Here is a 44559-nt window from a genome sequence, read left to right as displayed (position 1 = left end):
AAAACCGCCTTCATCCCCTTCGGAACCGGGCCACGCCAGTGCGTCGGATCGGCGATGGCCTACATGAACGCACAGTTCCTGACCGCCTTGATCTTTCAGCGCTACCGCATCCACCGATTGCCTGGCTGGCAGCCGCGTCACAACGCGACCACCTCGACCACCATCAAGGGCGGATTCCCCGCCACGATCACGCGCGTATAGGAACACATCCCACAGAAGGGAATCCCATGAGCCGAGTCGAGATCGACCCGAACGTATGCCAGGCATCGGGCTACTGTGTCGGAACCGCACCGGCGATCTTCGCGCTCGGCCCTGACGGCATCGCCGAGATCAAAGACGCGCAGGGCAGCACACCAGGACCCGTCGAGATCCCCGATGAGTACCGTGGGCTCGTCGAAACGGCGACTCTCGAGTGCCCCTCCGGAGCGATCACCACCTCGCGATAAGGACATGGCCGCTGCGCTGCCTGAGACTGCCCTGAGTCAGTGCAGCAGTAACAGCACCTGGAGTTCGCCGACGAGGAAACCGAGCACGGCCCCGACCATCACGATCTTCCATTCGTCTTGCTTGAAGGCCGGGCGGAGCAGGTTCTCGTATTCTTCACTGGTCATCAGCTTCATCTTGTCGATCACCATGTGATGGACGTCGATCGCGTCCATCGCGTAGTCCTCCATCTCCTTGACGGTGCCCGGTAGTCGTTGGCGGATCAAGGCGACCGCGTCGCGCTTCATGTGCTCGTATTCGCGGCTGCCGATGACGAACATCACGAGCGGTTTCGCGATGCCGGCCTGCTCGTCGACGACGCGGTCGACCTCATGCTGGATCAGGGAGAACAGACGGTCCGATTGGGGGCCGGTCAGCATTGCTTCGATAATGTTCTCGGGGGTGAGGATTTCGTTGGCGATCAGCGCGCCGTAGTCGGTGGCGACCTGGTCGCGTCGTTTGTGAAATAGGCCCTGCCACTTGATGATTCCGAGGTAACGGCGCGGCAAGATCGGCCGGAAGATGAGCTGCAGGGCGAGCCAGTCAGTGGAGTAGCCGACGAAGGCACCGAACAGCGGCATGATCAGCGCCGACTTGGTGAATGCCCAGGTGATCATCTGCGCGCAGCCGAGAATGAAGCCGAACAGTAGTCCCGAGCGGACGATGAACCGCATTTCCGGATGCGCGACCTCACGAATCAGCTTGACCATCAACGATTTGTCGCGCATCAGCGCCTCGATCGCCATGCCGCGCAGGTCGAAGACCAGATCGATATTCGTCTTCAGGTCGTCCATCATCCGTTCGATCAGGTGCGGTGCGTCGCCCTGGATTCGCTTGATCACCATCTTGCGGACCGCTTCGGGCAGCAGCTCCCACAGACCCGGCCGATAGCGCATCATCAGCTCGCGAGTCAGCTCGTCGAGGGTGTCGACCATCGGCTCCTGGACGTATCGGGCCAGGTCCTCGGGATCGATCCGGTCGATGATTTCCTGCGGGCTGATCAGCCGCGACAGCATGAGGTCCACGGCCACGGTCGCCATCCGCGGTGCGTAGCGGGGGATCAGCCCTTGCCAGCCGAGAAATGGCGGTATTCCGCGAAACTCCAAGGGCCGGAACAACATTTCGACGGCCGCGAGTTTCGTCAGGTAGCCGATCGCCGCCGCGAACAGCGGCATCGTCGCATAGGTGGGCCAATGCTCGCCGAAGTCGGCGGCGATCTTCGACCATGTGGTCAACGTACTTCCTAACGGCGGCGTGTCGGCGAATGTGTTCCACTCCCGGTCGGCGGTGACCGATCGCGATCAGAGCTTCAAGGGCTACCGGCCGGGCAGCGCGCCGTCCATCCCTCCGACATCGGTGATCTTCCAGTCCGAGTTCTTGTCGATGGTGATGGTGTAGGTGACCGTGGTCTGCCCGCCCGCCTGGCTCTGCACGCTCGATGAGGACACGTTCAGGAAGACGTTCACCTTGTAGACGCCGCTGGTCTCGGACATCACCTTCGCGGTGATCGGGGTTGCGGTGGATACCCATTGCAGCTTGTTGACGATCTCCCGCAGGGTGGGTGCGGTGGCGGTGAACTTGTTGGTCAGCTGCGGGGTGGTGTTGGCCGCGAGTTTGCCGGTCCACGTGTCGATGTTCTTGAAATCGATGGTGGAAGCGCCGACCGCATATTCGGTCGCGACATTTTCGGCCTGCTTGTCCGCAGCTGCGGCCGCGTCACGATCGCTCAATTCGCTGTGTGCTCGATACCAGCCGATACCGGGTCCGGCTGTCAGCAGCAGGGCCAGGACGACGGCCAGACCATAGGCCACGGTCGACAACTTGACCGATACCTGCGGATCCCGCCGCCGCGAATTCGACTGCGGCTCGGGGGGCTTCGCGGTTTCGTCCGAATCTGCCGCCGCGTCGTCGGTCTGCTCGATCAGCTTGCTCATGAGTACCTTCTTCGACTTGCGTGGATGACGCTATTTGACACCGATCCGCAGGTGCAGGGCACCGTCGTCGGCCGTGGCGTGCAATGCCTGAGAGATCAAGGCGCTCACGTCCATCTGTTGCAGTGCGCCGGTCGCCTCCGCTGCCAGCGGTTGCAGTGCGGGCACCAGGGTCTGGAGATCCGGACCGGCACGTTCGATGAGCTTCGTCAGCCGATCCAGAAACGGCAGCAAAGCATTTCCGTCGACGTAGTCCTGCGGAAACTTGCCCTGCACCATCAGCCGCTCAATCGTGTCGACCATGGAGTGCACCACCTTGCCGAGGTCGCCCATCATCGGCCCGCCCTCGGCGAGGGCCGGTCCGACCCCGCCGAGATCGCCGACGATGCGCTGGGCGTTGGTCAAGATGGTCCGGACGGCTGCGGTGCGGCTGAGCATTGTCGCTGCGAGCAGCCGCGTCGACCGAGCCAATTCCGGTATGACGGTGTCGGTTCCGGACATGGCTTGGTGCACCGTGCCGACGAGCGAGTTGATCACCTGCGGATCGAGTTGATCGAGTAGTTCGGTGACGGCCCCGGCCATATCCGGAATCGACAGCGGCGTGCGGATCTCCTCGGCGCGAATCTGCTGGCCGTCGACCAGATACGGCCCGCCGGGCCTGGCCGGAAGGAATTCGATGTACGGCTCGCCGAGGGCGGACAGATTCTCGATCACCACCGAGCTCGCCACCGGAATGTGGTAGTCGGCGTTCACTCTGAAATCGACTCGCACTCCGGCGACGGTGTCCCGCACCGAGGTCACCTCACCGGCCCGCACTCCCGATAGCAGCACCGGCGAGCGGGCCACCAGACCCCCGGAATTCGAGAGGGTCATCGCGGAGCTGATGTAGTGCTGGAACCAATCCACCCGGACGACGCCGAAGGTGAGGTACCCGATCCCGAATACGAACACCGTGGCGATCGCGCCGAGTGACAGCAGCGAGCTCGGTTTCATCGCACAACTCCGATCATGCGCAGTGCGGCGATCGCCTGCGTGGTCCGGTCGTCGAGCGAAACCGGTTCGGCACCAGCCGAATCCGTCGTGACGCTCACGATGTTCACGGCCGGGCCCCGCTCCAGCCACGGAATGATCCGGTCGCGGATCAGCCCGGCGAGGGCATTCAGGTTGGAGGGCGCGCTCACGTCGAACGGACGGTCGGTGAACAGCAGCGGCATTACCGCCCGGACCGCCGGCTCGGCCACGGTCACCAGCGGTTGCAGCCATTGCAGGGAATGCGCGATCGAACCGAGTCCGCCCGCGACCCCGAACAGCAAGCGCACCAGTGAATCCGCGACATTGGTGACATCGCGGGCACCCTGGTCGGTCAGGAGCAGCGCCACTTCGTCACGGTGGTGCTCCAATTCATCGAGCGTCTGCTGGATGGTGGTACCCAGCGCGGAGACCTGATCGACATGCGCCGCAACATCCGTCAGGTCCGCGCCGAGCGTGTCGGCGATCCGGGCGGTTTCCCGATGGTCTTGCGGCAGTATGGCATTCACTCGATCGACGATGTCCTGGAACTGTGTCACCGCGCCGCCGCCGACGAAGGTGCCGATGCCCGCGAGCATGTCTTCCACCTGCAATGGTGGCGAGGTATGGCTCAGTGGAATACTGCCGCCCGGGGGAATCGTCTGATCGAATCCGCCGGGCGGGGTATCGAGGGCTATGTAGATGTCGCCGAGCACGGTGTTCTGTCGCAGCTCCGCGGTTGTGGTGGCGGGCAACCTGACTGCCCGCGACACCTCGATGTCGGCCACGACATGTCCCGGGGCGCCGGGGCTCGGGTCGACGACCGTCACCCCCGACAAGGTTCCGATGCTCGCCCCATTGGCCACCACCCGGGCCCGAGCCGGCAGGTTCAGCGCACTGGCGAACTCGATGCGCACCGGATAGGTCTCGCCTCCGATTCCGGTGCCCGGCACCGGAATCGAGGCCGGATCGAAGGTGCAACCGGCAGGCACGATCACGGCAACCGCGACCAGCAATGCCCCGGTGATGGACCTCCGCCGAACTCCGGCATCTCGAATTCTCATCGCGCACCTGTCATTCCGAGAACGAGTTGCACGCCGGGATCGGCAGCCTGGCCGACGGCACCGGTCAGCGACGGAACCAACTGAATCAGCTGACGCAATGTCCCCGCATTGGCCACCGACCAGCGCAGCGACGACGCCGCGCCGTCCAACCCGTCGAGCAATGGATCGCCGAATTTCTTCGTCAGATCGTTCGCCCAGGGCAACAGCGATTCCAGGGACAGCAGGATCTGCGTGATCGGACCGAACAAACGGTTGTTCATCAGATCGAGAGTCTGCGGCACGATCAGCACCGCGGCTTTGACACCTGCCCAGTCCGTGGCCAGCAGGTCACTGGCCGGCGCGAGCTTGTCGATGATCTCGCCGAGGTGCCCGATGGCCGCGTCCGGCGACGCCAGCGCCTGACCCAATTGAGTGATCGCCTGCTGGAACCGCGGACCCAGCCCCTGGGTCGCCTGGTCGAGGCGCGCCAATCCGTCCCGGATATCGTTCCGCAGCAGCGGATCTCCGGAACCTGTGAGCTGACGAGCGAGGTCGCGCACCGCGGACAGGGTCTGGCTCATGCTCTTGGGAGTCAGCGTGTCGGTGATACAGGCTGCCGGATCCCACCGCTGCGCGGGATCCGGATCGGTCAACACCGCCAGATTCCGGTTCGAGACCAGAGTGTCGGAGACGGTGGTCGCGCCCACCCGGCCACGCAGCGGGCGACCGGCGTCGACGGCGAAATCGACGCGAACGCCGGTGTCCTGGGGTCGCACCGCGGTGACCGTGCCGACGGGCACGCCGCGCTCTGTCACATCGTTACCGGGATACAGGCCGACCGCATCGGGCATGATCGCGCAGTAGCTCTGCCGCGCCTGAAGTGGTTCGGTGAGCACGAGCCATCCCGCCGCCACCACGGTGACAACCACCAGTGCGCCCATGACGGATAGGAAACCGCGAGTTCCGAGCAGCCGCTTCATTTCTCAGCACCCCTGTCCTGGTAGCGGGACGCAGAGGTCCGGGACCTGGATCGTCACGGCCGACTGATCTGTTCCGGCTCCCGCCTGCGGCGAGATGAACTGCTGCACCTTGGTTCCGAAATCCCGCAGGTTGGTGAGTGATTGGTCGAGTCGGGCCATCAGCTGCTGCAGGTCGGGCACGGCCGCCGCCAATTGATCGGCATATTCCCGCAACCGATTGTCGTAGACCCCGTGCACTCCCTCGAGCCGATCGAGGATGCCGGCGACCGCTTTCAGCACGAACTCGAGCTGGTCGCGCTTGTCCCAGCCGGCGTCGACGATGCCCTTGAGCGCCTGAAACAACCCGATCATTCGCGGCGTGAGTCGACCGAGCAGCTGCGAATATTCGTCGGCCACCTGTACCGTGCGGGAGATATCGGCGCGCTGCTGGATCAGCAGCGCGTTCAGTGTCGTGACGGCGTCTCCCACGCGGCGAATCGCGTCGGGCCCGTCGGTGATCGCCGCGTCCAGGGCCTGGAAATTCTGTCGGAGCGTATCGCCGTTCACCTGCTCGACAGGTGCGGCGGCATCCTGGAACGCGCGAATCAGACTGTAGGGCAGCTTCACTCGGTCCGGCGGGATCACGTGTTCGCCGAGTGGGTTCGCGCCGGCCGGCAGGACCGCGACGTAGTGTCCACCGGCAACCGTGAGCATCCGCACCTCGAGAGTGGTCTGATCACCGACGAACACGCTGTCATCGACGGTGAACCGCACGCGTACCCGGTCCGATTCCAGCCGCACCGACCGAATCTCGCCGACCGGGATACCGGCGACACGCACACTGTCACCGGTCTTGATCGAACCTGCTTCGGTGACCTCGGCGGTGTACGTCTGCTTGCCGAGCGGCAGCACATACATCACGCCGGCAATGGCGAGCATGACGACGACGGCCAGCGCTCCGGCTGCGCCGTAACGCAATTCGCGTCGCGCCGCGGCCGCCTCGGAGCGGTCGACACCGCCACGGCGGCGGACTCTGTCGATCAACGCTTGCATAGGGTGATCCCCTGTCCACCGATCAGGACCCGGAAAGCCGCGGGCACGTCGGCCGCACCGTGGGAACAACTCAGGTCCGAATCCGGCCCGGCGGGCAGCGCAGCGGACAAGGACTGCAACAGTCCGGGCAGACGACCCAGCGTGTCGAGAGCGGTCTGCGGATCCGGCAGCGCACCGCCGATCAGGTTGTCCAGATCCGGGTTGGTTTTCCGGGTGAACCCGAGTGCGGCGAGCAGCCTGTCGATCGGACCGAAGACCGGCGAACCAGCTTCCGCGAAATCGACCAGCACGCCGACCTTTTGCTGAATGGCCTCGAAAATACTGGCCAAGCCGTCGATGAGGGTGAATAGGTTCTCACCTCGCGCACCGAGCTGGTCGGCCACCGAACGCAGGCTGGAGACCAGGACCGCGAGCACGGTCTGCCGGTCCGCGACGTAACCGCTGAGCTTGTCGACGGCGTCCAGCGCCCGGCCGATGCCACCGGTGTCACCGTTGATCACCGCCAGCACGCTCTCGGCGAACTGATTCAGTGCGCCGGGGGAGAATTCGGTCAGCAGCGGCTGCATGCCGTTGAACAGTGCGGTGATATCGAAGGACCCGGCGGTGCGGTCGGTGCCGATGGTGGCGCCGGGGACCAGCAACGGCCCGGGTCGGTCGGGCTGTCGCACATCGATGTACCGCTGCCCCGCCAGGGTCTGGAAGCGGATGGCGAAGGTGCTCGCCTGATAGACCGGCCGATCACGTTGCACGGTGAACCGCACCCGAGCCTGGTTGCCGGACAGCGCGATCGAGGTCACCTTGCCGACCTGAACGCCATACATCCGGACGTCGTCCCCGGACTTCAGCCCATTCACGTCGGTGAAAATCGCGGCAAGAGTGTCGGTCGCCCCCGCCACCGGCCGCGAAAGTGCCTGCACGACACCGGCCATCAGCAGCGCGATCACCGCGACGAATACGGCAAGCTTCACCGCGACCCGGGTCGTGGCCCTCATCGCCCGACTCCGGGAACCGAACCGAGCAGGAGCTCCGCGAGCACCGGCACACCGTGCAGCGTGACGGCCAACTGGAGCACGGGCCCGCCGGGCGAGTCGGTGAAGGCACTACCGAGCCGGGCGAGCAACGTCCCCAGCTCGGCCCCGGACTGCTGGGGTGTCGGTACCGCCCGCGCGAGCGCCTGCAGGATCGGCACACTCATGTCGGCGTAGGCGGGGAAGAATCGTTCGGCCTGGACGAGGAGAGCGGCGACGCCGGTCAGCACGCCGTCGGAGACCACATCGATCGTGTGGTCGAATGCCGGTTTGTCGTCACGGATCACGGCGTAGTTCGCCGCCTCGTACAAAATGCTGATCAGCCCGCCGGTGAAGCCGGGAGCGCCGGACAGCGCATCGGCGTACTGGGCGATGAGATAGGACGGCAGATATCGCTGGGTGTCGGCCACCGTTCGGCTCAGGGTGACCATGGCCTCGATGATCGGTGTGAAGGCTTCGAGGGAGGTGTTCGTGCTCGTCAGCACGTCGGTGAATTCCGGAGTCAGCACATCGGTGACGGTGGTGGTCAGTGTGGACAGCAGCCGGCCCATGGTGGTGTCGGCGACGGCGTTGGCGCGCGGACCGGTCAGGTCCAGCACCGCGCCGCCCGGCAGGGTGGTGCCACCGATGCCACGATGCAGCTCGATCTCGCTGATACCGAACAGATTTCCCGGGGCGTACCCGATCCGCAGCTGATCGGTGAGACCGAACGACTGCGTGCGGTCCAGCGCCAGATGGATCAGCGCGGTACCGTTATCGGCGGGCTCGATGCCGTCGACGGCACCGATCTTCACCCCGTCCACGCGGACGTCGGAGCCTTCGATGATGCCCGCACCGATCTTCTCGGTGTGCAGGGTGATAGTGAATCGATCGTCACCGCGTATCGATCCGAATCCGTTCCACGCCAATATAACTCCCGCCGCGACCACCAGTGCCGCGAGTCCCGTCCACCGCGACCCGCGATGGCCGATCGCGACTCCGGGCATTCCGTAGTTCGGCACCGTGTCACCCCGTGAACTGGATCGATGAGTGGAATCCCCAGAGCATCATGCTGAGCACCATGTCCAGGGCGATGATCCCGACGAAGCTCGCCCGCACCGCGCGCCCGGAGGCGATACCCACGCCCTCTGGGCCGCCGGTGGCGAAAAAGCCTTGATAGCAATGGATCAGGATGACCGCGACACCGAATACCAGCACCTTGATCACCGCGGCGACCACATCCCAGCCATTGACGAACTGGTAGAAGTAGTGGTCGTAGACGCCGCCCGACTGCCCGTGCACGATGGTGACGACAGCGGCGCAGGACACATAGGCCAGGATCAGCGCGATCAGGAAGGTCGGCACGATCGCGACCACTCCGGCGATCACCCGGGTGGTCACCACGAACGGAATCGACCGCAGGCCAAGGGATTCGAGCGCGTCGATCTCCTCGGAGATGCGCTTGGAGCCGATCTCCGCGGTCATCCGGCACCCCGCTTGGGCCGCGAACCCGACACCCGCTGCGATGGGTGCGAGCTCGCGGGTATTGGCGAACGAGGAGATGATGCCGGTGAGCGGGCCCATGCCCAGCATGTCGAGGGTGGCGAAGGATTCGATGGCGACGCCCGCACCCATGGCCACGCCCAGCACCGCCATCAGCGGCACGGTGCCGCCGCCGACGATGACCGACCCATTGCCCCAGGTCATATCGGTGATATTGCGCATGGTCTCGGCGCGGTAGCGGCGCAGCGTCAATGGGATGGCGCGCAACACTTCCCAGACGAACGCGAGCGCGAATCCCATGCCGTCGATGGGCCCCATGGCCTTGCCGCGAGCGCGGAGCAGGCGGTGGAGCCGGCGCAGGCCGGGTGGACTGTAAGGCGTCGCGGACATCAGGCCACCCGGACCGGGATGAACATGGCGGAGAGCTGGGTGATCACCAGGTTCACGATCACGATGGCCACCACCGACAGCACCACCGCCGCATTGACCCCATCGGCGACCCCGCGCGGACCACCGCGCGCCTCCAGCCCGCGCTGACAGGCGATCACGACGACGAGGAATCCGAACAGGATCGACTTCCCTACCGACACAACCACATCGGCGAGAGTGGTGAAGGAGCCGAACGTCAGCCAATAGCTGCCCGCCGGTACCCCTTGGACGCCGATGGCGACCAGGTATCCGGCGGTGACACCGACGAAGATGATCAAGACATTCAGCAGTGGAGCCACCAGCAGCATGGCAACCATGCGCGGGATGACGAGCCGGTGGACCGGGCTGATGCCCATGACCCGCAGCGCGTCGATCTCCTCTCGCACAGTGCGCGCGCCCAGGTCGGAGGCGATCGCGGCGGCCCCGGCCCCGCCCAGCAGTAGACCGGTGGCCATCGGTGCGCCCTGCTTGATCACCCCGAGCCCGCTGGCCGCGCCCACCAGGGAATCCGCGCCGAGCTGCTGAATCAGATTGCCCACCTGCATCGACACGATGACCCCGAACGGGATGGCCATCAAGATCGCAGGCAGCGCCGTCACGGAGATGAAAAACCAAGCCTGGTGCAGGGTTTCGGGCACATTGAACTTCCGCCGGGCGATATCGGCGACCGCGCCACGCACCGATTCGACGCCGAGGATGACCCCGCGGCCGAAGGTCCGCAGCGCGGAACCGGCCGTGCCGGAGAAGTTCTGCCGCACAATCTCGAACGCCGACGACTCGGTCCGCTGCTCCTCCGGTGGCATCTGCGTCACCGCCATCTGCCGCCCCCTTCCCTACACTGCAACAGTTACAAACTATTGATTCAGTGTCACGCGCGCGGCGTTTTCACAGAATCCGACCACCCGGCATGGAAATCGGCCAGCTGCGCCAGGAGCTTGTCCTCGGAGTAGCCGATGGCCGTGTCGATGACGGCGTCGATCACCTTCGCGAGAGCCCGCCCAGCCAACCCGCCGCCGATCTCGTAGTCCACCGAAACCGACAGTCGAGTGCCTCCCTCATCGGTCGGTGCGAACCTGAAGCTCCCCCGCCCGGAGATCAGAGTGCTCTTGGGCGCCACCGTGACCACTACGTTCTCGACATATTCCTCGATGGCACCGCGCATGGCGAACTTGATCGGCCCGAGCTTCATGGTCATGTCGACGATCGTGCCCAGACCCCTCGACTGGGTGCCGACCGGCCGCGCCTCGAGCATGCCGTACATCCAGAGCGGCATGTTCTCCATCTTCTCGACGTAGGAGAAACATTCGTCGACTGGCACATGGGTGACGTTCGAGTGCTCGATGTGATGCATCGGACCACCCTCCCTCCGCTGAAAACAGTGAGACAGATTTGAGTCTTTGTTATACATCAACCGCGTGATCCACGGCACCCTTGTGGAACTGGGCGAAGGAAATGGAGCGGGCGGGTCTACACGCGCACAGCGACTACCCGATCACGGTGGTGAAAGCGTTCTCCCACTCGCGCTGCCGGTGCCCGAGTTCGGTCGCCGGCTCGTCGTCACAGAGCCACTCTCGCGCGATCGCACGCAGGTTCAAACGGGCCCCGAGCTGACCGAGGACGGCCGCCACCTGCAGCTCCGCGCGCATACGCAGGGTGTACTCCGCCGGCAGATTGTGCCGCCTCCCGGCCGAGCTCGCCGTACCCCCGAAGGCACTCGACTCGGTCAGCATCTTGTTCACCGTCTCGGGGGTGATGGCGAATTCGCCCTCGCGCAGATACCAGCCCAGTGAACTCAGATAGGTGCGGTATGTCGCGGCGGCCGGGGTGCGTGAACCGGGAACAGCGCCACGTGCCCGCAGGATTTCCGCGACCCGCGCCTTATCCCCGTCGATCGCCGCGCGCGCGATCGCGAGCTCGGATTCGGCTGTGCCGGTATCGATCTGCTTGACCAGGCCGAAGTCGAGAAAACACACCGAGCCGTCAGGCCGCAGGAGCACATTGCCGGGATGCGGGTCACCGTTGTATATGCGCAGGCGGGATGCGGTCGAGCCGTAGAACCGGAACACGATTTCCGCCACCCGATTCCGTTCGGCCTGCAATTCGCCGAAGGCGGCGTTCAGCGGCCTGCCGTCGATCCATTCGGTGACGAGCACTCGCTGCGAGGACAGCGAGTCGACCACCTCGGGAATGCGGATGAACGGATGCCCCCGGTATGACCGCGCGATCATCCGGGTATTGCGCGCCTCGATCCGATAATCGAGCTCTTCACGCAGACATCCTTCTATCTCGTCGGCCATCGCGGTCGTGTCCAGAGCGGGATGCAGCATCCGATACATCGTGAGCAGCACTCGGATGGTGGATATATCCGCCAGCGCCATGGCTTCGATGCCGGGGTATTGCACCTTCACGGCCACATCCCGGCCGTCATGCATCCGGGCGCGATACACCTGGCCGATCGACGCCGCCGCGACCGGCTCGGGGTCGAACCGCGCGAACGCCGTCGACACCGGCATGCCGAGTTCGCTCTCCAGATGCACTCGCATCTCCGGTTCCCAGGCCATCGCGACCGCATTCGCGTGCAACTCCGCCAGTTTGCGTTGAAACTCTTCACGCTGGTCGGCGGGAATGATTCCGCCGTCCATCATGGACAGCATTTGCCCGAATTTCATTGCACCACCGCGCATCCCGCCGAGCACCGTAACCAATCGATCGGCCAGCTTCGCATTGCGCTCCCGCAGCGCCGCCTGCCCCTTCGCCTTCGACCGAGCCATGTTCGTGGTGCGGACGGCCGCCTGTTTGGCGGCCTCACTCCCGACCAATCCCCCCAGTTGCGTGGTACGTCGCGCCCGCCCGGATGCCGCCATCTTCGCCCCTTTTTCGCTAAGCCGACCGCACTGATTCGATGATCGGATTGAAGTACGTGCGGGCGAATTCACGGGTCCGCTTATCGGTGTCGAGCGGCATCAATTCGCTCGGCGCGATGACGTGGGTGGCGGCGATACGCAGCAGAACATCCGCGACCCGCCGCCCATCCTCCATGGGCAGGGCCAGCTCGCCCAGCGAGTCGTCATTGAGCAGGGAGGCGACAATGTCACGCACCATCCCCATCGCAGCATCATTGAGGGCCGCGAACATCGAGGGCATTGTCTCCGGATCGAACCGCACCACCGCCTGAAGCAGCGGATGCGTTGCCGCCATCCGCATCCCCAACACGAACACCTCTTCGATCCGCCCAGTCGGCGTCTTCAGTTTCGTGATCTTTTCCTGCATCCCCGCCATGAACTCCACGGCATCCCGCGCGATGACGGCGCGCACAATCGTGTCCTTGTCACCGAGCCGGCGATACACCGTCGGTCGCGAGACCGCTGCCCGTCGAGCGATATCCCCGACCGACGTACGCCGGAACCCATGTTCGATGAACTCCGCCCGCGCGGCATCCAACAGGTGACGAGACTCCGGATCCGCCACCCCGAGCGCCGTGGCGAACAGTTGCAGAATCTCGAGGGCGGCTACCTCCATAGCGCACAGGCTAACCCGCTGACCGTGGCGCTGAGACACTGAGGCGGATTCGCTGCTATGACCTCCGACGCGGGGATCGGTGTTCGCGGCCCGAACAGATCGAGTCGGCACTCGAACATCGACGATGGCGACAACCTGGAACCACAGGCCGAATCGCCCAATTTTCAGCGCCTTGACCGGCCCCCAACCGAGGGTTAGCGTCTAGTGCCTCGTCCAGAAAGGTTGCTTCGGTAACCGGGTGTCGGTTTGCCCGAGGGCCCGCCGCCAGCGAAGCTGCCGGTGGAGGTGATGCCGGTGGCTCGGAAACCGGAAGTGTTTGTGCGAGCGGTGACCCCGGAAGAGGGGCGACGGTTGCAGAAGATCACGAAGACGAGCAGGCAACCGGTCAGGATGCGGCGCGCGATCGTGGTGATGTGCTCGGCGCAGCGGCAACCGGTCCCGGCGATAGCCCGGTTGATGCAAGTGTCCGAAGCCTATGTGCGGCAAGTGATTCACGAGTTCAACGAACGGGGGTTCGAGGCGTTGGACCCAAAATGGAGCGGGGGCAGGCCGAGGAAAGTCGATCGGGCGACGCGTGAACGCATCGCTTGCATCGCCCGGTGCTGCCCCCGCGACCTGGGTTGGCCGTTCTCGACATGGAGCCTGTCGAAACTGCGGGAAGTATTGCAGACCAATGGGATCGCCGAGATCAGCCGTGAAACCGTGCGCAAGATTTTGAAGGCCGAGGGTGTGTCGTGGCAGGCGGTCAAGACCTGGAAGGCCGGCACCGACCCGGAGTTCACCGCGAAGATGAACCGCATCCTGGACCTCTATGATCACCCGCCCGCGGACGGGCGGGTGATCTGCGTGGACGAGTTCGGGCCCTTGAACCTGCAACCCCGCGCTGGTCGTGGCTGGTTTCCGCGACGAAGACCGAAACGGTTGCGCGCGACCTACCACCGGACCCAAGGAGTGCGGCACCTGCTCGGCGCCCTGGATCTGGCCACCGGAAGAATCCACTACCGAATTCGAGATCGCAAGCGGTGGACCGAGTTCCTGGCGTTTCTGAAATCCCTGCGAGCCCGCTGGCCCGGGGAGAAGCTCTATGTCATCGTCGACAACTTCTCCCCGCACAAACGCGCCGAGGTCCGTGAGTGGGCCGCGGCCAACGACGTGGAACTGGTGTTCCTGCCGACCTATTCGTCGTGGTTGAACTGGATCGAGTCCGAGTTCGCGGCGCTGCGCTACTTCGCGTTGAACGGCACCGATCACCGCAGTCACGGCGAGCAGGACGCCGCGATCGGTGCCTACATTCGCTGGCACAACCAGCACGCCAAACCCAAACGCGAGTTCGCGGTGAACTCCAAGATCCGGCTCCCCGATTACCTACCGAAGGTTGCTTGACGAGGCACTAGCGCATGAACACCTACAGCCTGGCTGTGGGTAGGGAAAGTGTGTCAAAGTCCCTAATTGCGCACGCATCTCAGTGCAAATGTCAAGTTCTTCGATGCTTGGTGACATGACGGACCGCCTGCGGATTTCGCATAACTCGTCCCGCATTCAGCCCGCCCATTGATCGAACCAGTTGCCCGGCAGGGCACGCCTTCGCGCAGGCGCCGCCGCCGCGTCGTCGGTGGGGTCGTTCATGCCCGACGACGGAGGCCAATTCACCTCGTAGGCATACAACCCGGGCCGCAGTCGAGTTGGCCCCAGCTCCGCAGGCCGGAGGATTCCGGTCATTTTTCGGTCTGAAGAAGCGGTGGAGCTCCAACTTTTCCATGCGGCGGCGACCTCCTGAACTGGAGCTTCGATGGATACTCTCGAATTTGAACCTGTGCACAACAACGTACAAGGTTCAAATTCCCTCAGCGCCAACCTGGGCGGTCCCACAGCCAGTAACCATGCGACCAGAACAACAGCGCAGCCAGCCGCTGGCACAATGCCAACCGCTCCCCCGCAATGGGATTCGGACCTCATGATAGTGGCTGAGACGAGCGGAAGCGGTCTTGACTGGGTGGCACGAATGGTCCGTCCGCCGTCTGCGGGGACAGGATTTGAACCTGCGACCTCTGGGTTATGAGGCATGAGATCACATATGGTATGTGGTATCTGCCCACGATGATCGGTCACATCACCGTCGGCGTCGAAGGTCAGCGAACTAGGACGATTCCGCGATAGATCCCCGACCATTTGCCGTCTGGAGAAGCGGTACATTCCCTAGCGTCAAAGATGCAGGCGACTGCCTTGGCGATTATCCAGTGATGCCCCAGGTCCTTCGCATGAGGACCTGGGGCATCGCTGATTTCGAACCGCCACTGGCCGCAGCAGTTTCGGCGCTGACTCGTACCTCGATCGAGGACCGCCGACACCAAATTGCACGCCCGGAAGTAGGCGCTCCACATCCCATATGGAGTGTTCGTACATGCCTTGCCCATCATCTGCTGATGCGGCGATCCTGGTTATCGAGCGGAACGCGAAATCTGCACAGCTGAACCGTCTTGTCGCAAATGGTCACTACGACCATCGCACCTGCGGGCTCCTTAAGACGGGACCAGACCACTCCAGGCTATCTACTAGCAAACGATATGGGCTTGCGTTCCACCTTGAGACGGAGGAGGTTAACGATGCCTGATGCCAATGACTTTCGGAATAGCAGCACCCCAGCTACAGGCCGGACGGTGCGCGATGCGTGAACGCCGAGGCACTCGTATCGGGGAGTCACGCGAACACCACCTCGTAGTGGAGAGTGACCGCCGTGACCCGCCGGACCTACGCCGCCTGAGCCGGGCCGTCATTGCACTGGCAAAAGAAACCAATGACGTCGAGGAGTGTCCATGAGAGGTGCTGGCCTCCCCGATCCCGCGGTCGCATACCTGCGCGTTTCGGACAAGAAGCAGCTGAATACCGCCGTAGACATTGACCCGGACGGCAATTCGATTGCAACCCAACGCAAGGTCGTCGACCTGCGAGCTGACAACCTGCCGGCCCGGATTGTCAAAGAGTTCGTCGAACCCGGCGTCTCCGCCAAATCCGTCGGGAACCGTCCCGCGTTTCAAGAGATGCTTGCCTACCTACACGAGCACCCGGAGATCAAGTACGTCATCGTCTATGCCCGGTCTCGTGCCTTCCGCAACTACATCGACGCCGCGGTCACCCGGCGACAGCTCGACAACATGGGCGTGAAGCTGATCTCGGCACGAGAAGACTTCGGCGAAGGCATCTACGCCGACATGATGGCCGCCATCACCGACATCTTCAACGACACCCAGAACAGACTGTCCGGCCAGGACATCAGCATCAAGATGCTGAACAAAGCGATGAACGGCGGCACGTGCAATCGAGCCAAGCTCGGATACATCAACACTCGCATCCTGTTCGAAGGCCGCCAGGTGAACACGATCAAGATCGACGAGGAACGCGCTCCGCTGGTCGTGCAGGCGTGGGAACTCTACGCGACCGGCGACTGCGGGCTCGACGAACTCGAAGCAGCGATGGCCGATCGCGGGCTGACTTCCCCGCCGACTAGCCGCTACCCGGATCCACGACCCGTATCCGCCGCCACCCTCCACAACATGCTGCGGGATGCGTACTACATCGGTTATGTCAGCTGGAAGGGACAGATCTATCCCGGACGACACGAACCGCTAATCAGCCACGACCTCTACGAACGCGTCCAGGACATCCTTCGCCTCCGCAGCACCAACGGAAATCGCGATCGAATCCACAACCACTACCTCAAGGGCTCCCTGCTGTGCACCCGGTGCCGCGAAGCAGGGCATACAACGCGACTGGTCTTCAACCGGGTGACCAACCGCACGGGCAACAAGTACCCGTACTTCACCTGCCAGAGGAGCAAAGAAGGCCTGTGCGATCTCCCAAGCCTCCCCGTCGAGACGGTTGAGTACGCAATCGAGGAGCACTACCGCACGCTCCAACTCCCCGGCGCCTTCGCCACCGAGAGCCGAAATCTCCTGGAAGAGATCGTCTCCGACGAACAGACCACCATCCGGGACACACACGCAAGCCTCAACCGGCAGCTGAAAGAGCTCGACAAGAAAGAAAGTCGCCTGATCGACCTCCTCGCCGACGGATCCATGCCCCAGGCCAAGATTCGCATGAAGCTCATCGAGCTCAAGAACGAACGCAAACGGCTCGAGGCCGGACTGACGAACACCTCCGAGAAGCTCGCCATCGGCGTAGGCGTACTTCGACACGCCCTCGATCTCATCGCCGACCCATACGTCCTCTACCGCGACGCCGGCCCCGAAGTCCGTCGTCTCCTCAACGAGACGTTCTTCCAACGCTTCTACCTCGATGACCAAGCGGGCTCGATCGAGCCTCGGGTGGCGGACGAGAAGAGGCCCCTGTTCGCCGATCTCCACCAGGCTGGACGCACCTGTCACGGTCGCCCGACTCAGCGAAAGCCGAAAGGGGCTTACCCAAGCCAGCGAGCGAACGCTGGTTTGAATAAGCCCCTTATGGTGGTCCCAGCTGGGATCGAACCAGCGACCCCTCGCGTGTGAGGCGAGTGCTCTCCCGCTGAGCTATGAGACCGTGCGGGTGTCTGACCGGCGGTTGTTTGCCGTGCCTGACGGGAAGAAACATTAACACGGGGTACCGGCGTGGTACCAAATCGCCTGGAAAACGGGGGAAAACCGTGCCCTTACGGGGGACCTGGTGCGACACGCGACCCTGGAGGGACGCTGGCGGTGGTCTGTCATATAGAAGGCATCAGTGAGCATGCGGTGGGCGAGGGGGCTTCTCGGGCGATGCCTCCATCACTGCATGCTCGTGGATGTTTGGGGCTGCCGGGACAGCATGCGGGATTGGGGGGACAGGTGGGTGGACGGTTGGGCCAGCTTGGATTGACTTGGGGTGAACAGGGGTGGACCAGGTGGGTCGGAAACTACATGGGTGTAGTTCACATTTAGCCCGGTTTACCAGGCGATTTGTTGTCTGTGCAGGTCGTCGGCTAATGTTCTTTCTCGTCAGCGGGACCAGCCGAGAGGCCCCCGGGACGAAATGCGGATGTAGCGCAGTGGTAGCGCATCACCTTGCCAAGGTGAGGGTCGCGGGTTCGAATCCCGTCATCCGCTCGAAGGCCATAAAGAACCGGCCTTGCTTGGCGGTGTGGCCGAGTGGTGAGGCAACGGCCTGCAAAGCCGTGCACACGGGTTCGATTCCCGTCGCCGCCTCTTTTACAAGAGGCAACCCCAGCAAGCGCGATTAGCTCAGCGGGAGAGCGCTTCCCTGACACGGAAGAGGTCACTGGTTCAATCCCAGTATCGCGCACCAACATTGAAGAGGCCCGGCGAAAGCCGGGCCTCTTCTGCGTTTCCGGGTCGGGCCTCGTCCCCCTACTGCGGCGCCAGCGGCTGAAGGATGGCGAACCATGCGCCGAACGGATCGGCAAACCACGCTATGCGGCCGATCTCCGGGACGTCCGTGGCAGGCATCAGGATCGATCCGCCGTTCTCCAGAACTTTTGCGACCGTCGCGTCCGAATCCTCCGCGGCCAGGTAAGCGGCCCATACCGAACCCGCGTCCCTGGTCGGTTGCGGCGTGATGCCTCCGAACGACGCATCCTGCTGATCGCCGTCCGCGGTCGAGAGCACGGTGTACTTCATGCCGGGCATTTCCATCTCCTGCGCACGCCAGCCGAATATCGATCGGTAGAAGGCGAGCGCGGCAGTGGCGTCGCCGCTCTGAAGCTCGACCCAGCACAGGGCATTCGGCTCCGACGCGAGCTCGAATCCCTTGACCGCGCTGGGCTGCCACACGGCGAACTCGGCCCCACCGGGGTCGGTGAACGCGGCCATCCTCCCGGAGTCGAATACGTCGGATGCCGGTACGCGGACCGTCCCACCGGCCTGCTCGACCAGCTTCGCCGTGGCCTCCGCGTCCGGCGTCTGGAAGTACACGGTCCACGCCGAACTCGCGCCTTCCTCGGTCAGTGGACCGATACCCGCGAGGGTCTTGTCCTCCTTGCGGAAGAAGCCGTAACCGCCGGCCTCGGGCCCAGCGGATTCAAAGGTCCATCCGAACACCGCGCCGTAGAACCGCACGGCCGCATCGACATCCGGACTGCCCAGGTCGAGCCAGCTGGGGGAACCGGTGACAAAATCCGTTGTGAGCATGAACGTGCCCCTTCGATGGATTCACGCCGAGCCGCCTCGGCGCCTTCGCGTTTCAGTGTGATGATCGGCCGTCGGCGACACGCGGCGAACCGGCCAAACCAGGGCAAGTCGCACGACCCGCAGCGGTGGCAGCGCAGGGCTGTGCCGCACGACGGTAGTCTGACGGTTCCCGCGCCGCGACACGAACGACCGGAACGGAAAGTGGCGACACCGCTGCGGCGGAAGCATAGGATCGAATTATCTGCTGTCCTCCGGATCCGAGATACCGGGTAACGCTCCACAGAGAGACGAAACGATGCCCGATCTGTCGGAGGAGTCGTCCTACCGGACGGTCCTACTCGCTGACGCGGTCACCACCACCGCACCCAGCCGCCTGCTGTCGGAGCTGGTGGAGCACTTACGCCAGAACCGCACGGGGCTGCGGCAGGAGTGGGCGATGCGCATCAAGGATGCGCGGCTGCTCACGGCGATGACGCCGGAGGAGATCTTCTCCGAGGCGACCTCGGTGTACGACAACTATGTCGAGGTGTTGGAGACCGGCGCGGTCGAGGCGCTGCGCAATTACGCGCGGAATCTGTCCGAGCGCATTATTCCGCGGGGCGTCGAGACCGATGAGGTGCTCGGGATCATTCTGCTGCTGCGGGATGTGCTGGCGCGCAGCTTGTTCGAGAAGTACCAGTCCGACTTCGAGCTGCTGAACCGGGTGCTCGACGCGTATGAACCGGCGGCGAATCGCATTGCCAATACGGTGGATGTGTCGTTCGTGGAGGAGCGCGAGCGGATCATTCGGCAACAGCAGGAAGCGATTCGGGTGCTGTCGACCCCGATGTTGCAGGTGCGCGAGCAGTTGCTGATTCTGCCGATCATCGGTGTGCTGGACAGTCAGCGGGCGCGGCAGTTGACCGAGCAGTTGCTCTCGGCCATTCGCGGGAATCGCGCGAAGGTGGTGGTCATCGATATCACGGGTGTGCCGACCATCGACGCCACCGTCGCGAATCACTTGGCGCAGACCATCGATGCGTGTGGGCTGATGGGTGCGAGCATCATCATTACGGGGGTGTCGCCGGAGATCGCCTTGACACTGGTGACAATCAGCCTGGATCTGTCGAAGTGGAAGATTGTCGGCGATCTGCAGGGCGGTATCGAAGAGGCCGAGCATCTGCTGGGCTACGAGGTCACCCGCACGACCGACCCGCAGCCGAATTCGACCGCGACCGGGCGGACTTCCGCTAATCGGAACTCCCCCGCGGTGACGGCCGAGCCGGAGGCGACTCCACCTGCGCGGCCACGGGCGCAATCTCGTTACCGCACACCGTCTTTACGCATGTCGGGGCCGGTGCAGCGGCGGTCCTGACGGCTCTTTCGTTCGAGCTCAGAGCCTTTCGAGGGCCAGGATCTGCTGAGCGGCGCGGGCCGCACCATCGCCTCGGACGGTAGTCGCGAAAACCCTTGCGCGTGCCACGATCTCCGGCGTGAGCGCGCGATCGAGTGCCTCGATGAGCGAATCGGTGGTCGGCTGGCCGGGTGCGTGTGCGACGCCGATACCGAGAGTCTCGATTCGCTTCGCCCAGTGGAATTGGTCGAAGCGTTGCGGCACGACCACCTGCGGCGCTCCGCTACGTGCGACGGCGGTTGTGGTGCCCGCGCCGCCGTGGTGCACGACCACGCTGACCCGGGGGAACAACGCCTGATGGTTGACCTCGCCGATGGCCAGGCAATCCGGCGCGTCATCGACGAGGGCCAGGTCCGCCCAGCCACGCAGGACAATCGCGCGCCTGCCCACCGCTCGGGCGGCTTCGATGGCGGCGCGGCTGGTATCCGCACCGACCTGCATGCTGCCGAAGCCGAAATAGAGGGGCGGATCGCCCGCGGCGAGAAACTCTTCCAGCTCCTCCGACAGCGGGCGCTCATCGCGAACCAGCCAGGCGCCGGGCTGCCACACATCCAGGTCCGAGGGGGTCGGCCAGGGGTCGAGAATCGGGTCCGAGGCCAGCCATGGGTGTTTGGTGAATATGTAGGGCTGGACGTCGTCCACGGGGGTCATTCCGGCCTGCGCGCGCTGGGCATTGAGCGGCTCTCGCCAGATGTCGTTCCAGCGGTCGGCGTCCTGCCGCCATTGGGTGCGGAAGTCGGCGGTCGAATCCAGGCCCAGACCGAGCGGCGGTGGGGCGTGGTGGTCCGAGGGCAGGGTCTTGGCGGCGAATGCGGTGTAGACGCAGGGGATTCCGCGTTCCTCGGCGATCGAGGGGGCGGCGATCTGCAATGCGCCCAGACCGACCAGGACGTCGCAGTCCCGCACCGCCGGGCGGAGCGCGTCGAATTGATCGACGACGGTGCCGGTGATCATGGCGCGGCGCTGCTCCGGTGTGGGCCTGCTGGTTTGGTCGAAGGTACTCACCTCGGGCCCGACCGGCACGAACTCCAGCCCGTAACCTTCGATCAATCCACGGAAATCGGGCGGCCCGGCCAGCCGCACCTCGGCGCCGAGCTCCCGCAATTCCACAGCCAATGCCAGCATGGGCTGGACCTCGCCGCGCGAGCCGATCGTCGACAGCAGAACACGCATCGGAACTCCTCCAGGTTGTCTCGACCTGCATTTATAGACCTGCACCGGGGGCTTGCGGCAAGGGTAGCCGTGCGATATATGTTGAAGTGGGACGAGGAGTTCGGCCCCCTCCCCCACACCTTCCGATTCGCCCCGCTTCCAGCCGATTTGCTTTCCGGACCCCTTTGTCCCTAATGTTCTCTCTCGCAAGCCGATCGGCCTTCGGGCCCCCCGGGGAGCAAATGCGGATGTAGCGCAGCTGGTAGCGCATCACCTTGCCAAGGTGAGGGTCGCGAGTTCGAATCTCGTCATCCGCTCTTAATTGAATAGACCCGCGCGATTAGCTCAGCGGGAGAGCGCTTCCCTGACACGGAAGAGGTCACTGGTTCAATCCCAGTATCGCGCACTCGAATTGAAAGGCCCGGCTCGCGCCGGGCCTTTCTGCTGTCCTGATCGTGTGTGATGGTCAGGGGATCAGGACGAGTTTGCCGGGGGCGTGGCCGGAGATGCCGATCTCGTGGGCTTTTGCGGCTTCGGCGAGGGGGAAGGTGGTGTCGATGATGACGCGGAGTGTGCCGGAGGCGGCTTGTGCGATGAGATCGGCGCGGGCGGCGTCGCGGAGGTCTGCGCCCGCGTCTTCGCCGGGGCCGTAGCCGAGTAGTTTGATGCCGGTCTCGGCACGGCGGGGTGAGCCGGTGATCGAGGCGATTCGGGTGGGGTCGGGGACCAGGGCCAGTGAGACATCGAGTGCCTCGTCGGTACCTGCGAAATCTACGGCGGCGGTGATTCCTTGGGGTGCAGCGGTTTTCACGCGGGCGGAGAGGCCGGGGCCGTAGGTCACGGGGATGGCGCCGAGTTCGCGTAGCAGTGCGTGGTTGCGTTCGGCGGCGGTGGCGATGACCGTCGCGCCCCCGGCGGCGGCCAGTTGCACGGCCATCAGGCCGACTCCGCCGGAGCCGCCGTGAATGAGTACCGTGTCGCCCGCACTCACTCCGGCGGCGTGCAGGGCGTGGACGGCGGTGGCGCCGGTCAGGATCAGTGACCCCGCCTCGGGCCATCCGAGTGCGGCGGGTTTGGCGAGGATCGATGTGGCCGGGGCCGTGACGTAGTCGGCGTAGGCGGCGGTCACCGGGTAGACGATGACCTCATCTCCGACCTCCACATCGGTGACTTGCGCGCCGACTTCGGTGACGACGCCCGCACATTCCAGGCCGATCTGAGGCATTGAGGCGGCGATTCCGGCGGCGTCCTTGTGGTTGTCGTCCACGTCGTGGAAGGCGCCACTGTAGAGCTTCCAGTCGATCGGGTTGACCCCTGCGGCGCGGACCTGGACGACCACGCCGTCGGCGGCCGCGCGCGGGATCGGCACCTCGGTGACGGCGAGGACATCGGGTGTGCCGTAGGCGGTCGGGCGCACGATTCTGGGCATGATTGGGCTCCTGTCTTGGTGAGTGGCGGTCGGCGCTGCGCATCCGCTGCCGAGAACACCTGAGAGTCAGTATTGGCCCGGCCGGGCGTCACGTGCAGCGCAACATTGACAAGGAATATTTGCGCAGCACGCAACCGACCTCGACGTGGAAGATCCCGATACCCAGATTCCGTCGCACGAAACATCCACCCGAGCCGCATGCCGCACAGACCGAACCGACGGAACCTGTTCGCCCGTCCAGTAACTGGGCAGCACTCCCTCGCCGCGGTCGAATCAGGCAGTGCCATCGCATCGGAATATCCACGTGCCCAGCCCCTCTCGATCAGGCCGATGCCAGTCGGCCCCAGCGCCGGATACCCAGTACCCAAGCAGTGATCATGATGTCGTAGCCTTGATGCAGGACAATGTTCGTCGCCACTCAGTTTGATCATTGATGATCTCGAGAGAGGTGCAGCGCATGTCAAAAATCCGAAATGCCCTTATTGCAACAGGAACAGCGACTTTTCTGATCGCTGCGGCGTTCACCGCCGGTACCGCATCCGCCGATGATCTGGACCAAGGCAACTGCATCGCGGGCGCGATCGAATGGCAGGCGAACGGTCCCGGACTGACCGGCAGTTCCCAGTCGCCGGTCGCCAGCAATATCGGCGGACACCTGGTGACCTGCCACGGCGCTCCCACCGATATCGGCGTCGGAACGATTTTCGGCACCACCTTCGAACCGGCGGCCACCTGCTACGGCAGCCGCGGCGGCCGCGCCGACCTACTGGTCGTCTGGGATAACGGCCAGAACAGTCATCTGGTCGGCACCTGGGAATGGACGCTCGGTCAGCAAGCGACCAATCATCTGAAGATCGTCGGCGGCCTCGGCTCGGGCCGGACACTGCAGCTCGTGACCGGACCACCGGAGGTCAGCCCGGCAGCGGTCACCGGCTGCATCGTGGGTGGTTTCCGCGCGGGCAGCTACCAGGTGCTCAGCGCGACAATCGCCTGACATCGACCGCCTCGGTCCATCCCTCGGGGTGGACCGAGGCTACGTCCCGGCTCAGAGCGGCAATTCCCGGATCTCACAGAACCGAGGAATGAACCGGGAAGCCGACGGCAAGTCCAGTGCCGCGCAGAGGGCGGCGATGAGCAGACCGTGGGTGAACCAAACCCTCTGCGCCGGTGGCCTTTCCAGCACCCGCGCGGCTGCGGCGCGGGCCGCTTCGGGCAATTCCTCGGCGTCGATCGCACGGCGTGTCTCGGCGAGATCGGTCAGGCGCACCTCGTCGAGGGCCGGATGGACAGTCTGCCGGATGAATCCGGCCGAGCGGGCGGTCTGCTGAGTCCGGAGCATCGTCGACACCGCCACCTCGATATCCGGCGCCAGCCCGTACCGATCACGTAACCGCACACCCACCGCACGAGCCTGCTGATGACCGAGCACCATCAATGGCGCATCCGCAGCCCCGAACGCCGCTGTCCCGACATTGGCCCTGTTATTGGCCTCCGAAAGACCATGCCGCACTACCAAAACCGTCACAAGCAACCCCCGCACAACCAACCGCGATCATCGGACCCTACCCGCAGCGGACATCCTCGCGCCCGTCCAATGAACGCCTCCTGAAGCCGCGATCGCACTTCATGTGCCGCCGTTACGATCTGGCTGTGACCGCCGATGGGGAAGGTGGACTGTCGAATCCGGAGCATTGGATGGCTTTTGAGCATTGACGATAGGCAAGACGGCGCGTTGGTGAGTATTGGGGAGTTGGCGCGGCGGAGTGGGGTTGCGGTGCGGACGATTCGGTTCTATTGCGATGAGGGGATTTTGGAGGTGCGGCGAAGTGGGGGCGGGCATCGAATGTTCGAGGCCGAGAGTGCCGGGGAGAGGTTGTTGTTGGTTCGGCGGTTGAGGGCGTTGGGGCTTGGGCTGGGGGCGATTGCCGAGGTGCTGCGCGGGGAGCGGTCTATCGCGGAGGCCGTTGCGGCTGAGAGTGCTCGGGTGGATGTCGAATTCAGGGCGCTGGCGTGGCGGCGGGCTTCGCTGCGGGCGGTGGAGGCGGCCGGTCCGGCGCAGCGGGGTGAGCGGCTCAGGCTGCTGGCCGCCTCGCAGGATGGTGGTGCGGTACATGACTGCCTGGTGCGGTTTTGGGGGGACATTCTGAGATCGATACCTCGGCGCGAAGTCGATATCTACGTGGGGTGGAATGTGCCGGAACCGCCCGCCGATCCGTCACCCGAGGAGGTCGTCGCGTATGCCGAGTTGGCCGCGCTGGTCGCCGACCCCGGAATGACCAGTGCTGTGCAACAACAACTCTGGCGGGATCGGCCGGAGACAATCCGCGATTGGCAAGGTCTGTACTCCGAGGTGGGCGACGTCATGACCGATGTGGTGACCTTTGTCGCCGAAGGCGTGCGACCCCACCGTGGCAGCGAACTTGACCGATTCGTCACCGCCCACGCCCACGCGCGAGGCCTACGCGACTCCCCCCGCTTCCGCGCCCAATTGCTCACCGACGCAACCGATACCGACCACCGCATTCACCGCTACTGGACCCTGACCGGACAGCTTCTCGGACCTCGCATCACCGTGGGGCAAACCCACAACTGGGTGTACGACGCGCTGGCGAACTCCACCAAGCCTGACGCATAGTTCAGCTGGAGAGACCGAGTTCGATTGTAAGGGCGTGGATCTCGTCTGCGGAGGGCCGCTTGGTTCCGCGAGCGGCAAGACGGTTGTGCAGGGATTGGCAGGCTGCCACTCCGCTCAACGCCCCGGACTCGATCCGATCGATCAGTGACCGGGTGAAGGTCAGTTCCGCACGGGTCAGGGTGGCGGCGTATTCCTTTTCCACCAACAGGATTTCGGGGAGCCCCGAGTGCCGCACAATGTTCTCGAGTTCATCGGCGGACTCTTCGAGATGCTGGACCCGGATGCGGAGTAGCTCGGCCACCTGCTGTGGCGGGAGAAATGCCAGGGAAGTCAGTGCCGCCGTGAACTTGGGGTACTCCTTCGATGGGTGGGACAGCAGGTCTTGGATCCACCGGGAGGCTTCCTCGATCCCCTCGTCGGTCACCGCGTACACGGTTCGCGGCGGGCGATGCCCGTTCTGCTCGCTGCCGACCGCTTCGATCAGTCCGTGCCTCATCAGTGCTTCCACGAGGGAGTACAGGGCACCGACGGTGAGGTGGACGTCGTCGTCCTTTCGCTGCTGTTCGAGGACCTGCATCATCCGATAGGGGTGCATCGGTTCATTCCAGAGCACGGTCAACACGGCCAGTGCCAGCGCGTTGTTCCGCGAAAATGCCGGTGCCACCGCCTCACCGTACGCCTCACGCGCATGTCAGGAGGTGTGTCAGGTTCATGTCAGGTCGATATCAGGTGGGCTGGCGACAGTAGTCCACATGAACAGCACAGCAATTGCGGCCTCGGGGTTGCGCAAGGCTTACGGGGACAAGGTGATCCTCGATGGCATTGATCTGGATATTGAGGCGGGGAGCATCTTCTCGCTGCTCGGTCCGAATGGAGCGGGCAAGACCACGACGGTGAATGTGCTCACGACGCTACTGACGGCGGATGGGGGCACGGCTTCGGTTGCCGGGCACGATATTGCCTCCGAGACCAAGGCGGTGCGGGCGGCCATCGGCGTGACCGGGCAGTTCGCGGCGGTGGATGATCTGCTGACGGGTGAAGAGAACCTGCGGTTGATGGCGGATCTGCACCGGCTGCGGGGCGCGGAGAGCAAGCGGGTCATCGGCGATCTGCTGGAGCGATTCGACCTGTTGGAGTCCGCGGGTAAGCGGGCGGCGACCTACTCGGGTGGCATGCGCCGGAAGCTGGATCTGGCGATGACGCTGGTTACCAAGCCCGCCGTCGTTTTCCTGGACGAGCCGACCACCGGCCTGGATCCGCGTAGCCGACGCACGATGTGGGAGATCGTGCGGGAGTTGACGAGTGGTGGCGTGACTATCTTCCTCACCACGCAGTATCTGGAGGAAGCCGATCAGCTGGCCGACAAGATCGCGGTGCTCGACCAGGGCCGTATTGTCGCCGAAGGCACCGCCGATGATCTCAAGCGCCGGGTGCCCGGCAGCCATATTCGACTGCGCTTCGCTCATCACACGCAGCTGGATGCGGCGGCGCGAGTGCTGCCCGATTCCACTCCGGATCCGGAGTCGCTGACCTTGCAGGTGCCCGGCAATGGCGGCACGAAAAGCCTTCGGGCGCTGCTGGATCGGCTTGCCGAGTATTCGATCGAGGCGGATGACGTCTCCATTCACACCCCTGACCTTGACGATGTCTTTCTTGCCCTGACGGGGCACGCCACCACGGAGGCCGAAGCACAATGAGCACTCTCACCGCATCCAGCGCCACGTCCGCTCCGAGCAGCATTGCCGCGTCACTCGGGGATTCGACAATCATGTTGCGCCGCAACTTCAAACACATCGCCCGGAACCCGGTCACGGTTTTCAACGCGGCCCTGATGCCGGTCATGATGATGTTGATCTTCGTGTACGTCTTCGGAAACGCCTTCAATGTCGGTGAGGAGTACATCAACTATTCGACCCCGGGCATGCTCCTGCTGGCCATCAGTTACGGCTTGTCGGGCACCGCGGTGTCGGTGAGTTCCGATATGGCCAGGGGCGTCATCAACCGTTTCAAGGTCATGGATGTCTCTCGTGGCGCGGTGCTGACCGGGCATGTGGTGGCGACCATGCTGACCAATGCGATTGCCATCCTGGCCGTCATCGGTGTGGCTTTCGCACTGGGATTCCGTCCCTCGGCGAGCGCGGCCGACTGGCTCGGCGCGATCGGCCTCATTGTGGCGACCTCGTTCGCGGCGAGCTGGCTCACCGTCGCGCTGGGCATGGCCGCGAAGACCCCGGAGTCGGCGGGCATGGCCGTGGTGCCGCTGATCATGCTGCCGTTCTTGAGCAGCGCGGTCGTTCCGGCCGATCAGATGGGTCAGGGCGTGCGGCAGTTCGCGCAGTACCAGCCGTTCACCCCGATCATCGAATCCCTGCGCGGGTTTCTCTCCGGAAATCCGTCCGGCGGCTACACCGCCGCGGCGCTGGCCTGGGCCGCCGGGTTCGCCATTCTCGGATACGTGTGGTCGCGTGCCACTTTCAGCAAGCGAGCGTGAGCTCGGCCAGTTCCTGCCAGTTGGCCCGCGCACCTTCCTCGGTCGCCTCGGTGAAGTCTTCTTCGCCGAGGCGACTTTGTGCTTGCTGCTCGATGCGGGCAACGTCCGGCTGGGAACGATCGGCCAGTCCGCGCAGCGCGGCACTCGCGGCGAGCAGTCGTGCGGCCTGCGCGTCCTGTCCGTCCCGCAGCGCCAGGTCCGCGATCCCGACGAGTACCCGGGCAATGGAGAGCGCATGCCCGGTCTCGACCGCCGCTCGAAAGGCGACTGTGAAGTGTTCGCGGGCTTCATCGAGTCCGTCGGCAATGTAACCGAGCAGGGTGTGAATCGACGCACTCACGTTCGGCACATCCACATCGCTGCCCAATAGGGCTGTGGCGATACCGATTTGGTGGCGCACCTGCTCGGTGTCACCGCGCCAGCGGGCCAGCTCCGCCTTCTCCAGCGCCAATACGGCCAGCGAGTTCGGCCAGGCGGCCTGATCCGCGCAACGCTGCGCCTCCGCCATCGCGAATGCGCTCGCCTCGGAATCACCCAGCAGCCAATACATTTGAGCCTGCCGCGACCGCATCCTGACCACATCGTCGAGCGCGTCGACCTCGGTGACCACCGCGACCGCTTCGGTGAAAAGCTCACACGCACGCGCGAATTCGCCGCGCATGGCGATTCGTTCCGCGACCTCGGTGAGCGCGAACGAAATCCCCCACCGCTCACCGAGTGCCCGGAATTCGGCGAGCGCCGCCTCCAGATACTCGTCGGCTTCACGCCCGGGCAGGCCGAGCAGCGTCCGCATCTTGCCCATTTGCAGCCGGGCGAGGGCACGAACCCAGGGGTCGTCGTCGGTGAGTTGCGGTTCGAACGCGGTCAGCATGGCGTCCGGTCCTTGCAATAACCGTTCCAGCGCACCGATGAACCCCATCGCCGGGTGCCGAGTGTGATCGGGCCGGTCGAACCGGGCGGCCTTGTGAATCCACTCCACCACCTGGTTCTCGTCATTGGGCCCGGAGGTCATGAAGTGCACAACCAGCCCGTAGACCAGTGCCCGGGCATCGTCGTCCACCTCGCCGGGTAGCTCGGCGGCCGCCGTGATCAATTCCAGGCCTTCGGATTTGCGGCCGCTGAGCCACCAGTACCAACCGGCCACACCCGCGAGTCGCATGGCACCACCCGCGTCCCCGGCCGCGAGCGCGCCACGCATGGCCACCGCGATATTGTCGTGCTCGGCGTCGAGCCTGGCGAGCCATTCCACCTGATCGGCCCGGCGCAGGCGCGGCTCCGCGGTGGCGGCAAGCTCGGTGAAGTATGAAAGATGCGCTCGCCGTATCGAATCCGCTTCCCCCGACTCCACGAGTCGGTCCCGCGCGTACTGCCTGATGGTGTCGAGCATCCGATAGCGCGGCTCGCTGTCCGCCGTGCCGAGCAGCAGTGACTTCTCGGTCAGCGCGGTCAGCAGTTCGAGCACCTCCCACTCCTCGACCGCGACGTTCTTCCCGTCCTCATCGACACTGTCCGCGCAAACCCGTTCGGCCGCTTCCAGACTCGCGCCACCGGAGAACACCGCGAGCCTGCGCAGCACCATCCGTTCGGCATCGGTGAGCAGCTCCCAACTCCAGTCGACCACCGCGCGCAAGGTCCGATGGTGCGGCAGCGCGGTACGGCTGCCACCGGTGAGCAGCCGGAATCGATCGTCGAGCCGATCGGCGAGCTGATCGAGCGACATGGTGCGCAAGCGCGCCGCGGCCAATTCGATTGCGAGAGGGATTCCGTCGAGCGCCCGGCACACGCGCGCCATGCTCGCCAGCGTGTGCGCATCGGACCCGAGATCCTTGCGCACCGCACCGGCGCGATCCCGCAAAAGCTGTACGGCCGGGGAGGATTCGATATCGGCGACGTCCGCGTTCTCGGCGGGCAGGGCCAAAGGCCCTACCTGCCATAGTGCTTCACCCGTGATGCCGAGCGGCTCCCGGCTCGTGGCCAGAATCCGCACCCGCCGACACTCCCCCAGCAGCCGATGCGCGAACGCCGCCGCGGCGTCGATCACATGCTCACAGTTGTCCAGGATCAGCAGCGTTTCGCGTTCGCGAATGGCCGCGATGAGCCGGTCCATCGGTTCCGCGTTCGCACCGAGCAGCGCATCGCGCAACCCGAGCGCGGCAATCGCCGCCTGCGCCATATCGCCGCCCGCGCCGACGGATCCCAGTTCGACCAGCCAGGCCCCGTCCGGAAGATCATCGAGCAGGGTCCGCGCGGTCTCCAGGGCAAGCCGGGTCTTCCCCGAACCGCCGGGACCGGTCAAGGTGGTGAGCCGATGGTTCGCGAGGAGGTCGCGCACGGCCGCGATTTCGGCATGCTTGCCGACGAATTTGGTCAGCTCGGCCCGCAGGTTCGTATTGCGTTCGGTCTCCCGCGCTCCCACTTCGCCGCGCAAGAGCGCGACGTGCAGGTCAGACAACTCCGGTGAGGGATCCACGCCCAGTTCGTCATCGAGCGCCGTCCGGGCCCGCTGGTACACGACCAGCGCCTCATTGCTGCGGCCCGCGGTGCCCAGTGCCCGCATGAGCGAGGCGACGAGCCGCTCCCGCATCGGGTGCTGGGCCACCAGCTCCGTCAGCTCGGTGATCAGCTCCGGTCCCCGGCCGAGCCGGATCTCCGCTTCGTACAGGTCTTCCATGGCCGCGAGGCGCAACCCTTCGAGCCGAGTGACCGTCGCATCGAAGGCCTCACTGTCCTGCACGCCGACGTCCTGCATGAGCGCCCCGCGCCACAGCTCGACCGCCTCACGCAACACCTGCGCCTGATACGAGTCGTCCCCACCCCGGGCCTGGTCGACAAGCTGCTCGAACCGCATGGCATCAACCGCATTCGGCGGCACCGTCAACCGATACCCACCCGCCTGCACATCCAGGGACCCGTCCGGCAGCACCTTGCGCAGCCGGGAAACCAGCGCCTGCAGCGCATTCGCCGCATCAGCGGGCGGCTGCTCCCCCCAAATCCAATCAACCAGCGTCGCTTTCGGCACCGCCCGCCCGGCCTCGAGCGCAAGGGCAATCAAGAGCGCCCGCAACCGAGCGCCCGGCACCTCGATCAATCCACCGTCATCGCCCCGGATTTCGAGTGGTCCAAGCATCCCGATCTGCACCGCGCCCATTCTGCCGTGACATACCACCAACAGCGCATCCGGGGCATAAGCGTCGAACCTCCCGCCAAGCGCACAAGGAAAACACGTTCAGTGGGACATGAGGCTGGGGTAAACGGACAAAACCCCGGCTCATGTCCCGCTCGCTGAAAAGACTGGGACTCGAGGCGGGACGGGGTGGTTGCCGCGTCCGCTCGATCGCCTTCGACAAGACCGGGACGCTCACCTGTGGGCTGCGCCAGCGGCGGTACGCGTGACTGCGGCGGTGTCGGAGTAGCCGAGGCGGCTGGACACGGCCACTCGTCGACTGCCCTGACCAGGGTGAACACGGGTTCGGGGCGGCTATCAGGTCGATGTCAGGTCTATATCAGCCGGGCTCGCGAAAGTAGTCCTCGTTGAACCACACCGGCCGGGTCGCAGGCCCCGCCAGCAGGTTCGGGACCCACTGATTTCGCTCGCACAAGGAGTACGACATGACCACCTTCCAGACCCCGGCCCCTATCACCGTCGATGTCGATGTGCTCTCGGCGAGCGTCACGGTTATCGCCTCCGATCGTGCGGACACCGTTGTCGCGGTCCGCCCGGCTGATGCGTCCAAGAAGGGTGATGTGCGCGCTGCCGAACACACCAAGGTCGATCTGGCGGCGGGCACGCTGACGGTGAAGACGCCCAAGGACTGGCGCACCTACACGCCGTTCGGCGGCAATCCGACGGTCGAGGTGATCATCGAGGTGCCCACCGGCTCGGGGCTGAAGGCCATCGCCGGTGTGGGCAGCCTGCTCGGTGCCGGTGAACTCGGCGAGTGCAATCTGGAAATCGCGGCCGGGGACATCGTTGTCGAACACCCGCAGGGCTCGGTGACCGCGAAGGTCGCCAAGGGCGACATCCGCATCGGCGAAGCCACGCGCGGCGAGATTCGGCTGGAAACCTCCATGGGCGAGCTGGAGGTGGGGATCCGTGCGGGCAGTGCGGCGCGGGTGCAGACCAATACCGCGCTCGGCAGCGTGCAGAACCAGCTGGCTCCGGTCGACCCGGCCTTCAGCAAGGACTCCGTGCAGGTCTTCGCGCGAAACTCCTACGGCAACATCATCATCCGGCACGCCAACGCCGCCTGAGTGATCCATGTCAGGTTCGGTGTCAGGCCTGTATCAGCCTGTCCGGCCACAGTATTCACAGGAACAAATCGGCTATCGCACCCGCGAAACCGCGAAATGCCCACGGAGACAGAATCATGAAACTCATTGTTGACCGCGAGCGCTGCATAGGCGCGGGCATGTGTGTCTTGACCGCCCCCGAAGCCTTCGACCAGGACGACGCCGACGGGCGAGTGATCCCGCTGGACGCCACTCCCTCCCCCGAGTGGGAGGCAGCCGTCCGCGAGGCCGTCCAGATGTGCCCGTCCGGCGCGATCACCCTCGCCGACTGATCCCCTTCTCCCACAATCCCTTTCACGAAAGAGAAATACGATGACTCAGACGGTTCCGGTCCCGCAAGGCCTGCCCATGGAGCGCAATGCGGGCCCCTTCGACCCGCCCCGCGAGATCACCCAGCTGCGTGACGCCCGCCCGGTCAGTCCCCTCCTCTTCCCCGACGGTCACGAAGGCTGGCTGGTCACCGGTTACGACGAGGTCCGTCAGGTCATGACCGACGTCCGGTTCAGCTCCCGCCAGGACATCGGCGTGCTGCATGTCCCGTACGAGACCCCGGGCATGCCCGCCGCGACCGAGCCGCAGCCGCAGGTTCCGGGCTTGTTCGTCGCCATGGATCCGCCGGACCATACTCGCCTGCGGCGCAAGCTGATCGGCGCGTTCACCGTCAAGCGCATGAAGACGCTCGAGCAGCACATTATCGATATCACCGAGCGGCAACTGGACGCGATGGCGAGCCTGACCCCGCCGGTGGATCTGGTCAAGGAGTTCGCGCTGCCGGTGCCCTCGCTGGTGATCTGTGAACTGCTCGGCGTCCCCTACGGGGATCGGGCCACCTTCCAGGTCAATTCCGCCAAGTTCTTGCTCAAGGACCAGCCGCTCGAGGACAAGATGGCGGCCTACGGCGCGATGACCGGTTATCTGGCCGAGCTGGTCATGGGCAAGCGCGCCGAACCCGGTGAGGACATTCTGTCCGATCTGGCCCGCGATGAGGATCTCAGTATCGAGGAGCTGGTCGGCATCGCCTTCCTGCTGCTGCTCGCCGGGCATGAGACCACGGCGAACATGTTGGCGCTGGGCACCTTCGCGCTCTTGGAGTACCCCGAGCAGCTGGCCGAACTGCGCGCCGATCCGGAGCTGGTTCCCGATGCGGTCGAGGAGCTCATGCGCTATCTGTCGGTGGCCGACATCTTCTATCGCTATGCCACGGAGGACATCGAGGTCGGTGGCGAAGTGATCGGCAAGGGTTCGACCGTGGTCATCTCGCTACTGGCCGCCAATCACGATCCCCGGCGGTTCGAGAATCCGGACAGCCTCGATATCCATCGCAAGGCGCGCGGGCATCTGACCTTCGGCCACGGCATGCACCAGTGTCTCGGCCAGCAGTTGGCTCGGATCGAGATGCGGGCCGGGTTCGCCGGACTGATCCGGCGTTTCCCGACGCTCGAGCTCGCCGCGGGCGAGGTCCGGTTGCGGACCGACATGAATATCTATGGCGTGCACGAGCTTCCGGTCACCTGGACGGAGACGGAGGAATAGACCGCCACGGTCTCACGGGACATGCCGTGGCGGAAATCGGAAGAGGCTCGAGGCGGGGATCCAGTGGATCCCCGCCTCAGTGTCAAATGATCTCAGCGTCAGGCGATCTCGGCGGGAGTGGAAAATGCAGCCTGCATGGCCACTCCATCCACATAGGTGTGCTTTTCGCGCACCGCGCCGTTCTCGACGAACACCACATCCGCGAGATCCACAGGGTCGGCGACGATTTCTGGGCGGTGCAGTGGAAACTGTCGGGGACCTCGTTCACCGGCGTCGCCGTGGACTTGGCTGGAGGCTTCCACCGCACCGGAGGTGCAGCGGATCGCGCTGCTGGACGGGCCCGCGGTACTCATCTCCGGTCTCGCGCTTGGGCTGAAGCCCGGGTGGCTCTAGTCGGATCGCGCGTCCGACATCCGACCCGTGCCGTACAGGTAAGCGAGCCAACCGAATACGCCGATCATCACGATGCTCAACCCCAGCGCGCCCTCGTGCAGCCGCAGAATCGTGGTGAACGGGAAGACGACTCCGGTCACGGCCACCGCGATACCCAGCGCGCGAGGCACCAGTCGCGCCTTGGCGAGTGCGATCCCCAGGAGGATCAGACTGATCGGGAACAGCGGGCCCGGCAGGAACATGAGCAGCTCCGAGGCCAGCTGATGATCCTGAAGCAATCGCAGCGAGGTCTCGGGCGAATTGCCCAGCGCGCCATCGTAGAAGCCGCGCATGGCAAAGGCCACGCCACCGGCCACCCCGATCATCAGCACCAGCCGCGCCACCGCCGTGAATCGCGGAAACCGGTGCGCCAGCAGGTCATACACGGCATTGAGCCCATACAGCCAGCCCACCAGAGCCCCCGCATTCCACACCGCACCCGCGACACCGTGAATGCCGTCGTCCTGCCAGGTGAGGGTGGAAATCGCGTACAACACCGGCGATACCGCCAAGGCCACCGCGGGCAGCACTCGCACGAACGATTCACTGGATAGATGGAATCGGCCTTCGGCGACCGCGTTTGTCGACATGGGTTTCTCCTTACTCCCGAATCGATCCACCCATCGTCGGCCCGCGCCCGCGCCCGCCACATCCAGGAAATGCCCTGATCCGACCTCATCCCGTCGGCGGACCCTGGACCGACTCGAGAGTGACCCCGAACCGACTGGAGGCTGACCCCGACTGAGTGGAGGCGGGGGCTCTCGAGTGGACCGCACCCAATGCCGCGATCGCCGGGCAGGTCTCACCTGCGGGTTATCCGGCAGGACTCGGCCGCGCGAAGGGGCCGCCTGGCTCGCCGGTATCGCGATCGGGCATAACATGTTCTGCGGCAGCCCGGTTCGTGATTCGGACGGCTCCTGCTACAAGGTCCAGGTGCCGCGAGTGGGTATCGGTGGCATCGATTGCCCTGGATCGATGAGTCGTCCCGGCCATCGATTGCCCTGGATCGATGAGTTGTCCCGGCGCGGTTATGCCTTCACCGCGGAGGCCGATCGTTCGATGCCGGACACCTGCTCGTGCCCGCGTCGCACGGGTGCCAGATACCGGGTGGTGTATTCGTCCGGGCCGACTTGTTCCTTTTCCCGCCAGCCGAATTCGGCGAGCAGTGGAGCGACTTCGGCGGGATTCAGGCCGAACCGCCAGACGCCGGTCGATACGAATCGGCGGTGCATCCCAGCGGTTTCGGGGGCGACCGGGTCGGTCAGGAAGTCGCGCAGGACGTAGGTGAAGGCCAGCCTGCTGCCCGAAGCGGAGTCGGCGAGTGTTGCCAGGGTCGAGCGGACCGCTTTCTCCTCGAGGTACTGCGTCACGCCCTCCCAGATGAACAGGGTGGCGGCGTCCGGCCGGAAACCATGCTGGGACAGTACGGTTTTCAAGTCCATCGTCTCGAAATCCATTGGCACCGGCGACACTTCATCCGGGAGTGACACCCGCGCACGCTTTCTGGCGATGCTCACCGGCAGGTCCACCTCGAACGTCCGCACACCGGCCGGTGCGGCGAGCCGTAGCGCTCGCGTATCCAAACCTGCTCCGAGAACGACGATTTGGTCGATCCCATCGCGAATCGCGGCCGCCACAACCTCGTCCATGTAGCGCTTGCGGCATGCGATGGCGTTCCAGATGCCCGGCGCGTCCCTATCCATGCCCGCCCTCAGCAGCTTGCGCACCGCCGACAGCCGGATCGCGGTGCGCATGGCCGTGGGCAGCACTCGCACCGCGATCGGGTCGGTCAGCAATCGTTCCTGCGGCGGGCGCTGCTGCTCACACGCCGCGATGACCATGGGCATCATCGAGGTGTCGGATGCCTGCATCGTCATGGCTGTCTCCGTCTCATGATCGGCGCACCGGCGCTCACGAATCGATACAACCGATCCTCGGACGGCATCAGCCGCGACGCATCAGGGAAACGCCCTGAACCAACCCTGATACCGGACCGTCAGAAAACCTGACCGGTCGGGCGGATCACCACCGAGTTGATTTCGATGCCCGCGGGCTGGGAGAGGGCGAACTCGATCGAGGCCGCCACATTGTCCGGGGTCATGATCGGACCACCCGGGGCGCCACCCTCGCGGGAATCCCAGAAGGGCGTCTCCACCCGGCCCGGCGCAACCAGGGTGACGCCCACGCCGGACCCGGTGACCAGCACTCGAGCATTCTCGGCCAGCGCGGACACCGCCCACTTGGTGACCGAGTAGAAATTGCCCGGCGTGTTCTTGACGCCCGCCGTGCTACCCACCAGAACGATCCGCCCCTGCGTTTCGCGGAGGGCGGGAAGCGCGGCCTTGACCAGCACGGCCGGGCCCAGCACATTGGTGAGCAGCATGTCACGCCACTGATCCGGGTCGCCGTCGGCGAGATCGTCGTGGGTGGAGAGACCGGCATTGGCCACCACACCAGTGAGGCGCCCGAACGCGGCCACAGTGGCCTGCACGGCAGCCTGAACCGACTCGAAGTCGGTCGCGTCCCCCGGCACGGTCAACAGCGCATCGCCCGCCCCCACCTCGGCGGCGAACTCCTCCAACCGCTCCTTACGCCGCCCGGTGATCGCGACGCGATGCCCACGATCCAGCAGCAAGCGGGTGGTGGCCGCCCCGATCCCGGTACCGCCGCCAGTGATCAGAGTGACAGGACCATCGATGATCTTCGCGCTCATTGCACTGACGTTATGCCCCCACGCATCCGCCCGCCAATCGGCCCGCCGATACCTCCCATCGAAGTACCGATCGCCCCCACCCAGCCATCGCCACTCGCCCTCGAAACCCCATCCCACCAGCCCGATTTGGCGACCACACCCGCCTTTGACTATGGTTCTCCCTCGCAACCCGGATCCATTTCCGGCGAGCAAATGCGGATGTAGCGCAGCTGGTAGCGCATCACCTTGCCAAGGTGAGGGTCGCGAGTTCGAATCTCGTCATCCGCTCAAAGATCGAACCGGCCACCCCGCACAGCGGCCACAAACACATCCCACTCCCCCGGCCCGAAGACCAACGCGGGCCCGGGATCCTTGGAGTCCCGCACGCCGACCTGCCCGGTGCCCACATGCGCGGCCTCGATGCACTCTTTGTTCGGTCCGCTGCGACTGGATTTGAACCACACGGCCCCGGACAAGTCGATACTCATGCGCCATACTCCTTCGCCACGGCCACAATCAGTCGCCTGGTGTCGGTTTTGTCCAACGCTACGCGGCGGATCTCGGTCAGCGCATCACGATATTGGCGCACTTCGTGGTCACGCTCCAGGTAGAGATCGCCGACGTAGCCCTCGACATACACGACCGGCAGTTCTATCAGCTTCGACTCGGGCAGAGGCGGAAACTCCAGCAGGACAAACGAACCTACGAACGAACCGAGATGGCTGGAGGCGTCGAACGGAACAACCCCGATGGAGACGTTCGGCAATGCTGCGCAATCAGCCAAGTGCCGGAGCTGGTCGGCCATCACCGGCCGCCCGCCCACCTGCGCGCGAAGAACCGCCTCCGACAGGAGCACATCTATCGTGAAACCCGGTTCCCGCAAGCGATTTTGGCGATAAGAAGCCATCTCGATAAGCCTCTCGACGTCATCGGTGGATCGCGTGGGGTCGTCAACCCAGAACATGGCACGCCGATACTCCGGAGTCTGGAGCAAGCCAGGCACGAGAGTGGTCTGCCAGGTGATGATCCTGCGGGCATCTTGCTCGAGCCCCAGATAATGATCGAAGCCTTCAGGGGTCGCATCCGCGAACCCCTTCCACCACCCTCCGCCGAGTTCCTTGGCCTGCTTCACTTCCTGATGCAGTCCCAGCACCGTCCCGCGCTCTGCGTCGGTTGCCCCGTAGGCATTGCACAGAGCGTTCAGGTGCAGGCCGCTCACCTGGGTAGCCCGCCCCTCCTCCATTCGCCCGATGGTCTGCGGAGACACCTCGGCCACCCGAGCAGCGGCAGCCTGTGAAATCTCGGAAACTTCTCGCATTCGACGCATTTCGCGCCCCAAGGCCCGGCGCGCGAGCGTACTGCCACTACTACTCATCTCGTTAGCCTCACTATCCGGTGACGCTCCATATGGAATGGTCCGCAGAGGAAATATGGCGTGTTCATCGTTTATCCGCCGTCTTGAATGTTCCACCCGATTCCACGCCGGTGTCTACTGAATTCATCAAATCCCCCACCACCACAAAGCAATTCAAGGATCGGAGTACGGCTATGTGTGGCATCCCACCGATCGTTCACGGGGTCCGCCCCGTAATGACGGTCGAACTCGCCCATCACGACATGCAGGAACACCTTCTCTGCCTGGTGATTACATGCCCCCGCAAGGCACAGGCCCGCACCCGCCTGATCGAAGCAGGCCAACTGGTCCCCGCCACCCCGAGCTTCTGAGCGCCTCCCCCACCCGCGCCACCACGGCATCCGGCCGCCCATACAACAGCGCCCCATTAACCCGAATCATCCTCCACCCCAACCCCTCGAGCTCGGCATACCGATCAATATCCTTCGTCCGCTGAGCAGCATCCCGCCAATGCTGCTTCCCGTCATATTCCACCCCCACCCGCCACTCCTCCCACCCCATATCAATCCGAGCCACAAATTCCCCCCACCGATCCCGAACAACCACTTGCGTTGCCGGAGCAGGGAATCCGCGATCAACAAGCAGCATCCGAGTATGAGTCTCCGGCGGAGACTCCGCCCCACCATCAATCAACGGAATAAGCGCCGACAGCCGCCGAATACCCCGAGCCCCCGGATGCTCACGAGCACAACCCACAATCAACCCCGGATCAAGCCGAGTAGCCCCACACAGCGCATCAAGAACAGGCAGAGCAACATCCCGAGCCAACCGCCGCCCCAGATCAAAGCCAGTCCGAGCCGGAGTAGTGACCACAAACCCACCTACGTCACATCGCTCACCCTCTGGAATCACATCCTTCGTAACCCGAATCCCACACGGCACCCGCAAATGTCCCGCCCGCGCAACCTCCGCCGGAAGCCCATCATCAATCCACTTGGTCCCATACATAGCGGCAGCCGAGTACCCCACCAAAACCGCAGACCCCCCACCCCAAAGCCCAGCCAACCGCGCCCGCATCCCCGCATCAAGCAACTCCCCCTGCCGCATATAAACATTCGGAAACACCCGCACAAACTCCCTCCCCTTCTCCAACTCCCACTTGCTAACCCACCCCGCCGCCACCGCACCCGACCCAACAAACCCTCCACTCAATTCCCCCGTCATACCCAAAACTATCCCCCCACCCACCGACACCCAACGCCCCTTCACCGAGAGGGGACATCAGCCGGGGTTTTGTCCGTTTACCCCAGTCTGATGTCCCCCCTGAACGTGTTCTTGTGGCGGTTGCGCGCTGAGGTGAGATGCGCGAGTGCCGATTTGTCGGTTTTCCTCCTCTGGAAGTCGTTGGTCTTTTGTTTTCAGTCTCGAGAGGTAACCAGGGCCATCCAGCCAGGCTGGTACGTGAGGTTGCGGCTCCCAGCTGGGGAGCCAAAGTCGGGTACGGCACCCGACGCGCCCAGCACTGCTTCTTTTCCACAAGTTGCCACCGACCCTCACCGCAACAAGCTCCCCCGTGGAGCCTGCTCGTCCAGCCGACTCGACCAACACCTCTCAGCAGAGGTCGTTATGGTGCAGAGAGAATCCACACGCATAGGGGTTGACGATGACAAGCCGAGAACCAGCGCTACGGACGCGCACTACCAGCACCGGAACACGCAATGAGCAAGGACGCACACGGACATTCGGAACACCGGACCTGTTCGTCTGGGCTCCGGTACTGGCGCTGATCCAGGCCACCGTGATCACGCTGATCATCTTCGGCTCGATCGGCCTGCCACTCGGGCTGATGGCCGTGGCGGTAGTGCTGGTAGGGCTCGACAGCTGGATCAATCGCTGACTATTTCGGGGAATCCAGCTTCACCACATTGGCCGGGATGGCGGGGATCGATTGAATGGTCTGGACTTTGGCGGCGGGGTTCGGCAGGACCAGACGCCAGTCCTCGGAGGACCAGGTGACGGTTTCGGCGGTCGCGGTGATGCTGTTGTCGGGGTAGGTGCTGTAGATGACCAGGTCAGTGCTGGCGGGGGTGTAGTTGACGACCTTGTAGCCCGCGATGCGAGGAGCGGTCGCCGGGGCAGCCGGGGCGGTGATGGAGATCTGCACTCGGGCCATTACCCAGGCGTCTTTGCCCGGCCCGGGCATCAGGGAGATGGATGCCATTTGGGCCCAGGCATTGTCAGGGGCCAGCGAGATTCTGGTGCTGTGGTTGATCGCCGCCAAGGCCGCACCCTGTGGTGTGTGCGAGTAGCCGGAGGCGGTGCCGGATAGCTTGGCCGGGCCGTCGTGCGCGCCGATGGGTAGCGGTACGCCCTGATAGTTCTCCCACCGCAGGTCGGCCGGGGCGCGGGCCGGGTCGATCGGCGTTGTCGTGGGAGCCGTGACGGCGGAATCGTTTCCACCGCAGGCGGCGAGCGTGAGAGCCGCGGCCGCGACAGCCAGGGTTTGCGCGTGGTGTGCTGACTTGGCGCGCATGGGAATTCCTTCGAGAATTGGCAGGCCGATGAGAGATGTTGCGGTGCACGGCGCTTGCGGAGGGAAGTGTTCGAGCCGACCGGGCGGATTTTGCTCGATCGTAGGCGCAAGATCGAATGCGGAGAACACAGCCGGAGAAGAATTCGATCCGACTGTCCCGTATCAGGTTGTGGGGGGCCGAGATCCGGGTAAGATCAGGGCCGCAACATGATCATCGCAGGTTGTGGGGTTGACATGGGTCATCGTGACGTTGTTCCGATGGATTGCCTGCGGGGTCGGCCAGAGGTGTGGAATGCCATGGCGTACGGGGGTTTCGGGCGAAGCAGCCCGCCGCTGACCATTCGGTGAAGGGGAATGGGATGACAAACGTACGTCGCTCGGCTATGAAGAGCCGGGAAAAGGGGATCCGGAATGACCGCCAGACGTAAATGGACTTCGCTCTCCGTGTTACCGGTAATGCTCGCGGCCGGAACCGGTGCGGCCGCAGCCGCGCCCGGACAACCCGGGCTCGCGGTACCGGGTGACGGGCAGCCCGGGCTGAGCGTGCCCGCGCAACCACCCGCCCAGCAGCCTTCGGCACCGAGCTTGGCCGACTTCATCCCCGATCCACCGGCTCCCCCGAACCGGCCCCGACCGAGCCAGCAGACATCGCCGCAGGCCGATATGGCGGTCCAGAATCCGAAGCAACCGGTGGAGACCGAGCCCGAAACGGAAGCTCCGCAGGCGAACCCTGCTGAGCAGGCACCCGTTGTTCCCACCGACCCGCACAAGCTTCGGATCGGTACGACCTCGATGCAATTGCCAGATTTTGTTGACACCAAGACGCGGGACAAAGTGCAGGCCCAGTTCGACTCGGTGGAGTGGAATATCGCCTCGGTCTACGACGGATTGGGCTTCTCTCGCACAGACTCTGACCGAATGGCCGCTTCCAGCCTGATGGGCGTCGGAATCGGCGGATACGCCGGGATGGTCACTGGCGCACCCGTAGCGGTTCTGGGTGGTTGCGCGGTCGGCGGAGTGGTGGGCGGTCTGATCGGCGCGGCCGCCGGAGGTATCCCGACAGGTGGCATCGGCGCCCCGATTGGTGCCGCGATCGGCGCTGTGGCTGGGTGCATGATCGGCAGCGTTCCGGCGGTAGGCGTTGGGGCCGTGCTCGGTGCACTCGGCGGTGGCGTGCTCGGTGGTGCCGCGGGTGGTGCGGTCGGTGCCGTGACGAATCCCGCTGCCGCGCAGGTCAACGAGGTTGCCGCGGTCGAGCCGGTTGCGGCACCCGAGGCAGCGCCCGTGACCGCACCCGCGTGGGTGCCCGAACCCGTCAAGGCCTTCGCGGCGCAGCCGGTTGCCGCTGTGGCGACGCAGGTTTCGAACACGGTCGAGGCGGTCGAGGATTCGAGTCCGGTCGGGGAGGCCGCGGTCAGTACTTTGCGGGCGGCGGTGGCGAATATGCCGACGCTGGATCCGAACACCTTCGGGGTTGCGGCGGATGTGATCAATAGCGTGGTGGCGGCCGTTCAGGCGCCGAGTGGTCAGTGACTTAACTGGTTGGAGTGATTAGGGTGCCCGAGGAGCGCGACGACACGACCCGACGGGCGACAATGCCCGCGCTGTCCCCCGAGGTCGAAGGGGAGGGTGCGCGGTCGGCCGATCCGGCCGCGGCCGAGTGGTCGCGGTGGCTCGAGCCGGGTCCCGGCCGCGACGGCGGGGTGAATCTCGAGAAGAGCGAATACCTTTCGCTCGGCTCGCGGCGGACCGAACTGCTGCGGCACGACGATCCGATGGCTCCGCTCATGGCGGAGGCGCGACGGCGGACCCTCGCCATGCGGCGGCGGCAACAGATCATCTTCCGGGCCGCGCTGGCGGCCGCCCTGGTCGCGGTGCTCGCCGCGGTCTCGGGCGGGGTGTGGATGACAGTGCGCGACAAGGGGACAGCCGACGAATCGGCGCTCGCGTCGAGCTCCGAGAACGCCGCCCCGGCCGCGCCGACCAGCGCGGCACCCGGCGTGGACTGGTGCGCGCACACCGAAACCTCGACGCGGGTGGTGAGCGCCAAGGACGGTGACCCGAGCACCGGGGCCGGAGTCATCCTGCACCTGGAATACGCCTGGTACGTGCTGCGCGATCCCGTCGCGGTGCGCAATCTGCTCACCCCGGACGCCCAGGTCGCCTCCGAAAGCGCCACGCGCGCGGCCATCACCGCGATTCCGACGGGCACCCAGCACTGTGTTGCCGTGTCGTCGCTGGGCAGCGAACGCTGGGATGTGCAGATCGACGAACGGCATCCGGACGGATCCCTCGCCTCCTGGCAGCAGACCATGACCACCGCGGTCCGGGACGGGCGGACGATGATCACCTCCATCGTCGCGGGCGGGTGAGCCATGCCCGGGATACCCGACCTGGTAGAGGCGCTGATCGGACGCAAACAGGAGACCGAGAGCGCCGAGACGAACACGCTCACCGCGACTCCCGCGCCCGGATCGCCCACTGATTCGGTGCCCTTGCGCGGCGGTCAAGGCCGCCTCGTGCGCGCGACCCTGCCCGCGGTGCTGGTGCTCGGCAGCTCGGGCGCGTCCGGGGCCACCACCACCGCGCTCGGGCTCGCGGCCGCCGCCGTGGCCGACAGCGAGGGCGAGATCTGGCCGGTCGTGGTCGACGGCACCCTCGGCGGCGGCGATGCCGGACTGCGCGGCTGCGACGGCGCGATACCGGTCAGCACCTTGCAGGACTGGCTCAACACCCCGCACCCCGAACTACCCGCCGCGGTCGGCGCATGCAGCGGCCAAACCTCCACCGGCGTGCGAGTCCTCCCCCGCAGCCCCGACCCACTCCCCCGCCGCGAAACCCTGCTCTCCGCCGCCCGCCACCTCGAAACCGCCGGACTCCTGGCCGTTTTCGACGCGGGCGCCCCCGTCACCAGCCGCCAAGCCGCACCCCTGCTCGCCGACCCCCGCATGGGCCTAGTCCTCACCGTCGCCGCCCGCCCCGACGCGATCAACCGCCTCCAACCCGCCCTCCGCTGGCTCGACGAACAATTCGGCGAATTCCTGATCGGCGACGCCGTAATCGTATTGACCGAACAGGTCAAAGATTCCGCCACCGCCGCCACCGGCCACGTCCGCGCCCACCTAGGCAACTTCGTCCGCTCCGTAGTAACAATCCCCTTCGACGTCCACCTAGCCACCGGCGGCCTGATCTCCTGGCACCGCCTCAACGCCGAAACCCGCGACGCCTACCTAACCCTGCTGGGAGTGCTCCGATGACCCACTCCCCCTCGGTCATCCCCACCGACCCGGCACCCCCGAACATCGCAACCCCCAACAACATCGCGTCCACCCCGGCATTCCGCCACGCGGCCATAGCCCACCACTCCGGCACGCAGGCATCGCCCAGCCACTCCGGCCCGCAAGCATCACCCCACCACTCCCGCACACAGGCATCGCCCAGCCATTCCCACGCGCAGCCATCGCCCAGCCACTCCGGCCCGCAAGCATCACCCCACCACTTCCGCGCGCAGGCATCGCCCAGCCACTCCGGCCCGCAAGCATCACCCCACCACTTCCGCGCGCAGGCATCGCCC

The 44559-nt window shown here is 64.9% G+C and carries 42 protein-coding genes, 7 tRNA genes and 5 pseudogenes; 25 read left to right on the top strand and 29 right to left on the bottom strand.

All coding sequences use genetic code 11. The features are described 5' to 3' along the window. Positions 1–201 (top strand): cytochrome P450 (locus tag AB0N05_RS09020; protein WP_364689466.1); only part of this gene is annotated, 201 nt, incomplete at its 5' end. 26 nt (positions 202–227) lie between these two features. After that, positions 228–446 (top strand): ferredoxin, encoded by a 219-nt coding sequence (locus tag AB0N05_RS09015; protein WP_364689462.1) that lies wholly within the window; start codon positions 228–230, stop codon positions 444–446. Between the two features lie 36 nt (positions 447–482). On the opposite strand, the gene AB0N05_RS09010 is transcribed toward AB0N05_RS09015, so the two are convergent. The 13 genes from AB0N05_RS09010 to AB0N05_RS08950 form a co-directional block, all read right to left on the bottom strand. Further along, complete coding sequence (locus tag AB0N05_RS09010; protein WP_364689459.1) at positions 483–1718, bottom strand: DUF445 family protein; 1236 nt, start codon at positions 1716–1718, stop codon at positions 483–485. A gap of 81 nt (positions 1719–1799) precedes the next feature. Further along, the gene (locus tag AB0N05_RS09005) at positions 1800–2417 is read right to left on the bottom strand and encodes a hypothetical protein (protein WP_364689456.1); all 618 of its coding nucleotides are present in this window, start codon (positions 2415–2417) and stop codon (positions 1800–1802) included. Between the two features lie 30 nt (positions 2418–2447). Further along, entirely contained in the window at positions 2448–3407 is a 960-nt protein-coding gene (locus tag AB0N05_RS09000) for an MlaD family protein (protein ID WP_364689453.1), read from the bottom strand. Beyond that, positions 3404–4486: an MlaD family protein gene (locus AB0N05_RS08995; protein WP_364689450.1), complete on the bottom strand. Its 1083-nt coding sequence runs from the start codon at positions 4484–4486 to the stop codon at positions 3404–3406. The genes AB0N05_RS09000 and AB0N05_RS08995 overlap by 4 nt, the downstream gene beginning before the upstream one ends. Further along, positions 4483–5445 (bottom strand): MlaD family protein, encoded by a 963-nt coding sequence (locus AB0N05_RS08990; protein ID WP_364689446.1) that lies wholly within the window; start codon positions 5443–5445, stop codon positions 4483–4485. Before AB0N05_RS08990 ends, AB0N05_RS08995 begins: the two co-directional genes overlap by 4 nt. 3 nt (positions 5446–5448) lie before the next feature. Beyond that, a complete protein-coding gene (locus tag AB0N05_RS08985) occupies positions 5449–6477 on the bottom strand; it encodes an MlaD family protein (protein WP_364689442.1) in 1029 nt (342 codons plus the stop codon). After that, complete coding sequence (locus AB0N05_RS08980; RefSeq protein ID WP_364689439.1) at positions 6465–7469, bottom strand: MlaD family protein; 1005 nt, start codon at positions 7467–7469, stop codon at positions 6465–6467. Before AB0N05_RS08980 ends, AB0N05_RS08985 begins: the two co-directional genes overlap by 13 nt. After that, on the bottom strand, positions 7466–8506 hold the full coding sequence (locus AB0N05_RS08975; protein ID WP_364689436.1) for an MlaD family protein: 1041 nt from the start codon (positions 8504–8506) through the stop codon (positions 7466–7468). The genes AB0N05_RS08980 and AB0N05_RS08975 overlap by 4 nt, the downstream gene beginning before the upstream one ends. Before the next feature lie 4 nt (positions 8507–8510). Further along, on the bottom strand, positions 8511–9377 hold the full coding sequence (locus tag AB0N05_RS08970) for an ABC transporter permease (RefSeq protein ID WP_364689433.1): 867 nt from the start codon (positions 9375–9377) through the stop codon (positions 8511–8513). After that, the gene (locus tag AB0N05_RS08965; RefSeq protein ID WP_364689430.1) at positions 9377–10234 is read right to left on the bottom strand and encodes an ABC transporter permease; all 858 of its coding nucleotides are present in this window, start codon (positions 10232–10234) and stop codon (positions 9377–9379) included. Before AB0N05_RS08965 ends, AB0N05_RS08970 begins: the two co-directional genes overlap by 1 nt. A gap of 50 nt (positions 10235–10284) precedes the next feature. After that, positions 10285–10767 (bottom strand): SRPBCC family protein, encoded by a 483-nt coding sequence (locus AB0N05_RS08960; protein ID WP_364689427.1) that lies wholly within the window; start codon positions 10765–10767, stop codon positions 10285–10287. Between the two features lie 133 nt (positions 10768–10900). Continuing rightward, positions 10901–12280, bottom strand: a complete 1380-nt coding sequence (locus tag AB0N05_RS08955) for an AarF/ABC1/UbiB kinase family protein (protein ID WP_364689424.1) — start codon at positions 12278–12280, stop codon at positions 10901–10903. A gap of 16 nt (positions 12281–12296) precedes the next feature. Further along, on the bottom strand, positions 12297–12935 hold the full coding sequence (locus AB0N05_RS08950; protein WP_364689420.1) for a helix-turn-helix domain-containing protein: 639 nt from the start codon (positions 12933–12935) through the stop codon (positions 12297–12299). 246 nt (positions 12936–13181) lie between these two features. Between AB0N05_RS08950 and AB0N05_RS08945 the strand changes: the two genes are divergently transcribed. Then, entirely contained in the window at positions 13182–14318 is a 1137-nt protein-coding gene (locus AB0N05_RS08945) for an IS630 family transposase (protein WP_364689417.1), read from the top strand. Positions 14319–15748: 1430 nt separating this feature from the next. After that, positions 15749–16546: pseudogene (locus AB0N05_RS08940) on the top strand (recombinase family protein); the annotation flags it as partial. A 12-nt stretch (positions 16547–16558) separates the two neighbouring features. On the opposite strand, the gene AB0N05_RS08935 reads toward AB0N05_RS08940, so the two are convergent. Together AB0N05_RS08935 and AB0N05_RS08930 are read right to left on the bottom strand one after the other, a co-directional pair. Next, positions 16559–17296, bottom strand: coding sequence for a hypothetical protein (locus tag AB0N05_RS08935; protein WP_364689414.1), 738 nt, complete (start codon positions 17294–17296; stop codon positions 16559–16561). A gap of 97 nt (positions 17297–17393) precedes the next feature. Then, a tRNA-Val gene (locus tag AB0N05_RS08930) sits at positions 17394–17468 on the bottom strand. Between the two features lie 470 nt (positions 17469–17938). Between AB0N05_RS08930 and AB0N05_RS08925 the strand changes: the two genes are divergently transcribed. The 3 genes from AB0N05_RS08925 to AB0N05_RS08915 all read left to right on the top strand — a co-directional run bounded on the left by AB0N05_RS08925 (position 17939) and on the right by AB0N05_RS08915 (position 18209). Further along, a tRNA-Gly gene (locus AB0N05_RS08925) sits at positions 17939–18010 on the top strand. A gap of 28 nt (positions 18011–18038) precedes the next feature. Beyond that, positions 18039–18109, top strand: a tRNA-Cys gene (locus tag AB0N05_RS08920). 25 nt (positions 18110–18134) lie between these two features. Next, positions 18135–18209, top strand: a tRNA-Val gene (locus AB0N05_RS08915). Between the two features lie 62 nt (positions 18210–18271). Here the strand turns inward: AB0N05_RS08915 and AB0N05_RS08910 are convergent. Beyond that, positions 18272–19051 carry a VOC family protein gene (locus AB0N05_RS08910; protein WP_364689411.1) on the bottom strand — a complete coding sequence of 260 codons (780 nt, stop codon included), beginning with the start codon at positions 19049–19051 and terminating at the stop codon, positions 18272–18274. Between the two features lie 295 nt (positions 19052–19346). Here AB0N05_RS08910 and AB0N05_RS08905 point away from each other — a divergent pair. After that, a pseudogene (locus AB0N05_RS08905) lies at positions 19347–20243 on the top strand (STAS domain-containing protein); the annotation flags it as partial. Positions 20244–20423: 180 nt separating this feature from the next. Here the strand turns inward: AB0N05_RS08905 and AB0N05_RS08900 are convergent. Continuing rightward, the gene (locus AB0N05_RS08900) at positions 20424–21617 is read right to left on the bottom strand and encodes a glycosyltransferase (RefSeq protein WP_364689408.1); all 1194 of its coding nucleotides are present in this window, start codon (positions 21615–21617) and stop codon (positions 20424–20426) included. 223 nt (positions 21618–21840) lie between these two features. Here AB0N05_RS08900 and AB0N05_RS08895 point away from each other — a divergent pair. Together AB0N05_RS08895 and AB0N05_RS08890 are read left to right on the top strand one after the other, a co-directional pair. Next, a tRNA-Gly gene (locus tag AB0N05_RS08895) sits at positions 21841–21913 on the top strand. A gap of 17 nt (positions 21914–21930) precedes the next feature. Continuing rightward, positions 21931–22002: transfer RNA gene (locus AB0N05_RS08890), tRNA-Val, on the top strand. A 60-nt stretch (positions 22003–22062) separates the two neighbouring features. Here the strand turns inward: AB0N05_RS08890 and AB0N05_RS08885 are convergent. After that, positions 22063–23025 carry an NADP-dependent oxidoreductase gene (locus AB0N05_RS08885; RefSeq protein ID WP_364689406.1) on the bottom strand — a complete coding sequence of 321 codons (963 nt, stop codon included), beginning with the start codon at positions 23023–23025 and terminating at the stop codon, positions 22063–22065. 457 nt (positions 23026–23482) lie between these two features. On the opposite strand from AB0N05_RS08885, the gene AB0N05_RS08880 reads away from it, so the two are divergent. Continuing rightward, on the top strand, positions 23483–24019 hold the full coding sequence (locus tag AB0N05_RS08880; RefSeq protein WP_364689403.1) for a hypothetical protein: 537 nt from the start codon (positions 23483–23485) through the stop codon (positions 24017–24019). A gap of 51 nt (positions 24020–24070) precedes the next feature. Here the strand turns inward: AB0N05_RS08880 and AB0N05_RS08875 are convergent, their stop codons facing one another. Further along, positions 24071–24550 carry a phosphoglycerate mutase family protein gene (locus AB0N05_RS08875; RefSeq protein ID WP_364689400.1) on the bottom strand — a complete coding sequence of 160 codons (480 nt, stop codon included), beginning with the start codon at positions 24548–24550 and terminating at the stop codon, positions 24071–24073. Positions 24551–24685: 135 nt separating this feature from the next. Between AB0N05_RS08875 and AB0N05_RS08870 the strand changes: the two are divergent. Together AB0N05_RS08870 and AB0N05_RS08865 are read left to right on the top strand one after the other, a co-directional pair. Beyond that, a pseudogene (locus tag AB0N05_RS08870) lies at positions 24686–24955 on the top strand (MerR family transcriptional regulator); the annotation flags it as partial. 54 nt (positions 24956–25009) lie between these two features. Then, on the top strand, positions 25010–25660 hold the full coding sequence (locus tag AB0N05_RS08865) for a hypothetical protein (RefSeq protein WP_364689646.1): 651 nt from the start codon (positions 25010–25012) through the stop codon (positions 25658–25660). Between the two features lies 1 nt (position 25661). Here AB0N05_RS08865 and AB0N05_RS08860 read toward each other — a convergent pair whose 3' ends face one another. Beyond that, a complete protein-coding gene (locus tag AB0N05_RS08860; RefSeq protein ID WP_364689397.1) occupies positions 25662–26324 on the bottom strand; it encodes a PadR family transcriptional regulator in 663 nt (220 codons plus the stop codon). A gap of 88 nt (positions 26325–26412) precedes the next feature. Here AB0N05_RS08860 and AB0N05_RS08855 point away from each other — a divergent pair, with 88 nt between their 5' ends. Both AB0N05_RS08855 and AB0N05_RS08850 read left to right on the top strand, forming a co-directional pair. Next, the gene (locus tag AB0N05_RS08855; RefSeq protein WP_364689394.1) at positions 26413–27357 is read left to right on the top strand and encodes an ATP-binding cassette domain-containing protein; all 945 of its coding nucleotides are present in this window, start codon (positions 26413–26415) and stop codon (positions 27355–27357) included. Further along, positions 27354–28151, top strand: a complete 798-nt coding sequence (locus AB0N05_RS08850) for an ABC transporter permease (RefSeq protein ID WP_364689391.1) — start codon at positions 27354–27356, stop codon at positions 28149–28151. Before AB0N05_RS08855 ends, AB0N05_RS08850 begins: the two co-directional genes overlap by 4 nt. Here AB0N05_RS08850 and AB0N05_RS08845 read toward each other — a convergent pair. Continuing rightward, a complete protein-coding gene (locus AB0N05_RS08845) occupies positions 28135–31278 on the bottom strand; it encodes a BTAD domain-containing putative transcriptional regulator (RefSeq protein WP_364689388.1) in 3144 nt (1047 codons plus the stop codon). The genes AB0N05_RS08850 and AB0N05_RS08845 overlap by 17 nt on opposite strands. A 482-nt stretch (positions 31279–31760) precedes the next feature. Here AB0N05_RS08845 and AB0N05_RS08840 point away from each other — a divergent pair, with 482 nt between their 5' ends. The 3 genes from AB0N05_RS08840 to AB0N05_RS08830 all read left to right on the top strand — a co-directional run bounded on the left by AB0N05_RS08840 (position 31761) and on the right by AB0N05_RS08830 (position 33974). Beyond that, positions 31761–32402 (top strand): hypothetical protein, encoded by a 642-nt coding sequence (locus tag AB0N05_RS08840; RefSeq protein ID WP_364689384.1) that lies wholly within the window; start codon positions 31761–31763, stop codon positions 32400–32402. Between the two features lie 116 nt (positions 32403–32518). Then, positions 32519–32713, top strand: coding sequence for a ferredoxin (locus tag AB0N05_RS08835; protein WP_364689381.1), 195 nt, complete (start codon positions 32519–32521; stop codon positions 32711–32713). Positions 32714–32753: 40 nt separating this feature from the next. Continuing rightward, positions 32754–33974 carry a cytochrome P450 gene (locus tag AB0N05_RS08830; protein WP_364689378.1) on the top strand — a complete coding sequence of 407 codons (1221 nt, stop codon included), beginning with the start codon at positions 32754–32756 and terminating at the stop codon, positions 33972–33974. Positions 33975–34072: 98 nt separating this feature from the next. Here AB0N05_RS08830 and AB0N05_RS08825 read toward each other — a convergent pair whose 3' ends face one another. The 4 genes from AB0N05_RS08825 to AB0N05_RS08810 all read right to left on the bottom strand — a co-directional run bounded on the left by AB0N05_RS08825 (position 34073) and on the right by AB0N05_RS08810 (position 37119). Beyond that, on the bottom strand, positions 34073–34327 hold the full coding sequence (locus AB0N05_RS08825) for a hypothetical protein (RefSeq protein ID WP_364689376.1): 255 nt from the start codon (positions 34325–34327) through the stop codon (positions 34073–34075). 36 nt (positions 34328–34363) lie between these two features. Beyond that, complete coding sequence (locus AB0N05_RS08820; RefSeq protein ID WP_364689374.1) at positions 34364–34996, bottom strand: hypothetical protein; 633 nt, start codon at positions 34994–34996, stop codon at positions 34364–34366. 438 nt (positions 34997–35434) lie between these two features. Then, on the bottom strand, positions 35435–36283 hold the full coding sequence (locus tag AB0N05_RS08815; protein ID WP_364689372.1) for an SAM-dependent methyltransferase: 849 nt from the start codon (positions 36281–36283) through the stop codon (positions 35435–35437). Positions 36284–36402: 119 nt separating this feature from the next. Further along, positions 36403–37119, bottom strand: a complete 717-nt coding sequence (locus tag AB0N05_RS08810; RefSeq protein ID WP_364689370.1) for an SDR family NAD(P)-dependent oxidoreductase — start codon at positions 37117–37119, stop codon at positions 36403–36405. 194 nt (positions 37120–37313) lie between these two features. On the opposite strand from AB0N05_RS08810, the gene AB0N05_RS08805 reads away from it, so the two are divergent. Further along, positions 37314–37386, top strand: a tRNA-Gly gene (locus AB0N05_RS08805). On the opposite strand, the gene AB0N05_RS08800 is transcribed toward AB0N05_RS08805, so the two are convergent. Beyond that, positions 37386–37586, bottom strand: a complete 201-nt coding sequence (locus tag AB0N05_RS08800) for a DUF397 domain-containing protein (RefSeq protein ID WP_364689367.1) — start codon at positions 37584–37586, stop codon at positions 37386–37388. The genes AB0N05_RS08805 and AB0N05_RS08800 overlap by 1 nt on opposite strands. Further along, positions 37583–38473, bottom strand: a complete 891-nt coding sequence (locus AB0N05_RS08795) for a helix-turn-helix transcriptional regulator (protein ID WP_364689364.1) — start codon at positions 38471–38473, stop codon at positions 37583–37585. Before AB0N05_RS08795 ends, AB0N05_RS08800 begins: the two co-directional genes overlap by 4 nt. 215 nt (positions 38474–38688) lie before the next feature. Between AB0N05_RS08795 and AB0N05_RS08790 the strand changes: the two genes are divergently transcribed. Continuing rightward, a complete protein-coding gene (locus AB0N05_RS08790; protein WP_364689643.1) occupies positions 38689–38823 on the top strand; it encodes a hypothetical protein in 135 nt (44 codons plus the stop codon). Between the two features lie 10 nt (positions 38824–38833). On the opposite strand, the pseudogene AB0N05_RS08785 reads toward AB0N05_RS08790, so the two are convergent. Continuing rightward, positions 38834–39100 (bottom strand): annotated as a pseudogene (locus tag AB0N05_RS08785) (DUF559 domain-containing protein); the annotation flags it as partial. 1015 nt (positions 39101–40115) lie between these two features. Here AB0N05_RS08785 and AB0N05_RS08780 point away from each other — a divergent pair. Then, a complete protein-coding gene (locus AB0N05_RS08780) occupies positions 40116–40349 on the top strand; it encodes a hypothetical protein (RefSeq protein WP_364689361.1) in 234 nt (77 codons plus the stop codon). Here the strand turns inward: AB0N05_RS08780 and AB0N05_RS08775 are convergent, their stop codons facing one another. Then, complete coding sequence (locus tag AB0N05_RS08775; protein ID WP_364689358.1) at positions 40350–40985, bottom strand: hypothetical protein; 636 nt, start codon at positions 40983–40985, stop codon at positions 40350–40352. Between the two features lie 411 nt (positions 40986–41396). Between AB0N05_RS08775 and AB0N05_RS08770 the strand changes: the two genes are divergently transcribed. The 4 genes and pseudogenes from AB0N05_RS08770 to AB0N05_RS08755 form a co-directional block, all read left to right on the top strand. Continuing rightward, positions 41397–42518: a hypothetical protein gene (locus AB0N05_RS08770; protein ID WP_364689355.1), complete on the top strand. Its 1122-nt coding sequence runs from the start codon at positions 41397–41399 to the stop codon at positions 42516–42518. Between the two features lie 23 nt (positions 42519–42541). After that, entirely contained in the window at positions 42542–43357 is an 816-nt protein-coding gene (locus AB0N05_RS08765; protein ID WP_364689352.1) for a hypothetical protein, read from the top strand. 3 nt (positions 43358–43360) lie between these two features. Next, positions 43361–44242: a hypothetical protein gene (locus tag AB0N05_RS08760; protein ID WP_364689348.1), complete on the top strand. Its 882-nt coding sequence runs from the start codon at positions 43361–43363 to the stop codon at positions 44240–44242. After that, positions 44239–44559, top strand: a pseudogene (locus AB0N05_RS08755) (hypothetical protein); the annotation flags it as partial. The gene AB0N05_RS08760 and the pseudogene AB0N05_RS08755, both read left to right, overlap by 4 nt.

Origin of the sequence: Nocardia sp. NPDC051030 (assembly GCF_040683015.1) — a bacterium.
GTDB lineage: Bacteria > Actinomycetota > Actinomycetes > Mycobacteriales > Mycobacteriaceae > Nocardia.
This window is presented reverse-complemented; position numbering and strand designations above follow the sequence as displayed.

Excerpts from the sequence above, each read along its gene's own strand:
- AB0N05_RS08985 (WP_364689442.1), bottom strand. The coding sequence starts at position 6,477 with ATGCAAGCGTTGATCGACAGAGTCCGCCGCCGTGGCGGTGTCGACCGC.
- AB0N05_RS09000 (WP_364689453.1), bottom strand. The coding sequence starts at position 3,407 with ATGAAACCGAGCTCGCTGCTGTCACTCGGCGCGATCGCCACGGTGTTC.
- AB0N05_RS08830 (WP_364689378.1), top strand. The coding sequence starts at position 32,754 with ATGACTCAGACGGTTCCGGTCCCGCAAGGCCTGCCCATGGAGCGCAAT.
- AB0N05_RS08980 (WP_364689439.1), bottom strand. The coding sequence starts at position 7,469 with ATGAGGGCCACGACCCGGGTCGCGGTGAAGCTTGCCGTATTCGTCGCG.
- AB0N05_RS08970 (WP_364689433.1), bottom strand. The coding sequence starts at position 9,377 with ATGTCCGCGACGCCTTACAGTCCACCCGGCCTGCGCCGGCTCCACCGC.
- AB0N05_RS08950 (WP_364689420.1), bottom strand. The coding sequence starts at position 12,935 with ATGGAGGTAGCCGCCCTCGAGATTCTGCAACTGTTCGCCACGGCGCTC.
- AB0N05_RS08850 (WP_364689391.1), top strand. The coding sequence starts at position 27,354 with ATGAGCACTCTCACCGCATCCAGCGCCACGTCCGCTCCGAGCAGCATT.
- AB0N05_RS09015 (WP_364689462.1), top strand. The coding sequence starts at position 228 with ATGAGCCGAGTCGAGATCGACCCGAACGTATGCCAGGCATCGGGCTAC.
- AB0N05_RS09005 (WP_364689456.1), bottom strand. The coding sequence starts at position 2,417 with ATGAGCAAGCTGATCGAGCAGACCGACGACGCGGCGGCAGATTCGGAC.
- AB0N05_RS08885 (WP_364689406.1), bottom strand. The coding sequence starts at position 23,025 with ATGCCCAGAATCGTGCGCCCGACCGCCTACGGCACACCCGATGTCCTC.
- AB0N05_RS08835 (WP_364689381.1), top strand. The coding sequence starts at position 32,519 with ATGAAACTCATTGTTGACCGCGAGCGCTGCATAGGCGCGGGCATGTGT.
- AB0N05_RS08965 (WP_364689430.1), bottom strand. The coding sequence starts at position 10,234 with ATGGCGGTGACGCAGATGCCACCGGAGGAGCAGCGGACCGAGTCGTCG.
- AB0N05_RS08880 (WP_364689403.1), top strand. The coding sequence starts at position 23,483 with ATGTCAAAAATCCGAAATGCCCTTATTGCAACAGGAACAGCGACTTTT.
- AB0N05_RS08845 (WP_364689388.1), bottom strand. The coding sequence starts at position 31,278 with ATGCTTGGACCACTCGAAATCCGGGGCGATGACGGTGGATTGATCGAG.
- AB0N05_RS08960 (WP_364689427.1), bottom strand. The coding sequence starts at position 10,767 with ATGCATCACATCGAGCACTCGAACGTCACCCATGTGCCAGTCGACGAA.
- AB0N05_RS08825 (WP_364689376.1), bottom strand. The coding sequence starts at position 34,327 with ATGAGTACCGCGGGCCCGTCCAGCAGCGCGATCCGCTGCACCTCCGGT.
- AB0N05_RS08910 (WP_364689411.1), bottom strand. The coding sequence starts at position 19,051 with ATGCTCACAACGGATTTTGTCACCGGTTCCCCCAGCTGGCTCGACCTG.
- AB0N05_RS08995 (WP_364689450.1), bottom strand. The coding sequence starts at position 4,486 with ATGAGAATTCGAGATGCCGGAGTTCGGCGGAGGTCCATCACCGGGGCA.
- AB0N05_RS08955 (WP_364689424.1), bottom strand. The coding sequence starts at position 12,280 with ATGGCGGCATCCGGGCGGGCGCGACGTACCACGCAACTGGGGGGATTG.
- AB0N05_RS08775 (WP_364689358.1), bottom strand. The coding sequence starts at position 40,985 with ATGCGCGCCAAGTCAGCACACCACGCGCAAACCCTGGCTGTCGCGGCC.
- AB0N05_RS08900 (WP_364689408.1), bottom strand. The coding sequence starts at position 21,617 with ATGCGTGTTCTGCTGTCGACGATCGGCTCGCGCGGCGAGGTCCAGCCC.
- AB0N05_RS08780 (WP_364689361.1), top strand. The coding sequence starts at position 40,116 with ATGACAAGCCGAGAACCAGCGCTACGGACGCGCACTACCAGCACCGGA.
- AB0N05_RS08790 (WP_364689643.1), top strand. The coding sequence starts at position 38,689 with ATGACGGTCGAACTCGCCCATCACGACATGCAGGAACACCTTCTCTGC.
- AB0N05_RS08840 (WP_364689384.1), top strand. The coding sequence starts at position 31,761 with ATGACCACCTTCCAGACCCCGGCCCCTATCACCGTCGATGTCGATGTG.
- AB0N05_RS08855 (WP_364689394.1), top strand. The coding sequence starts at position 26,413 with ATGAACAGCACAGCAATTGCGGCCTCGGGGTTGCGCAAGGCTTACGGG.
- AB0N05_RS08810 (WP_364689370.1), bottom strand. The coding sequence starts at position 37,119 with ATGAGCGCGAAGATCATCGATGGTCCTGTCACTCTGATCACTGGCGGC.
- AB0N05_RS08795 (WP_364689364.1), bottom strand. The coding sequence starts at position 38,473 with ATGAGTAGTAGTGGCAGTACGCTCGCGCGCCGGGCCTTGGGGCGCGAA.
- AB0N05_RS08800 (WP_364689367.1), bottom strand. The coding sequence starts at position 37,586 with ATGAGTATCGACTTGTCCGGGGCCGTGTGGTTCAAATCCAGTCGCAGC.
- AB0N05_RS08760 (WP_364689348.1), top strand. The coding sequence starts at position 43,361 with ATGCCCGGGATACCCGACCTGGTAGAGGCGCTGATCGGACGCAAACAG.
- AB0N05_RS08990 (WP_364689446.1), bottom strand. The coding sequence starts at position 5,445 with ATGAAGCGGCTGCTCGGAACTCGCGGTTTCCTATCCGTCATGGGCGCA.
- AB0N05_RS08770 (WP_364689355.1), top strand. The coding sequence starts at position 41,397 with ATGACCGCCAGACGTAAATGGACTTCGCTCTCCGTGTTACCGGTAATG.
- AB0N05_RS08815 (WP_364689372.1), bottom strand. The coding sequence starts at position 36,283 with ATGACGATGCAGGCATCCGACACCTCGATGATGCCCATGGTCATCGCG.
- AB0N05_RS08820 (WP_364689374.1), bottom strand. The coding sequence starts at position 34,996 with ATGTCGACAAACGCGGTCGCCGAAGGCCGATTCCATCTATCCAGTGAA.